Annotated in this window: 33 protein-coding genes and 2 tRNA genes (1 of these 35 running past the window's edge); 22 read left to right on the top strand and 13 right to left on the bottom strand. The window is 59.6% G+C overall.

Annotated features, from left to right (window positions below; all coding sequences use genetic code 11):
* Positions 1-76: transfer RNA gene (locus D8U70_RS27680), tRNA-Leu, on the bottom strand (it extends 76 nt beyond the left edge of the window).
* A gap of 180 nt (positions 77-256) precedes the next feature.
* Positions 257-343, bottom strand: a tRNA-Leu gene (locus tag D8U70_RS00415).
* Positions 344-568: 225 nt separating this feature from the next.
* On the opposite strand from D8U70_RS00415, the gene rnr reads away from it, so the two are divergent.
* The 7 genes from rnr to dnaB all read left to right on the top strand — a co-directional run bounded on the left by rnr (position 569) and on the right by dnaB (position 7,860).
* Positions 569-3,199 carry a ribonuclease R gene (gene rnr / locus D8U70_RS00410; RefSeq protein ID WP_073471681.1) on the top strand — a complete coding sequence of 877 codons (2,631 nt, stop codon included), beginning with the start codon at positions 569-571 and terminating at the stop codon, positions 3,197-3,199.
* Positions 3,196-3,960: a 23S rRNA (guanosine(2251)-2'-O)-methyltransferase RlmB gene (rlmB, locus tag D8U70_RS00405; protein ID WP_024011372.1), complete on the top strand. Its 765-nt coding sequence runs from the start codon at positions 3,196-3,198 to the stop codon at positions 3,958-3,960. The genes rnr and rlmB overlap by 4 nt, the downstream gene beginning before the upstream one ends.
* Before the next feature lie 305 nt (positions 3,961-4,265).
* On the top strand, positions 4,266-4,688 hold the full coding sequence (rpsF, locus tag D8U70_RS00400; protein ID WP_016771938.1) for a 30S ribosomal protein S6: 423 nt from the start codon (positions 4,266-4,268) through the stop codon (positions 4,686-4,688).
* 29 nt (positions 4,689-4,717) lie between these two features.
* Positions 4,718-4,948 (top strand): 30S ribosomal protein S18, encoded by a 231-nt coding sequence (rpsR, locus tag D8U70_RS00395; protein ID WP_002551829.1) that lies wholly within the window; start codon positions 4,718-4,720, stop codon positions 4,946-4,948.
* A gap of 36 nt (positions 4,949-4,984) precedes the next feature.
* The gene (locus tag D8U70_RS00390; RefSeq protein ID WP_016771937.1) at positions 4,985-5,878 is read left to right on the top strand and encodes a hypothetical protein; all 894 of its coding nucleotides are present in this window, start codon (positions 4,985-4,987) and stop codon (positions 5,876-5,878) included.
* 18 nt (positions 5,879-5,896) lie between these two features.
* Complete coding sequence (gene rplI, locus D8U70_RS00385; protein ID WP_003221136.1) at positions 5,897-6,343, top strand: 50S ribosomal protein L9; 447 nt, start codon at positions 5,897-5,899, stop codon at positions 6,341-6,343.
* A gap of 119 nt (positions 6,344-6,462) precedes the next feature.
* Positions 6,463-7,860 (top strand): replicative DNA helicase, encoded by a 1,398-nt coding sequence (gene dnaB / locus D8U70_RS00380; RefSeq protein WP_016771936.1) that lies wholly within the window; start codon positions 6,463-6,465, stop codon positions 7,858-7,860.
* 38 nt (positions 7,861-7,898) lie between these two features.
* Here the strand turns inward: dnaB and D8U70_RS00375 are convergent, their stop codons facing one another.
* On the bottom strand, positions 7,899-12,539 hold the full coding sequence (locus tag D8U70_RS00375) for an NEL-type E3 ubiquitin ligase domain-containing protein (RefSeq protein ID WP_241664627.1): 4,641 nt from the start codon (positions 12,537-12,539) through the stop codon (positions 7,899-7,901).
* 65 nt (positions 12,540-12,604) lie between these two features.
* Complete coding sequence (locus D8U70_RS00370) at positions 12,605-15,244, bottom strand: hypothetical protein (protein WP_130928077.1); 2,640 nt, start codon at positions 15,242-15,244, stop codon at positions 12,605-12,607.
* Positions 15,245-15,470: 226 nt separating this feature from the next.
* Here D8U70_RS00370 and D8U70_RS00365 point away from each other — a divergent pair, with 226 nt between their 5' ends.
* The 4 genes from D8U70_RS00365 to D8U70_RS00345 all read left to right on the top strand — a co-directional run bounded on the left by D8U70_RS00365 (position 15,471) and on the right by D8U70_RS00345 (position 24,914).
* Positions 15,471-17,774 carry a YgiQ family radical SAM protein gene (locus tag D8U70_RS00365; protein WP_016771932.1) on the top strand — a complete coding sequence of 768 codons (2,304 nt, stop codon included), beginning with the start codon at positions 15,471-15,473 and terminating at the stop codon, positions 17,772-17,774.
* Between the two features lie 399 nt (positions 17,775-18,173).
* Complete coding sequence (locus tag D8U70_RS00355; RefSeq protein WP_130928076.1) at positions 18,174-21,449, top strand: transglutaminase family protein; 3,276 nt, start codon at positions 18,174-18,176, stop codon at positions 21,447-21,449.
* Positions 21,450-21,537: 88 nt separating this feature from the next.
* Entirely contained in the window at positions 21,538-24,024 is a 2,487-nt protein-coding gene (locus D8U70_RS00350) for a circularly permuted type 2 ATP-grasp protein (RefSeq protein WP_130928075.1), read from the top strand.
* Positions 24,024-24,914 (top strand): transglutaminase family protein, encoded by an 891-nt coding sequence (locus tag D8U70_RS00345; RefSeq protein WP_056787573.1) that lies wholly within the window; start codon positions 24,024-24,026, stop codon positions 24,912-24,914. The genes D8U70_RS00350 and D8U70_RS00345 overlap by 1 nt, the downstream gene beginning before the upstream one ends.
* A gap of 208 nt (positions 24,915-25,122) precedes the next feature.
* Here the strand turns inward: D8U70_RS00345 and D8U70_RS00340 are convergent, their stop codons facing one another.
* Positions 25,123-25,311 carry a hypothetical protein gene (locus D8U70_RS00340; protein ID WP_016771927.1) on the bottom strand — a complete coding sequence of 63 codons (189 nt, stop codon included), beginning with the start codon at positions 25,309-25,311 and terminating at the stop codon, positions 25,123-25,125.
* Positions 25,312-25,379: 68 nt separating this feature from the next.
* A complete protein-coding gene (locus D8U70_RS00335; RefSeq protein WP_024011379.1) occupies positions 25,380-25,967 on the bottom strand; it encodes a TIGR00730 family Rossman fold protein in 588 nt (195 codons plus the stop codon).
* 342 nt (positions 25,968-26,309) lie between these two features.
* Between D8U70_RS00335 and azu the strand changes: the two genes are divergently transcribed.
* Positions 26,310-26,753, top strand: a complete 444-nt coding sequence (azu, locus tag D8U70_RS00330; protein WP_016771925.1) for an azurin — start codon at positions 26,310-26,312, stop codon at positions 26,751-26,753.
* 116 nt (positions 26,754-26,869) lie between these two features.
* On the opposite strand, the gene nadE is transcribed toward azu, so the two are convergent.
* The 5 genes from nadE to D8U70_RS00305 all read right to left on the bottom strand — a co-directional run bounded on the left by nadE (position 26,870) and on the right by D8U70_RS00305 (position 31,084).
* Entirely contained in the window at positions 26,870-27,697 is an 828-nt protein-coding gene (nadE, locus tag D8U70_RS00325) for an ammonia-dependent NAD(+) synthetase (protein WP_071174248.1), read from the bottom strand.
* Positions 27,698-27,701: 4 nt separating this feature from the next.
* Positions 27,702-28,925 carry a nicotinate phosphoribosyltransferase gene (pncB, locus tag D8U70_RS00320; RefSeq protein WP_024011382.1) on the bottom strand — a complete coding sequence of 408 codons (1,224 nt, stop codon included), beginning with the start codon at positions 28,923-28,925 and terminating at the stop codon, positions 27,702-27,704.
* Between the two features lie 49 nt (positions 28,926-28,974).
* Positions 28,975-29,229, bottom strand: coding sequence for a hypothetical protein (locus D8U70_RS00315; RefSeq protein ID WP_065615509.1), 255 nt, complete (start codon positions 29,227-29,229; stop codon positions 28,975-28,977).
* Positions 29,222-29,491 (bottom strand): hypothetical protein, encoded by a 270-nt coding sequence (locus D8U70_RS00310; RefSeq protein WP_065615510.1) that lies wholly within the window; start codon positions 29,489-29,491, stop codon positions 29,222-29,224. The genes D8U70_RS00315 and D8U70_RS00310 overlap by 8 nt, the downstream gene beginning before the upstream one ends.
* A 186-nt stretch (positions 29,492-29,677) precedes the next feature.
* Positions 29,678-31,084: an alanine/glycine:cation symporter family protein gene (locus D8U70_RS00305; protein WP_130928074.1), complete on the bottom strand. Its 1,407-nt coding sequence runs from the start codon at positions 31,082-31,084 to the stop codon at positions 29,678-29,680.
* Positions 31,085-31,222: 138 nt separating this feature from the next.
* Here D8U70_RS00305 and D8U70_RS00300 point away from each other — a divergent pair, with 138 nt between their 5' ends.
* Positions 31,223-32,071, top strand: coding sequence for a helix-turn-helix transcriptional regulator (locus D8U70_RS00300; RefSeq protein WP_241664626.1), 849 nt, complete (start codon positions 31,223-31,225; stop codon positions 32,069-32,071).
* Between the two features lie 110 nt (positions 32,072-32,181).
* Here the strand turns inward: D8U70_RS00300 and D8U70_RS00295 are convergent, their stop codons facing one another.
* Positions 32,182-33,078, bottom strand: coding sequence for a LysR family transcriptional regulator (locus D8U70_RS00295; RefSeq protein WP_073471709.1), 897 nt, complete (start codon positions 33,076-33,078; stop codon positions 32,182-32,184).
* Positions 33,079-33,242: 164 nt separating this feature from the next.
* Here D8U70_RS00295 and D8U70_RS00290 point away from each other — a divergent pair, with 164 nt between their 5' ends.
* The 9 genes from D8U70_RS00290 (at position 33,243) to D8U70_RS00245 (ending at position 44,351) form a co-directional block, all read left to right on the top strand.
* On the top strand, positions 33,243-34,733 hold the full coding sequence (locus D8U70_RS00290) for an aldehyde dehydrogenase family protein (protein WP_024011383.1): 1,491 nt from the start codon (positions 33,243-33,245) through the stop codon (positions 34,731-34,733).
* 197 nt (positions 34,734-34,930) lie between these two features.
* Positions 34,931-36,214: an FAD-binding oxidoreductase gene (locus tag D8U70_RS00285; protein WP_130928073.1), complete on the top strand. Its 1,284-nt coding sequence runs from the start codon at positions 34,931-34,933 to the stop codon at positions 36,212-36,214.
* Between the two features lie 367 nt (positions 36,215-36,581).
* A complete protein-coding gene (locus D8U70_RS00280; RefSeq protein ID WP_016771919.1) occupies positions 36,582-37,715 on the top strand; it encodes an ABC transporter substrate-binding protein in 1,134 nt (377 codons plus the stop codon).
* A 241-nt stretch (positions 37,716-37,956) separates the two neighbouring features.
* The gene (locus D8U70_RS00275) at positions 37,957-38,871 is read left to right on the top strand and encodes a branched-chain amino acid ABC transporter permease (protein ID WP_016771918.1); all 915 of its coding nucleotides are present in this window, start codon (positions 37,957-37,959) and stop codon (positions 38,869-38,871) included.
* A 3-nt stretch (positions 38,872-38,874) separates the two neighbouring features.
* Positions 38,875-40,176, top strand: a complete 1,302-nt coding sequence (gene livM, locus D8U70_RS00270) for a high-affinity branched-chain amino acid ABC transporter permease LivM (protein ID WP_016771917.1) — start codon at positions 38,875-38,877, stop codon at positions 40,174-40,176.
* A complete protein-coding gene (locus D8U70_RS00265; protein WP_016771916.1) occupies positions 40,173-41,045 on the top strand; it encodes an ATP-binding cassette domain-containing protein in 873 nt (290 codons plus the stop codon). The genes livM and D8U70_RS00265 overlap by 4 nt, the downstream gene beginning before the upstream one ends.
* On the top strand, positions 41,042-41,758 hold the full coding sequence (locus D8U70_RS00260) for an ABC transporter ATP-binding protein (protein ID WP_016771915.1): 717 nt from the start codon (positions 41,042-41,044) through the stop codon (positions 41,756-41,758). Before D8U70_RS00265 ends, D8U70_RS00260 begins: the two co-directional genes overlap by 4 nt.
* A gap of 744 nt (positions 41,759-42,502) precedes the next feature.
* The gene (locus tag D8U70_RS00255; protein ID WP_122748055.1) at positions 42,503-43,267 is read left to right on the top strand and encodes an SDR family oxidoreductase; all 765 of its coding nucleotides are present in this window, start codon (positions 42,503-42,505) and stop codon (positions 43,265-43,267) included.
* A 178-nt stretch (positions 43,268-43,445) separates the two neighbouring features.
* Entirely contained in the window at positions 43,446-44,351 is a 906-nt protein-coding gene (locus tag D8U70_RS00245; protein ID WP_122707753.1) for a cation diffusion facilitator family transporter, read from the top strand.
* A gap of 160 nt (positions 44,352-44,511) precedes the next feature.
* Here D8U70_RS00245 and D8U70_RS00240 read toward each other — a convergent pair.
* Positions 44,512-45,635: AGE family epimerase/isomerase (locus D8U70_RS00240; RefSeq protein ID WP_130928072.1), on the bottom strand; the 1,124-nt coding region annotated here is incomplete at its 5' end.

Genomic DNA, 45,635 nt, shown 5'->3' with positions numbered 1-45,635 from the left:
AGAAGACTCGAACTTCCACGACCGTAAGGTCACCAGCACCTGAAGCTGGCGTGTCTACCAATTTCACCATCTGGGCAATCATCGCAAGCGTTGCCGCTGTTGATGTGGCGCACTATACGGAGGCCTTTTTGATCTGTAAACCCCTGATTTGGTTTTAATAAATCAGTGTGAGCAAAAGCTTTCCCGCAAATGCAAAAAACCCGCTTTCGCGGGTTTTGTGTGAGTGTTGAAACTGATCTAGTCTCAAACTCGAAATTGGTGCCCAGGAGAAGACTCGAACTTCCACGACCGTAAGGTCACCAGCACCTGAAGCTGGCGTGTCTACCAATTTCACCACCTGGGCATCATCGAAAGCGCTTGTGCGTCGTCGATGGCGCGCACTATACGGAGCGTCTTTTTAACTGTAAACCCCTGCCGCAGAAAAAACTGAATTTTTTTACCAGCGGCGTTCAAAACGGTCTCCGAGCGTCGATACAAGGCCTTGCACAGCCTTATAGAAGCGGAAATTTCCCGTTTCCCGGCGCCTATGCCAAACTAACCCGTATATAGACAAGGTGAAAACTCTCTAATGGCCGATTGGCAGTCCCTCGATCCCGAGGCCGCTCGTGAAGCGGAAAAATACGAAAACCCTATTCCCAGCCGCGAACTGATCCTGGCGCACCTCGCCGATCGGGGTTCGCCTGCTGCCCGCGAGCAACTGGTCGAAGAGTTTGGTCTGACCACAGAAGACCAGATCGAGGCCCTGCGCCGCCGCTTGCGCGCTATGGAGCGCGACGCTCAACTGATCTACACCCGCCGTGGCACTTACGCGCCGGTCGACAAGCTCGACCTGATCCTCGGCCGCATCAGCGGTCACCGTGACGGTTTCGGTTTCCTCGTGCCGGACGACGGCAGCGACGACCTGTTCATGAGTCCGGCGCAAATGCGTCTGGTGTTCGATGGTGACCGTGCGCTGGCCCGGGTTTCCGGGCTCGACCGTCGTGGTCGCCGTGAAGGCGTGATCGTCGAGGTGGTGTCCCGCGCTCACGAAACCATCGTCGGTCGCTACTTCGAAGAAGGCGGCATCGGTTTCGTCGTTGCCGACAACCCGAAGATCCAGCAGGAAGTGCTGGTGACGCCGGGCCGCAACGCCAATGCGCAGATCGGTCAGTTCGTCGAAGTGAAAATCACCCACTGGCCAACGCCGCGCTTCCAGCCGCAAGGCGATGTGGTCGAAGTGGTCGGCAACTACATGGCGCCGGGCATGGAAATCGATGTTGCCCTGCGCACTTACGACATTCCGCACGTCTGGCCTGAAGCGGTTGTGAAAGAAGCTGCCAAGCTCAAGCCGGAAGTTGAAGAAAAAGACAAAGAGAAGCGCATCGACTTGCGCCATCTGCCGTTCGTCACCATCGACGGCGAAGACGCCCGCGACTTCGATGACGCGGTCTACTGCGAAGCCAAACCGGGCAAACTGCGCCTGTTCTCCGGTGGCTGGAAGTTGTACGTGGCGATTGCCGACGTTTCCAGCTACGTGAAGATCGGCTCGGCGCTGGACAACGAAGCTCAGGTTCGCGGCAACTCGGTGTACTTCCCCGAGCGCGTGATTCCGATGCTGCCCGAGCAACTGTCCAACGGCCTGTGCTCGCTGAACCCGCAAGTCGATCGTCTGGCCATGGTTTGCGAGATGACCATCTCCAAGTCCGGCGAAATGACCGACTACTGCTTCTATGAGGCGGTGATCCATTCCCACGCTCGTCTGACCTATAACAAGGTCAGCGCGATGCTGGAAACGCCGAAGGCGACCGAAGCGCGCAAACTGCGCGGTGAGTACACCGACGTCGTGCCGCACCTCAAACAGCTCTACGCCTTGTACAAGGTGTTGCTGGCCGCCCGTCACGTACGTGGCGCGATCGATTTCGAAACCCAGGAAACCCGGATCATCTTCGGCTCCGAGCGCAAGATTGCCGAAATCCGTCCGACCGTGCGTAATGATGCGCACAAGCTGATCGAGGAGTGCATGCTGGCCGCCAACGTGGCCACTGCCGAATTCCTCAAGAAGCACGAAATTCCTGCGCTGTATCGTGTTCACGCCGGTCCGCCGCCAGAGCGTCTGGAAAAACTGCGCGCGTTCCTCGGTGAGCTCGGCCTGTCCCTGCACAAAGGCAAGGACGGTCCGTCGCCGAAGGATTATCAGGCCCTGCTGGCGAGCATCAAGGATCGTCCGGATTTCCACCTGATCCAGACCGTCATGCTGCGTTCGTTGAGTCAAGCGGTGTACAGCGCTGAAAACGATGGCCACTTCGGCCTGAATTACGAAGCCTATACCCACTTCACCTCGCCGATCCGTCGTTATCCGGACCTGCTCACGCACCGCGCAATCCGCAGCGTGATCCATTCGAAACAGGACACCCCGCACGTTCGTCGTGCCGGGGCGATGACCATTCCGAAAGCGCGCATCTATCCGTACGACGAAGCGGCACTGGAGCAGCTCGGCGAGCAGTGCTCGATGAGCGAGCGCCGTGCCGACGAAGCGACCCGCGACGTGGTGAACTGGCTCAAGTGCGAGTTCATGAAGGATCGCGTCGGCGAGTCGTTCCCGGGCGTGATCACTGCAGTGACCGGTTTTGGTCTGTTCGTCGAGCTGACCGATATCTACGTCGAAGGCCTGGTGCATGTCACCGCGCTGCCAGGCGATTACTACCACTTCGATCCTGTGCATCACCGCTTGGCGGGCGAGCGCACCGGTCGCAGTTTCCGTCTTGGCGACACCGTTGAAGTACGCGTCATGCGCGTCGACCTAGACGAGCGCAAGATCGACTTCGAGATGGCCGAGAAAACCATCAGCGCGCCGATTGGTCGCAAGAAACGTGGCACCGAAACTGCTGCGCCTGCTGCCAGGGCTGCGGAAGAAAAGGCTCCAGCGAAAACCGCCAGCCGTCGTCCGGCCAAGGAAAAGGTCGCCGAAGCCTATCGCCCGAGCGACGCCGTGGCGAAAAACGCCGAGCTGCGCAAAAGCCGTGAATTGAAGAAGGCCTTGCTGGCCGATGCGAAAAACGGTGGTAAAGCGGCGTCCGGGGGAAAGACCGGACGGTCGGCGCCTGACAGGGCGACCGACGGCAAGCCAGCCAAGCCGAGCAAACACCGTAAGGGCCCGCCAAAAGCGGGTTCCGCTCCAGCCAAAAGTGGCGGGGCGCGTAAACCGAAGGCGAAGTCATGAGTCAGTTGGAAAAAATCTACGGCGTTCATGCGGTAGAAGCGTTGCTGCGTCACCACCCCAAACGCGTCAAGCAGATCTGGCTGGCGGAAAGCCGTAACGATCCGCGCGTGCAGACGCTGGTCGAGCTGGCCAATGAAAACCGTGTTCAGGTCGGCCAGGCCGAGCGTCGCGAAATGGACGCCTGGGTTGAAGGCGTGCACCAGGGCGTTGTCGCTGAAGTCAGCCCAAGTCAGGTGTGGGGCGAGGCGATGCTCGACGAGTTGCTCGATCGCACCGAAGGCGCGCCGCTGTTGCTGGTGCTCGACGGCGTGACCGATCCGCACAACCTCGGCGCCTGCCTGCGTTCGGCCGATGCGGCCGGTGCGCTGGCGGTGATCGTGCCGAAAGACAAGTCGGCCACGCTGACCCCGGTGGTGCGTAAAGTCGCCTGCGGCGCCGCGGAAGTGATTCCGCTTGTGGCCGTGACCAACCTGGCGCGCACGTTGGAAAAACTCCAGCAGCGCGGTTTGTGGGTAGTCGGCACCGCTGGTGAAGCCGAGGTCAGCATTTATGACCAGGACCTGACCGGCCCGACCATCCTGATCATGGGCGCCGAAGGCAAAGGCATGCGTCGCCTGACCCGCGAGCACTGCGACTATCTGGTGAACCTGCCGATGGCCGGCAGCGTCAGCAGCCTCAACGTGTCGGTCGCCACCGGCGTGTGCCTTTTCGAAGCCCAGCGCCAGCGCGGTGCGAAGGCCAAGGCTGCCGCGAAGAAATAAGCTTCACGCAATCAACTGTGGGAGCGAGCCTGCTCGCGAAGAGGAGTGTCAGTCGACGTCATTGTTGCCTGACAGGCCGCATTCGCGAGCAGGCTCGCTCCCACATTCGGTTACGGTGTCTGGAAGATCGGTGGTTGTTCAAATAATCACCAATTGCCTTGCGCCCCCGCAGTCCCTTCTCTACAATTGCGCCCCTTGCTGTGACGGCAGGCACGCATGTGCCCCGCGCCAGCAAGTCCATAAGTGTCATTCACTCCTTGTCTGACCGTTTTTGAGCGGCAGGCTACAACCCGTAAGGAGCATTCATGCGTCATTACGAAATCATCTTTCTGGTCCACCCGGATCAGAGCGAGCAAGTCGGCGGCATGGTTGAGCGTTACACCAAGCTGATCGAAGAAGACGGCGGCAAAATCCACCGTCTGGAAGACTGGGGCCGTCGTCAACTGGCCTACGCAATCAACAATGTTCACAAGGCTCACTACGTGATGCTGAACGTTGAGTGCACTGGCAAGGCCCTGGCCGAGCTGGAAGACAACTTCCGCTACAACGATGCAGTGATCCGTAACCTGGTCATCCGTCGCGACGAAGCCGTTACCGGCCAGTCCGAGATGCTCAAGGCTGAAGAAAACCGCAGTGAGCGCCGTGAGCGTCGCGACCGTCCTGAGCACGAAGGCGCCGAAGGCACCGACAGTGATGACAGCGACAACAGCGATAACGCTGACGAGTAATCCACGGACCTTATTAAGGAGCCTATCAAATGGCACGTTTCTTCCGTCGTCGTAAATTCTGCCGCTTCACCGCTGAAGACGTGAAAGAGATCGACTACAAAGATCTCAACACTCTGAAAGCCTACGTATCCGAGACCGGCAAAATCGTTCCAAGCCGCATCACCGGTACCAAAGCTCGTTATCAGCGTCAGCTGGCCACCGCTATCAAGCGCGCCCGCTTCCTGGCCCTGCTGGCCTACACCGACAGCCACGGCCGCTGAGACCGGGCAGTCGACAAGTAGCAAAGGATTGAATGCATGCGCGCCTTAGCTGAGTTCATCATGCGAGGCCGAATGCAGGCCACTCTCGTGGTGGCCGGATGTGCAACATTGCCGTTGTTGTATTGGTTGGGTGCTGCCGCCGGGAGCCTTGTGCTGCTGCGGCGCGGATTGACGGACGCCCTTGGCGTTCTGTCGCTGGGACTGCTGCCGGCCTTGATCTGGTGGCTGTATGCCGACGACCCACGGGCACTTCTGGTGCTGCTGGGGTCTTCGGGGCTTGCGTTGGTTTTGCGCGCAAGCGAATCCTGGGTCCGCACGCTGCTGGTCAGCGTAGTGATCGGAGTGGTGTTTTCAGTGGTGCTCGGGGTCGCGTTTGCGGCCCAGATCGAGATGCTTGCACAGGCCCTTATAAAGGTCATGCCGGCACTTCTTGGTGAGACCTACAAGCAATTGTCGGTCGATGAGCAAGCGCGTTTCGCGTCCCTGATTGCACCGGTTCTGACCGGACTGATTGCGGCCTTGTTGCAGATCGTCAGCGTGCTGAGCCTGATTGTCGGGCGGCATTGGCAGGCGTTGTTGTACAACCCGGGTGGTTTCGGTCGCGAGTTTCGCGCCATCCGCATCCCGCTGGGGCCGGCGATGTTACTGCTGGCGTTGATGCTTCTGGGCCCGAATCTCGGTGCACAGATGGCCATGTTGACGCCGTTGTGCAGTGTACCGCTGGTGTTCGCCGGGCTGGCCCTGATTCACGGGCTGGTCGGGCAGAAGCGACTGGCCGGTTTCTGGCTGGTGGGGTTGTACGTCACGCTGCTGTTGTTCATGCAGCTGATCTATCCGTTGCTCGTGGTTCTGGCCATTGTCGACAGCCTGATTGATTTTCGCGGTCGTCACGTGTCGAAAGACACCGACAGCGCGAACGGTGAAGGTTAAAAGTTAGAGGATTTTCACATGCAACTGATCCTTCTGGAAAAAATCGCCAACCTGGGCAACCTGGGCGACAAAGTAAACGTTAAGGCCGGTTACGGCCGTAACTACCTGCTGCCTTTCGGCAAGGCTACCGCTGCGACCGCTGCCAACCTGGCTGCGTTCGAAGAGCGTCGCGCCGAGCTGGAAAAAGCCGCCGCAGACCGTAAGGCATCGGCTGAAAGCCGTGCTGCCCAACTGGCCGAACTGGAAGTGACCATCACTGCCACCGCTGGCGACGAAGGCAAGCTGTTCGGTTCGATCGGTACTCACGACATCGCTGACGCACTGACCGCCTCCGGCGTTGAAGTGCAGAAGAGCGAAGTTCGTCTGCCGAACGGCACCATCCGCAACGTGGGTGAATTCGACGTGGCCGTGCACCTGCACGCCGAAGTTGAAGCCACCGTACGCGTTGTCGTGGTAGCAGCTTAAGCAACACGGATCGGCTGGCGGCTTGTCCGTCAGGCGGTTAACATCGGGCACGATCCTGTTTACAGGTCGTGCCCTTTGTCTTTCTGAATTCCCTGCTTTTCACTAATACTCAAGTGGCCATGAACGATATCTCCGCTCCCGAGCAATACGATCTGCAAACCGCTGCCCTAAAGGTGCCGCCGCATTCCATCGAGGCTGAACAGGCTGTACTCGGTGGTCTGATGCTGGACAACAACGCCTGGGAACGCGTGCTTGATCAAGTCTCCGACGGCGATTTCTATCGACATGACCACCGCCTGATCTTCCGCGCGATCGCCAAACTGGCCGATCAGAACTCGCCGATCGACGTCGTGACCCTTGCCGAACAACTCGACAAGGAAGGCCAGACGTCGCAAGTCGGCGGCCTCGGCTATCTTGGCGAACTGGCAAAAAACACCCCGTCCGTCGCCAACATCAAGGCCTATGCGCAGATCGTCCGCCAGCGTGCGACGTTGCGCCAACTGATCGGTATCAGCACCGAGATTGCCGACAGCGCCTTCAACCCGGAAGGTCGCACCGCTGAAGAAATCCTCGACGAAGCCGAACGGCAGATCTTCCAGATCGCCGAAGCGCGGCCCAAGACCGGCGGCCCGGTCGGCGTCAATGAGCTGCTGACCAAGGCCATCGACCGCATCGACACGTTGTTCAACACGGCCGACGCGATCACCGGGCTGTCCACCGGCTACACCGACCTCGATGAGAAGACCAGCGGCTTGCAGCCGTCCGACCTGATCATCGTCGCCGGCCGTCCGTCGATGGGTAAAACCACCTTCGCGATGAACCTGGTGGAAAACGCCGTGTTGCGCAGCGAGAAGGCTGTCCTGGTTTACTCGCTCGAGATGCCAGGCGAATCGCTGATCATGCGTATGCTGTCTTCGCTCGGCCGAATCGACCAGACCAAAGTGCGTTCCGGCCAACTCGAAGACGACGACTGGCCGCGCCTGACGTCGGCGGTCAACCTGCTCAACGACCGCAAACTGTTCATCGATGACACCGCCGGCATCAGTCCTTCGGAAATGCGCGCGCGCACTCGTCGTCTGGTGCGTGAGCACGGCGATGTCGGCCTGATCATGATCGACTACCTGCAACTGATGCAGATTCCCGGGTCCAGCGGTGACAACCGCACCAACGAGATTTCCGAGATCTCGCGATCCCTGAAAGCCCTGGCCAAGGAATTCAACTGTCCGGTAGTGGCGCTGTCGCAGCTCAACCGTTCCCTCGAACAGCGCCCGAACAAACGCCCGGTGAACTCCGACTTGCGGGAATCCGGAGCGATCGAGCAGGACGCCGACGTAATCATGTTCGTTTACCGAGACGAGGTGTATCACCCGGAAACCGAGCACAAGGGCATCGCCGAAATCATCATCGGCAAGCAGCGTAACGGCCCGATCGGTTTCATTCGGCTGGCGTTCATCGGTAAATACACGCGCTTCGAAAACCTCGCACCGGGCAGTTACAACTTCGACGACGACGAATGACAGTAGGCCGGATCATCCGGCTGCTGTCGTGGCCTGCTTCAATCGGCCGAAACTGCCGTCTCGCTGCTGGCAGGTTTTTCAACTGCCTCACCGGGGCGAATTTCCTCGCGCGTCAGTGACTGGATCAGCGTCGCTTCGCTAATGGCCAACTGTGCAGTGACGTCATTGGTTTGCGCGTCGTATTCGGCCCGGGTCAGTACTTTTTTCGCGAATTGCTCGTCCAGTGCCGCCTGTCTCTGTTGATAAGGCTGACGTGCGGCGTCGAACCGGGACGGATATTTGTGCGTGATGAAGTCCTGCCAGAATTCCATCGACACCAGAGCCTGAAACTCTTCGGGAGAGCCGTTCAAGGCGATGACTTTACGGTAGGCGACTTCCAGCATGGGCGGTGTGACGCCGGCCATGCCGATAAAGGACAGCGTCTGCGGCTGAAACGGCAACTGCAGCCGATCCTTGAGGCCAAAGCGGTAGGCCATGGTCATTTCATGCGGGTCGCTCAGGCGCAGGCGCTGGGTATTGCGCTCACGCGCTGGAGCCTGTGGATCGTTGGCGATTGTCCTGCTCGCAGCGATATCTGCTGCGGCCAGTTCATCGACCTGCCTTAGCCTGAACAGACTTCTGGACAGGTCCACCAGGCGAGTGCCATCCCCGTCTTGCCTTGCCTGCACTCTGGCCGTATGCGTCATGGTCAGCACTTGCAGGTCAGTAAACGTGGCGGCGGCAAGGTCAGTGCAGCCGGCTTCGCAGGCGCGATCGAACACATCTCTGCGCAGAGCGCGTGATTGCACGTTGTTCTCGCTGATGGCATCGACCACGTCCCAGACCTGCCGACGGAAATCGGCGTGGTGGCCGAGTCGGGAAATGATATTGAAAAATCCATCCGAGCCGTCCTGTGCTTTCAGTCTGTCCAGCTGCGCGGTGCGTTTCGTCGCCTCGGTTGCCGTCATACCGATGGTCAACTGCGGATAGGCCGACGCAGCGTTCATTAGCGCCGGCTGCGGGCGGGCTGCCGGGGCAGAAGTGGTCAGCAGGTTCAGAGGATTGTAAAGCGATGTTGCGGAGTGGCGCAGCCGCTCACTGTAGCCGGCCAAGCGTTCTCGGGTGTATTCGTTCAGGGGGTTATCGCTTATCTGAGTGCCGCTGTTGACCTGAATCGAATGCCTCAGGCGATCCGCTGCCGGTGCGACGACAAAGCTGGGCAGGTTCGTGATCCGGTTGTTGTTCAGAAGTATCCTGCCCAACAGGGGCTGATCGAACAGTCCGGCTGGCCAACTTCCGATGCCGGTGTTTGACATGTCGACTTCGCGGATATCAGTGATCGCGCTGAAATCCGGGCTCACGTTCAAGTGCGGGTTGTCGTGTATCCACAAGGCCCTCAAGGTCGTTCTTCCGGCCAGTATCTGCGCGGTCTCGGCGGTGAGTTCGAGTTGATTCCCCTGCAGGAACAGACGGGTCATCCCGTGCATTTCGCCGATGGCCGGCGGGAGATCCCTGAGACGATTGTTGGCCATGTTCAGCCAGCGCAGATGGCGGAAGCGGGTCAGAAAACCTTCCGGGGATTCGGTGAGATTCATGTTGTTGAGTTTGAGCGAGCCGACATGGCTGAAATCGGTGTTCAGATCCGGCAGGGTCGGCAACGTGAGGCCGCTCAAATCCAGTTCCAGACCTATCGGCGTGCCGTCGAAGGCCTGTTTCTGCGGCGTTTCACGTCGCCAGCAACTGATGATCCGATCCCGTGCCTCGATGCGCTCATTGCGGGTTTGGGTGTTGATCTGCAACTGATTGACGCGGATATAGCGCAGAGGATTGCTGCCTCCCGAAAAGACCCAGTTATCCAGCTGGTTTTTCAACACGGCGAAATCCTGCTCGAGCTCCAACAGCCTGGTCGCGACAGTGGCCTTGTCATGGTTCCAGATAAACTCCCGGCATTCCTTGATGCTTTTGCTCGGAAACAGTTTTCGGTAGCGCTGCGCGCGCGAGTTCTCACTGTCGAATACAGCGGGGTGGGCCGGAGTCATCAACTGCGGATGCAGTTCGTTGAGTTTTCGCCAGTAGCGATCGAACTTCCTCCAGTAAGGCGAAGGGAAGTCATTGCCTTCAAGCAGCGTGTGGTTGTTGATCCGCGCGACCACAGCCAATTGATCGGCTGGCGGGTTGATGTGTGCGTCGGGGACTTCGCGCAATTTATTGTTGCTGAGATCGAGGCCGGTCAAGGTGATCTTGTCAGCCAGGCCGGTGGGCCACTCACTGATGCCGGTGTTCTTCAGGTCCAGTGTCTGCAGCCCGGACATCGCACTGAAATCGGGCAGCATCTGGAGTGGGTTGTTCGACAGGTCGATGCTGACCAACTGATGCAATGCACTCAATGCACCAGCGCTGTTCTCATCGAGTTTTATCTGGTTTGAGGTCAGATTCAGGTGGGTGAGCCGGCTCATCGCGCTGATGTCTGCGGGCAATTTTTCCAGACCGCAATGGCTGATCGTCAAATTCTCCAGATTCGGCAACCGCGACAGGAACGTGTCGGCAGTGTCGGACCAGACGACGCTATCAAGAGTGAGCAACGTCAACCGACTGAAGTCGGCAGTCAGTGGTGGTAGCGGTCCTTTCAGTGGTGGCAGCGCAAGGTACGGCGATTGCTGGAGCCAGCAGTCCTTGATGATCCGGGCAATGTGTTCTGCCCGAGCCTTTTCCCGGCCGGCCACGCTGGATGTTCCCGGCAGGCTGTCGGCGACGTAGGCCAGCAGTTGCGCATCGAGCGCCTTGAACTCTGCGAAACGCTGGCTGATCGTGGCTTCTGCATTGTCCCCCAGGCCAATCAGGTATTCCCGGGCTGTTTGTGGCGTTTTGTCCGGATACATCTGCAGCAGCATGGCGACTTCAGGGATGTCGCCATCAATCCGGAATGCACCTGTGCGTGCGCTGGTGATCAGGGCAGGATATTCGGCCGTAACCCGCTGCCAGTAGACTTCCAGCCGCCGCCAATAGCCGCTGGCAAAGGGGTTGCCTTCGATCAGGGTGATGCGGTTGATGTTGGCTATGGCGAGCAATTGATCACTCGCCGGGCTGATGACTGTCTGCGGAATTTCACGCAATCGGTTATTGCGCAGATCGAGCGACTCCATCGCCAACTGATGCTGCAATCCGGTTGGCCAGTCATCCAGTTGTGCATTGCGCAGACCCACGGACTTGAGCTCAAGCATGCCGCTGAAATCCGGGGCCTTGCCCAGCGGGTTGTCCGACAGGTCGAGTGTTTCCAGTTGGCTGAGCGAAGCCAGCTCGCTGGCGGTCTGGTCGCTCAGTTCAATGTGGTTCGCTCGCAGGTCCAACTCCTTGAGGGCAGGCATTTGCGCAAGGTTCGCCGGCGGCCTGGCGAGCGCCGAGGCGTTGATTTTCAGACGCTCCAGGGCAGTGAACCCCTTGAGGAAGTTTTCGCCCCCCTCCGACCAGGCGACCGCCTGCAAGTGCAGCGTGCGGACATGGCTGAAATCTGCGGACAGCGCAACAATGCCTGCGTCGCCAAGATCCAGTTGCAACGTTGTACCTGTCTGACGTTTCCAGCAGCGCTTGATCTCTTGCGCGGCGCGCTCCACCGAGGGATGGGTCGCCCCGCCGGCCAGCTCACTGGTTTTCGACCACGTCGCGAGCTCCAGCTTCAGGGTCTTGTATTCATTCTCGAGGCGCGTCAAAAAGCTTGGTACATCGTCACCCTGGGTGCGCAGCAGCGTGCGGATTTGCTCGCTTTCCAGAGACGGGTAGAGTTTTCGCAGTCGCGACTGGGGCGTTCGCAGTCGATTGACCGCGGCATTGAGCCGCTCGCGCAGCCCCGGTGAAGCAGGTTGGTCGGCACCGCCGCGCTGCATCCCGCCGGCCCCGCCGACCACAATGCCCTGCCAGCCCTGATCGGCATCGAACACGACAGGCTCTGATCTGCCCGGGCGCGTAGCGCTGTAGATGTTATCGACGTCAGCGGCGACAGGATCTTCAGGGCGGACGATGCGCATCACCTCGGCCAGAGGCGTCGAAGCATCGTGATCGTGCAGGACCTGATAGCTGTGATTGTCGATCACTGCGTAGAGTTTGCCGTCATGGCGGTACAGCCCATCGCTGTCGCGTGAGCTATGGCTGAAGTCGAGCGGCGTGCGAAACGCTTGCAGGCGTGTCACCGATAAAGCGAAGGTGCTCGGCGGAGAGAACTCCAGCGCATGCCACCTGCCACTCTCGGGATTGTGCAGCATCAGCGGTCCGGAGGGCTTCGATTCGCTCGCCAGCCCGGCGCGCCAGAGGCCGCTCGGCGAATCCTTGCTCACCTGCACGAAACCGCCGTCGGCCATTTCCACGTAGTGACGACCCTTGAATGTCCTCAGGCCTTCGGCGTCGGCGTCAGGCAAGCCGGTTGCGACAGCGAGGCGGTAATGCTCGACGGGGTGGCCAGTGTTGACCATGGTTTGCAGCGCTGATGCAGCCGCATGCACTGTGACATTCGGCGCCGGGATGATCGCATCAGGATCGTTGCTCTCCGTGCGCCGGCCCGCGCGGATTGGCGGGCCGCTCAACGCGGTTGGGTCAAGACTGGGGCGCGGCGTGAGGAGGGGACGCTGCGGGATGGCATCGGCGGATGTATCCGGCCGAAGATGAAAATTACCGGGGGGAGTAACTGGGTGCGGCGTTTTGCTGCGCATGTCTTACGTTCCTTGTAGTAATTGAGCGGTCGCGTCCGCAACGGACGCTGCCGGCCGGTTCGGCGTCATGCCTGATGATGTGTCTCGGGATGGAAAGAGGTGGCGGCGAGGTCGAAAATTTTCTGCGCTGCGTGGCCATCGAGGGCGGCGCGCCAGATAGGTTTGTGTGGCCGCTGCGCCAGTTCTTCCCGGCGCTGCGAACGCACGCCCATGCGGCTTTGCTCAAGGGTTTTCAGGTGCCCGCCGGAAACATTGAAGTTGAGATCGGGCGTATCCGGTTTCGCGTAATGAAAGTGCGCGTGCCAGAGGGGGTCGTAGGTATGCGCATCCGTCAGTAGATAGACGTCGATAAAGTCTCGATTCTGCCCCTTGCCGCGTTTCAACCGGGTCTCGATTTTCTGCGCACGTACTTCGCCCTTGTCGATCAGATACAACAATCGGTCGGGGCTCAGAAAATGTTTGTCCTTGTAGATCCGGACACGAATGTTTTCGCCCTCGCTGCGCAGGCGTTCACTGGTGTCCTCCAGGCGTTGGATCAGCGCATCTGTTTCGCCATCGGTCGGCTCCTGTCGCCGAAGCTGGAGTGCGATCTCATCCATTGCCCCGGCCTTGCGCTCAAGCATCTCGACAATGTTGTCCGGATGGTTTTTGCGCGACTCTTCGCGCCGGGCTTCGCGCACATGTGCGTCGGTTTGCTCAAGGTGCTGATTGGCTCTGAGAGTCAGGTCGGGCAGGGTTGTGTCCTGCGTTGCGCGGACGGGGTGCCACTCACCAGCCCTTTGTTCATAGGTCTGCACTGGCTGTTGCGGGTCGTGCAGACTGCGTACATCGATGACTTCTTCGTTGTGCGCGGTACGTCGGGACTCGCCGACATGGATCTTGTATATACCGTGTTTCTTTGCCTTGAAAATGCGCTTGGGTGGCGGTTGGAAGCCGGATCTGTCCTGCTCCGGAACATACTCGAAATCAATGGCCTGATCGTTGATCGGCAGCGCCGGGAGATCAGGCTGGCGTTGATATTGGAACAGGCGATGAGTCAGCGTCTCTTCGAATATTTTCAGCTCGGCGGTGATTGCCGTGCGTGACGTTGCGTGCTGCTCATCGGGTGCCAGATCAAGGCGCTCGTACCAGTAGCGAAGCGCTGTGCATTCCTGGAGCAGATCACGCAATATCGCAGGGTGCGAAATCTCCGGAATTTTACCCAGCGCTCCATAAACGAAAGTTACCTGACCAAACCTGGTCGCCAGTTCGGAGGCCTGAGGGCAGTTTCCGCCTGATTGATGGTCGTCCAGCATCAGGCTTTTGGCCAATACCCAAGAAGCCACGACGTCGTGAGTGTCCATGGGTGTCAGAGCGTATGCACTGAATTCGTCCGGCGGGACCCGCCATGTGTTCACCAGATTGTCGGCAATGTGCTGGCGCTCTCGCATATGGCCGAGAATTTTCCCCAGGACGTTGACTGTTCGCGGGAGCCTGTCGATGTCGATCAGTGGCCCTCCCAGCGCATGGCGGGTCAAGCCGCATTCGACCAATTGATCGTAAAAGCTCATTTGAATCTTGTGCATCGCAATCATTTTTTTGTCGTAGTCTTCCTTCTTTATGAAGTGCCGTACCGCGGGCTTTTGCTGCTTATGGAATTTTATTGCTTTTGCAAGGGACCTCAGCGCCTGGTGGCTGTGTAATTCACGATCAAGCAGCGCAATCGTTTCGCGCTTGACCGCTTCCGGGCGCTCGCCCCCCGCTTCCCTGATGCTGCGCCACACCTCCTTCAGGTGTTCACTTTTAGCGGTGTCCTGCTCGATTCGCTTGTTGAAGTGGTCAAGTCTGATTCCGACTTCCACCCGCTGCCATAGCTCTGAGGGCGCCACTCCTGTCCCTCTCTGCATCCCGGCTGCCCCCGTTACACTGGTCCCTCGCCAGCCGTAGCGAGCGTCGAAAATGATCGGTTCCGACCTGCCTGGACGGGATGCGACGTAGACATTCGTGGCATCGCTGGCGATGGGATCGTCGGGGCGAACGATGCGCATGACCGCCCTCTGCGGCGCTGATGCATCAAGATCATGCAGGACCTGATAGGCCTGATTCTCGATCTGCACATAGAGTTTGCCGTTGAAGCGCAACAGGCCATCGCCGCCCGGCTCGGCCGTGCTGAAATCCAGATCGGTGCGAAACGCTTCCAGCCGGCTCGGGGATAGCGGGTAGGTCGATGGCGCCCAGGTATCGACGGGTTGCCAGAGACGGCTCTCGACATCGAACTGCAACAGCGGACCAGACGGGTGCAATTCGCTGGGCAATTTCGCCCGGTAAAGACCGCTGGCGGGGTCCAGACCGACCTGCACGGTGCCACCCTCAGGCACTTGGACATACTGACGTCCCTTAAGCGTCGAAATGCCTTCGGCATTGGCTGACGGCAACAAGACCAGCGAAGTGATCCAGTAATCTCCCAAGGGCCGCTCATGCACAACTGCAGCCGATTCGGCGGCCGCTGTCGTGCTGACCGTTGCCCGCGCAGGCACGGAGGTAATGCGGTTGAGCCCGTGATCGATCGATGTCGATACCGTTGTCGGAGTCGGGCGTGTAGGAATTCTGTGCCCCGGTCCGCCATCGAAAAGCGCCGTGAAACCAGGCCGGGTTAGCGAATAATCGGGTCGCGGATGATGAACCGAGACGGTCGTGATGCCTCTGGTTGGCGGTTTGGGTGCCATTGCCTGTCTTCCTTTGCGTTTAATGCCCCGCTGCTCTTGGGAGTGCGACGGGCGGGCGGCTTCCTTGCCGTTTCGTGCGTCGTGCGTTCAACAAAAACGCGTAATGTGTGGCGGGTTGGCGGCGCGAGAGCAGCGCACAGAGAAACCGACCACCGTCGTCGGAATTGGTCAAAATTTGTGCTATATTCCGCGCCCGCGATTTTTCACTTCAACACCGGTCGTCGACATGCAAGCAGCCAAGCCGTTATTTGACTATCCAAAATATTGGGCCGAATGTTTCGGGCCAGCGCCATTCCTGCCGATGAGCAGGGAGGAGATGGATCAGCTCGGCTGGGATTCGTGCGACATCATCATTGTTACCGGTGATGCCTACGTCGATCATCCGTCGTTCGGCATGGCGATCATCGGCCGGCTGCTGGAGTCGCAAGGCTTCCGCGTCGGGATCATCGCGCAGCCGAACTGGCAGTCCAAAGACGACTTCATGAAGCTCGGCGAGCCGAACCTGTTCTTCGGCGTCGCGGCCGGCAACATGGACTCGATGATCAACCGCTACACCGCGGACAAGAAAATCCGTTCCGATGACGCGTATACCCCCGGCGGCATGGCCGGCAAGCGTCCGGATCGCGCCAGCCTGGTTTACAGCCAGCGCTGCAAGGAAGCCTACAAGCATGTGCCGATCGTGCTCGGCGGCATCGAAGCCTCGCTGCGCCGCATCGCCCACTACGACTATTGGCAGGATCGCGTGCGCAACTCGATCCTGATCGACGCCAGCGCCGACATTCTGCTGTACGGCAACGCCGAGCGCGCGATTGTCGAAGTTGCCCAGCGCCTGTCGTGGGGCCACAAGATCGAAGACATCACCGATGTGCGCGGCACCGCGTTCATCCGTCGCGACACGCCGCAGGGCTGGTACGAAGTCGACTCCACGCGCATCGACCGTCCGGGCAAGGTCGACAAGATCATCAACCCGTACGTGAATACCCAGGACACTCAGGCCTGCGCCATCGAGCAGGAAAAAGGCCCGGTGGAAGATCCGCAGGAAGCCAAGGTTGTGCAGATCCTCGCCAGCCCGCGCATGACCCGTGACAAGACCGTGATCCGCCTGCCGTCGATGGAGAAGGTGCGTAACGACCCGGTGCTGTACGCCCACGCCAACCGCGTGTTGCACCTGGAAACCAACCCGGGCAACGCCCGTGCGCTGGTGCAGAAGCATGGCGAGCTCGATGTCTGGTTCAACCCGCCGCCGATTCCGATGACCACTGAAGAAATGGACTACGTGTTCGGCATGCCTTACGCCCGTGTGCCGCACCCGGCGTACGGCAAGGAGAAGATCCCGGCCTACGACATGATCCGTTTCTCGGTGAACATCATGCGTGGCTGCTTTGGTGGCTGCACCTTCTGCTCGATCACCGAGCACGAAGGCCGCATCATCCAGAACCGTTCCGAAGAGTCGATCATTCGCGAAATCGAAGAGATCCGCGACAAGGTGCCGGGTTTCACCGGGGTCATTTCCGACCTCGGCGGCCCGACTGCGAACATGTACCGCATCGCCTGCAAGAGCCCGGAAATCGAATCCGCCTGCCGCAAGCCGTCGTGCGTGTTCCCCGGTATCTGCCCGAACCTGAACACCGACCATTCGTCGCTGATTCAGCTGTATCGCAGCGCCCGTGCCCTGCCGGGTGTGAAGAAGATTCTGATCGCTTCCGGCCTGCGCTACGACCTCGCCGTGGAGTCGCCGGAGTACGTCAAGGAGCTGGTGACCCACCACGTTGGCGGTTACCTGAAGATCGCTCCGGAGCACACCGAGGAAGGTCCGCTCAACCAGATGATGAAACCGGGCATCGGCAGCTATGACAAGTTCAAGCGCATGTTCGAGAAGTACACCAAGGAAGCCGGCAAGGAGCAGTACCTGATTCCGTACTTCATCGCTGCCCACCCGGGCACCACCGACGAAGACATGATGAACCTTGCTCTGTGGCTCAAGGGCAATGGCTTCCGCGCCGACCAGGTGCAGGCGTTCTACCCGTCGCCGATGGCCACCGCCACGGCGATGTACCACTCGGGCAAGAACCCGCTGCGCAAGGTGACGTACAAGAGCGACGGCGTGACCATCGTCAAGAGCGAAGATCAGCGTCGTCTGCACAAGGCGTTCTTGCGTTATCACGACCCGAAAGGCTGGCCGATGCTGCGTGAAGCGCTGATCCGCATGGGCCGCGCCGATCTGATCGGGCCGGGCAAGGATCAACTGATCCCGGCGCATCAGCCTGCCACCGACAGCTACCAGAGCGCCCGCCGCAAGAACTCGACGCCGGCCGGCAGCCACAAGGTCGCCAAAGAGAAGACCACCAAGATTCTCACCCAGCACACCGGTCTGCCGCCGCGTGCCAGTGATGGCGGTAATCCGTGGGACAAGCGTGAACAGGCCAAGGCTGCTGCGTTCGCCCGCAACCAGCAGGCGGCCAAGGAGCGCAAGGATGCGGCGAAAGGCAAAGGGCCGAAGCCGACGCGCAAGCCGGTCGTGCCGCGCTAAACACTGCTTGAGCTGAACAGAACGCCAACCTTCGGGTTGGCGTTTTGCTGATCGTTCCCACGCTCCGCGTGGGAATGCCTCTCGGGACGCTCCGCGTTCCAGCCGTTACTCGCAGTATTGTCGAACATGGTTGTGACGCGGAGCGTCACGGGCTGCATTCCCACGCAGAGCGTGGGAACGATCAAGTTGTTGCCGCTGGCCTGCTCGCGAAAGCATCCGATCAAACACAGCAAGAATCAGCGTCCGCAACATTTGCGTGCAACTGAGCCAAAGCATTTCCTCGCATCGCCCGGTTTTGGTGCTGTACTGCCTTGAGCATTTCGCGAAAGCGCGCAAGCCTGTGCATGGCATAAGTCTTGCGCGCTTTCCCATACGCCCAAGGCTCGCAGGAGGCACGCCGTGTCGATTCATGTCGCATTGCATCACGTCACGCATTATCGCTACGACCGCGCTGTCGAACTCGGCCCGCAGATCGTCCGCCTGCGCCCGGCGCCCCACAGCCGCACGCGAATTCTTTCCTATGCGCTGAAAGTCTCGCCCGAGCAGCATTTCATCAACTGGCAGCAGGACCCCCAGGGCAATTACCTGGCACGTCTGGTGTTCCCGGAAAAAACCGCAGAGCTGCGCATCGAAGTCGATCTGGTAGCGGAAATGGCGGTGTTCAATCCGTTCGATTTCTTCCTCGAACCGTACGCCGAGCGAATTCCGTTCAGCTACGCCGCCGACGAGCGCAAGGAGTTGGCGCCGTACCTCGAAACCCTGCCGCTGACGCCAACGTTCAAGGCTTACCTGGACAGCATCGACCGCACGCCGCTGCCGGCGGTGGATTTTCTGGTGGCGCTCAATCAGCGCCTCAGCGAAGACATCGGCTACCTGATCCGCATGGAGCCCGGCGTGCAGACTCCGGAGCACACACTTCAACACGCCTCCGGTTCCTGCCGAGATTCGGCATGGTTGCTGGTGCAGCTGTTGCGCAATCTCGGTCTGGCGGCGCGGTTTGTTTCCGGTTACCTGATTCAACTGACCGCCGACGTGAAAAGCCTCGACGGCCCGTCCGGCACCGACGTCGACTTCACCGACCTGCACGCCTGGTGCGAGGTGTATTTGCCGGGTGCCGGCTGGATTGGCCTTGATGCGACCTCCGGGTTGTTCGCCGGGGAAGGGCATATTCCGTTGGCGTGCAGTCCCGATCCGTCCTCGGCGGCGCCGATCAGTGGTCTGGTCGAACCTTGCGAGACACAGTTCAGCCACGAAATGTCGGTCGAGCGAATCTGGGAAGCGCCACGTGTCACCAAGCCCTACACCGATGAACAGTGGCGGGCGATCCAGGCGCTGGGGCGGCAAATCGATGCCGACCTGCTTGAAGGCGATGTGCGCCTGACCATGGGCGGCGAGCCGACCTTCGTTTCCATCGACGACCCGGACGGCGCCGAATGGAACACTGCCGCGCTGGGGCCGGACAAGCGCCGGCTGTCCGCCGAACTGTTTCAGCGCATGCGCAAGCAATATGCACCGCAGGGGCTGGTGCATTTCGGTCAGGGCAAGTGGTATCCCGGCGAGCAATTGCCGCGCTGGTCGCTCAATTGTTACTGGCGCCGCGACGGTCAGCCGATCTGGCACAACGACGCATTGATCGCCGACGAACAGCAGGACTACGGCGCCGACGGCGAACTGGCCGGACGCTTTCTCGCCAGCGTCGCCGAGCGCCTGAAGTTGCCTGCACGCTTCGTCTTCCCGGCTTACGAGGATCATCTCTATTACCTCTGGCGTGAGGGCGCGTTGCCCGGCAACGTCAGCGCCGAAGATTCGCGTCTGGAGGAACCGCTGGAGCGCGCGCGATTGCGCAAGGTCTTCAGTCAGGGTCTGAACAAGGTGATCGGCCAGGTGCTGCCGCTGGCGCGCACGGCCAAGGGCGATCAATGGCAGAGCGGCCGTTGGTATCTGCGCGATGAGCACTGTCGCTTGGTGCCCGGGGATTCGCCGCTGGGTTATCGCTTGCCGCTGGCGTCGCAGCCGTGGGTGAAAGCGGCGGAATATCCGTTCATCCATCCCAACGATCCGAATCAGGACTTCGCTGAACTGCCGGATGCCGCGCAGCTCGGTGTGCACGGCGAACCTGCTGCGCTGGATGAGCGGGTGCCGAAAATCGATGAGTCCGCTGACTGGCTGACCCGTACCGCATTCTGCGCCGAAGCCCGCGAAGGGCGGCTGTATCTGTTCATGCCGCCGCTGGAGCGGGTCGAGGATTATCTGGAACTGGTCTCGGCCATTGAGGCCACCGCCGAAGAACTGCACTGCCCGGTACTGCTGGAAGGCTATGAGCCACCGAGTGATCCGCGCCTGAGCAACTTCCGTGTCACTCCGGACCCGGGCGTGATCGAGGTCAACGTGCAGCCATCGGCAAGCTGGGACGAGTTGGTCGAGCGCACCGAGTTTCTCTATGAACAGGCGCGGCAAACCCGCCTGACCACCGAAAAGTTCATGATCGACGGGCGCCACACTGGCACCGGCGGCGGCAACCATTTCGTCCTCGGCGGCGCGACACCGGCGGACTCACCGTTTCTGCGGCGGCCGGATCTGCTGCGCAGTCTGATCAGCTACTGGCACAACCATCCTTCGCTGTCGTACCTGTTTTCCGGCCTCTTCATCGGCCCGACGTCCCAGGCTCCACGGGTTGATGAGGCGCGCAATGACGCCTTGTACGAACTGGAAATCGCCTTTGCGCAAATGCCGGAACCGGGCGAGGAATGTGCACCGTGGCTGGTCGATCGACTGTTGCGCAATCTGCTGATCGACGTCACCGGCAATACCCATCGCGCCGAATTTTGCATCGACAAACTGTATTCACCGGACGGCGCCACCGGGCGTCTCGGCTTGCTGGAACTGCGCGCTTTTGAAATGCCGCCCCATGCGCGCATGAGTCTGGCTCAGCAGTTGTTGCTGCGGGCACTGGTCGCGCGGTTCTGGCGCGAGCCTTATGCGCCGGCGAAACTGGCACGCTGGGGCACCGAGCTGCACGATCGCTTTTTGCTGCCGCACTTTATCGAAGAGGATTTCGCCGACGTCATCGTCGAACTCAACAACGCCGGTTATCCGCTGCGTGCGGAATGGTTTGCCGCACATCTGGAGTTTCGTTTTCCCAAGGTCGGTGACTACGCCGTCAATGGCATCGAGCTGGAGCTGCGTCAGGCGCTCGAACCCTGGCATGTGCTGGGCGAGGAGGGCTCGGCGGGCGGCACGGTGCGCTACGTCGATTCATCGCTGGAGCGCTTGCAGGTCAAACTCAACGGCCTGCCGCCACAGCGCTATCTGCTGACCTGCAACGGCGTCGCGGTACCGTTGCACTCGACCGGGCGGGTGGGTGAGTTTGTCGCCGGGGTGCGCTTTCGGGCGTGGCAACCAGCCAACTGCCTGCATCCGACCATACCGGTGCACGCGCCGTTGGTATTCGACCTGCTCGATACCTGGATGGGGCGTTCGCTGGGTGGTTGCCAGTACCACGTCGCCCATCCCGGCGGGCGCAATTACGAAACCTTGCCGGTCAATGCCAATGAAGCGGAGAGCCGGCGCATGGCGCGGTTTTTCCGCCTCGGACACACGCCGGGGAAACTTCCCGTACCCAAAGTAGAAATCAATGACGAGCTACCGATGACCATCGACCTGCGCCGTTACTAGAGCCTACGCAATACGCGGATTTTTCGTATATCCGCGTGTCATGTGCCTGCGTTAGTCTGACCGTTCCCTGCTGTCTGCCGAGCTTTCCATGCCTGACCTGTTAGACCGCTACCCGCTGACTGCGGGCACCTATCACGAACTGCTCGACGGCAGCGGCGCAGTGCGTGCGCATTGGCAGCGCCTGTTCGATCAGTTGCAGCGCAGCAGTCCAGCGCAACTGGTGCAGCGCCAAGCCTTGCTGGCGCGGCAGATTCAGGAAAACGGCGTCACCTACAACGTCTATGCCGATCCCAAGGGCGCTGACCGGCCGTGGGAGCTGGATCTGCTGCCCCATGTGATCGCGGCTGATGAATGGCAGCAATTGTCCGCGGGCATCGCTCAGCGTGCGCGCTTGCTCAACGCAGTGCTGGCGGATCTGTACGGTCCGCAGAGGTTGATCAGTGAAGGCCTGCTGCCCGCCGAGCTGGTATTCGGGCACAACAATTTTCTCTGGCCCTGTCAGGGCATTGCCCCGCCCGAGTCAGCCTTTCTGCATTTGTATGCCGTGGATCTGGCGCGCACGCCGGATGGTCGCTGGTGGGTCACTGCCGATCGCACGCAGGCGCCGTCCGGGGCCGGCTATGCGCTGGAAAACCGCACCATCGTTTCCCGCGCCTTTCCCGATTTGTACCGTGATCTGAAGGTTCAGCATCTGGCCGGTTTCTTCCGCACCTTGCAGGAAACTTTGGCCCGTCAGGCACCGCAGGGCGATGACGCACCGCTGGTGGTGCTGCTGACACCGGGGCGGTTCAATGAAAGTTATTTCGAGCACCTGTATCTGGCCCGTCAGCTAGGTTATCCGCTGGTCGAGGGCGGCGATCTGACGGTGCGCAATGCCACGGTGTATTTGAAAACCCTCAGTGGCCTGCGCCGGGTGCACGCGATCATGCGCCGCCTCGACGATGATTTCTGCGACCCGCTGGAACTGCGTACCGACTCGGCGCTTGGCGTCCCCGGTCTGCTTGAGGCGGTGCGTCAGGGGCGGGTGCTGGTGGCCAATGCGCTAGGCAGCGGGGTGCTGGAATCGCCGGGGCTGCTGGGGTTTTTGCCGAAGATCAATCAATACCTGTTCGGCGAAGAACTGATCCTGCCGTCGATTGCCACCTGGTGGTGCGGTGAAGCGCCAGTGCTGGCGCAGGCGCTGGAAAAACTCCCGGAGTTGTTGATCAAACCGGCGTTCCCGTCGCAGAGTTTTGCGCCTGTTTTCGGCCGTGACTTGAATGAAAGCCAGCGCCTCGAGCTGGCGCAGCGTATGCAGGCACGGCCTTATGCCTACGTCGCGCAAGAGCTCGCACAACTGTCGCAGGCGCCGGTCTGGCAAGCCGAAGACGGTCATCTGCAACCCCGCGCGATCGGTATGCGCATGTATGCGGTGGCCAGCCACGACGGCTACCGCGTATTGCCGGGTGGTCTGACCCGAGTGGCGGCCGAGGCCGATGCCGAGGTGGTGTCGATGCAGCGCGGCGGGGCGAGCAAGGACACCTGGGTGCTCAGCGACCGTGCGCCGAGTGGCGAGCAGTGGAAGGCGCAGCGCAATGTCGGCGTGCACGATCTGGTCCGCCGCGATCCATATCTGCCGTCGCGGGTGGTGGAAAATCTGTTCTGGTTCGGTCGCTACTGCGAGCGCTGTGACGACAGCGCGCGGCTGCTGCGCATCATGCTCACGCGTTACGTCGATGGCGATGATCCGCAGGCGCTGCAAGCAGCGGTCGATCTCGGCGAGCGGCTGGCGCTGTTGCCGGATGAGGGCGAACTGCCGGAGCGCCTGCTCGCTGCGTTGCTGGGCGAGGATTGGTCGTTCAGCCTGCGCTCCAACTTGCAACGCCTGCAATGGGCCGCCTCGCAAGTGCGCGGCAAGCTGTCCCGGGAAAACTGGCAGGCGCTGGTCGAATTGCAGCGCGAGGCGCTGGAGCTGGAAGTCGATGAACCGGACTTCGGCGAACTGCTGGATTTTCTCAATCGTCTGGTGATGTCGCTGGCAGCGCTGTCGGGGTTTGCCCTGGATGACATGACCCGTGACGAAGGCTGGCGTTTTCTGATGATCGGCCGGCGCATCGAACGCCTGCAATTTCTCAGCAGCAGCCTCGCCGCATTTCTGCGCGGTGCGGGTGCTTTCGATCAGGCGGGGCTTGAGTGGTTGCTGGAGTTGGGTAACAGCAGCATCACCTATCGCTCGCGCTATCTGGCGGTGGCGCAACTGATTCCGGTGCTGGATTTGCTGCTGCTGGATGAGCAGAACCCCCACGCGGTGCTGTTTCAGCTGAAACTGGTCACCCGCACGCTGAAACGCCTGAACGACGATTTCGCCGCGCCTCGGGAAACCGCGCTGCCGCAACTGGTCGAGCGCCTGTCGCGGTTTGATCTCGGTTGTCTGGAAAATCCTTTGTTCGGCAAATCCAGCGTACGTGCCGCGCTGGATGGTCTGGCCGATCTGTTGCAGGACATCGCCGAAGCCAGCGGCCAGGTATCGGATCGTCTGGCCCTGCGCCATTTCGCCCATGTCGATGATGTCAGCCAGCGAACGGTGTCCGTGTGATGAGCGCTCAATATCAGATCTTCCACGACACCTGTTATCACTACGACAGCCCGGTCTCCCTCGCGCAGCAACTGGCGCACTTGTGGCCGCGCGAATGCAGCTGGCAGCGCTGCACCGAGCAGCAGTTGTTGATCAGTCCCGAGCCGACCATGCGCCGTGATGAACTGGACGTGTTTGGCAATCCGTTGACGCGTCTGGCATTTGAACGGCCCCATGACCAATTGCAGGTCAACGCCCGGCTGACGGTCGAGGTGCTGGCGCGGCCGGCGCTGGATTTCAACCAGTCGCCAGCGTGGGAGCAGACCCGCGATGCGCTGACCTACAGCAGTCAGCCGCTGTCCGCCGACTTGCTCGAAGCCTGTCGCTACCGGTTCCAGTCGCCTTATGTGCATTTGAAGCGCAGCTTCGTCGAGTTCTCGCAAAGCTGTTTTCCGCCAGGGCGACCGTTGCTGCTCGGGGTGCAGGCGCTGATGCAGAAGATCTTCAGCGAATTCACCTTCGATGCCGAAGCCACCCAGGTGGCGACGCCGCTGGTGGAAGTGCTGGAGCGTCGACGCGGCGTCTGTCAGGACTTCGCTCATCTGATGCTGGCCTGTGTGCGCTCGCGCGGTCTGGCGGCGCGTTATGTCAGCGGCTACCTGCTCACCCAGCCGCCGCCGGGGCAGCCACGCCTGATCGGCGCCGACGCCTCGCATGCGTGGGTATCGGTGTTCTGTCCGGTATCGGGCTGGGTGGATTTCGATCCGACCAACAATGTGCAGCCGGCGCTGGAACACATCACGCTGGCGTGGGGGAGGGATTTTTCCGATGTGTCGCCGTTGCGGGGGGTGATTCTCGGTGGCGGTAATCACGACCCGGAAGTGCGGGTTACGGTGATGCCTCAGAATTGATGAGTTTTCAGATGTGGGAGCGAGCCTGCTCGCGATAGCGTCAGGTCAGCCAATGGATTTGTAACTGATACACCGCTTTCGCGAGCAGGCTCGCTCCCACAGGGATTTTGGTGTGTCAGGGAAATCAGGGCTGTGAGGGCCGGCAGCAGAACTGCCAGCCCCGTCACAAATCCGCAGGGTCTGATTCGATCATCAAACCCGGTGGGGCTCAGGCGTCGGGCGTCTGATCTTTCGGTGCATCGGATGCATCAACATCATCATCGGTCGCCACTTCACCGTCAGGGTTCAGTGCCGCTTCTTCAGCGGTTTGCTTCTTGCGCTGAAGCTTTTCCTCTTTCTTCTGTTCCTTTGCCAGGTCTCGTTGACGTTTGGCGAAGGAGTAATTGGGTTTGGCCATGGGCGATCCTCTGGGGTCGAAGGTGAGGTTGAGCGGCGCGTATTCTGCCCTGTATCGGTGTCCGGGGGTTAACCGGGTTTTTGGTCGACCCACTTGGGCGTGACGGTCGGCTGCCACTGATCGAGGGCGTCGAGCAGGGAATCTGGCGATTCGCTCACTTGCAGCATGTCACGGTGTGGCGCGCGAACGAAGCCTTCGCCGACGATATGATCGAGAAAAGCCGTGAGTTTGCTGTAGAAACCGTTCACTTCCAGCAGCCCCAAAGGCTTGCCGTGGTAGCCGAGCTGGCCCCAGGTCCAGACTTCGAACAGCTCTTCCAGCGTGCCAAGGCCGCCGGGCAGGGCGATGAACGCGTCGCTTAGCTCAGCCATCCGCGCCTTGCGCGCATGCATGCCGTCGACCACCTCCAGGCGCGTCAGGCTTTTGTGGCCGATCTCCTTGTCCATCAGGCTTTGCGGAATGATGCCGATCACTTCGCCGCCAGCGGCGAGCGCGGCATCAGCGACAATGCCCATCAAACCGACGGCACCACCGCCGTAGACCAGCGTCAGATTACGCTCGGCCAATGCCCGGCCGAGGGCCACGGCAGCTTCGGTGTAAGCCGGCACGGTACCGGCGTTGGCACCGCAAAACACACAAACGGATTTCAGCGACATGCGTTACTCCTGAGTCGATCAGTCGCACAGGGTAACGGCTGGCACGCTGCGCTCCAAGGACTAGACTTCGCGTTCGGGTGATTCAAAAGTGCCGCTGGCGCCACAAGCGTAGGCGGCGAGCAAGCTGCACAACAGGCCGTTAAAGAACATGACTGGCACTCCGTTTCAGTAGGTGGACCGATCATAGGCCTGGCCCAACGAAATGGCCGTTAGATTGTGTCGATGAGTGTCATAGCCTGAAAGTTGTATACAATTTTTGACTCAAGTCATATGAACTTGCGATGATTTCAGGCAGTCTTTCCACCACTAGTGTTTTTGTTAACCCTGCCTTGGAGATTCACCATGTTTTCCAAAGTTGTTGCGGTATCCCTGCTGGCGCTGGCCAGCAGCCAATTGATGGCTGCCGAGTGCAAAACCACCGTTGATTCCACCGATCAAATGTCCTTCAACACCAAGGAAATCGTGATCGACAAGAGCTGCAAGACCTTCACCGTCGAACTGACCCACTCCGGCAGCCTGCCGAAGAACGTCATGGGCCATAACCTGGTGATCAGCAAAGAAGCTGACATGCAGCCGATTGCTACCGACGGCCTGGCAGCCGGTATCGACAAGAACTACCTGAAGGACGGCGACGCGCGCATCATCGCCCACACCAAGATCATCGGCGCCAAGGAAACCGACTCGGTGACCTTCGATGTGGCCAAGGTAGCTGACGGTGGCTACGGCTTCTTCTGCTCGTTCCCTGGCCACATCTCGATGATGAAAGGCACCATCGTCGTCAAGTAATCAGGGCCAATGTGGGAGCGAGCCTGCTCGCGAAGAGGCCATCCGCTTCACTGATGGCCAAAGAAAAAGCCCGCGGAGGATCGCTCCTCAGCGGGCTTTTTCATGCCGTTGAAAAATCAAGGCGCAAACGGCATGACCCGCTTGTGATGAGTCTTGTTGTACGTATCGACGATGATCTTCGCCGCCTCGTCCCGCACCGTTTCCCCGTGCAGAAACGCATCGATCTCGGCATAGGTCACGCCGTGCGCCGCTTCGTCCGGCTTGCCCGGTGACAAGTCTTCGAGGTCAGCCGTCGGCACTTTCTCGACCAATGACTCCGGCGCGCCAAAACTGCGGGCAATGGCGCGCACCTGATTTTTCACCAGGCCGCTGAGCGGGGCGAGGTCGCAGGCGCCATCGCCGAATTTGGTGAAGAAACCCATCACTGCTTCCGCCGCGTGGTCGGTGCCAATCACCAAGCCGCCCGCCACCCCGGCAATCGTGTACTGCGCCACCATGCGCATACGCGCCTTGGTATTGCCCAGCACGAAGTCGACCGACGCCGCCGGTTTGCCTTCGAACGCCGACACCTGAGCTGCCAGCGCCTTGACCGCCGGGCCGATGTTCACGGTGTGGATTTCGTCAGGGGCGATGCAGTCGAGCGAGGCCTTGGCGTCGTGCTCGTCGAACTGGGTTTCGTAGGGCAGGCGCACGGCGATGAATTTGTAGCGGTCGTCGCCGGTTTTTTCGCGCAGTTCACGTACCGCGCGCTGGGCCAGCAGGCCGGCGGTCAGTGAGTCGACGCCGCCGCTGATGCCCAGCACCAGGGTCTTGAGCCCGGAATTGACCAGACAATCCTGAATGAACGTCAGGCGCCGGGCGATTTCGGCCTGCAGGGCCTGGTCGTCGGCGAACGGTGGTTGCACCTTGAGCTGCTCAGCAATCTCACGCTGTACGGCTTGCATGAATTCACTCCTTGCTAGATAGACTGGATTCGGCAGGAACCTGAAACACATGTCGCAAATAGGCGACGAAATTCGGATCTTTGCAATGGGTCTTGCCAGGCTCGTCGGAGATCTTCGCCACCGGCTGGCCGTTGCAGGCGGTCATTTTAAGCACGATGCTCATCGGTTCGACACCCGGGATATCGCAGGTGAGGTTGGTACCGATGCCGAAGCTCACATTGATGCGACCGTGCAGCGCGCGGAAAATCTCCAACGATTTCGGCAGGGTCAGACTGTCGGAGAACACCAGGGTCTTGCTCATCGGGTCGATGCCGAGCTTGTGGTAGTGCGCGATGCACTTCTCACCCCACGCCACCGGGTCCCCGGAATCGTGGCGCAGGCCGTCGAAGAGCTTGGCGAAGAACAGATCGAAATCGCCAAGAAACGCATCGGTGGTGATGCAATCGGTGAGGGCAATGCCGAGCAGGCCACGGTACTCGCGAACCCAGCAATCGAGGGCGGCGATCTGGCTGTCGATCAGACGCGGGCCGAGTTGCTGGTGGGCCATGATCCACTCATGGGCCATGGTGCCCAGCGGTTTCATGTCCAGCTCGCGGGACAGATGCACGTTACTGGTACCGACGAAACGACCCGGGAAGTCGTGCTTGAGCACGTTGACCACTTCTGCCTGCACACCAAAGGAAAAGCGCCGGCGCGTGCCGAAATCGGCGACCTGCAATTGCGACAGCTCATCGGCCGAGGCATTGGCGGTCAGCCAGTCGAACTTGCGATACAGCTGTTCGCGTGCCTGCTCCAGCGAGGTCTCCCGGTAGCGATAGCGATTGCGCACTTCGCTGACGATCGCCAGCAGCGGCACCTCGTAGAGGATTACGTGCAGCCAGGGTCCGCGCAGGCGGATAAACAACTCGCCATTCTCGATGCCGGTGTGCAGGTAGCGCAGGTTGAAGCGAAACAGGCCAAGGAAGCGCAGAAAATCCGGTTTCAGGAAGCTGATGCGCTCAAGGAAGCTCAACTGATCGGCACTCAGGCTCAGCTCGGCCAGACGCTCGATCTGATGACGGATCTCGGCCAGATACGGACGCAGATCCTCGGCATTGCGGCAACGGAACTCCCATTCGACTTCGACGTTGGGGTAGTTGTGCAGCACCGCCTGCATCATCGTCAGCTTGTAGAAGTCGGTGTCGAGCAGGTTCTGCACGATGCGATCGGCAAACACACTCTCGCTCATAAACGGGTCTCCAGTTGCGCCGCGCCTGGCGCGGTCTATATCGATGGCGCTAGTGGCGCATATCGGCGGTGGGGATTGCCAGCGCTTTTTTGCTTTCAGGTGATAGATCTTCGGAGCCCATACATCTCAAGCCGCAAAAATTGTTCATTTTCGGTTGCACCTCAAGCGCGGCGTGAAGAACTTGCTCGATGCACTCCCAGCTTTTCAAATACTCGGCGAGTAACGAGTGCCTTGGTATCAGCTTTGTTTCCACTGCCTTGAACATCGCTGCCCTGATCATCTCATCGGTTGCTATCTTAGGCATGAAGGCCATCTCCCTTGAAAGAAATCTGTTCAAGCGTATCTACGCCGTCCTGAAGCAACAAATAGGCGGGAAGTATGAGGCGGTAAAAATCAGAGTCGTTGGTGCCCTTGATAGTGATGGACGTAAAAGCTTCCAGAAGACTTGTGGCGGCGCGGATTCTGAAACACGCGTCTTCGAATAATTGATCGCGCGCGGCATATGAGTCTATGAAGAAGGTTGGAATGTTGGTTGCGTTTGCTTTCAGCGGATAAAAACGATTCATGCCATTAACTCCGTCAAGGTGGTCTGCGGGCAAGTGATTGAAGAGTTCATTGCTCTTGATGTAGCAGCTTTGCGAATGTTGATTTTGTGTAAGGTAGTTATTTCAACTAATCAGGCTGTTGCGCTGAGTTGGCTTGGATGAGCTGCCCACCGACTCTCGAGTGGAGAGTCGGAGCGCTAAGTTTCGTTATTCGATATGTGTTGGCGCCGGTGGCCATGCAATTGGATCGAGGTCTAAATCGAGAAAAAGTTTTGAATCAAAAACGGGTGTCTTGATTCCACTGCGACGTTGAACTTCATAATCATGCAAGACCCGCAGGCATATCTTGAAAAGGAGGGCCATCGCGATCAGGTTTACAAGCGCCAGTAGGGTCATGGTGATATCGGCAAAAGCCAGAACTGTGGATAGATCTTCGCTGGCACCCCAGAACACCATTATCAAAACCACGAGTCGATAGATGATCAGCGTTTTTGCAGGTTCACCAAACATGAATCGCAAGCTGTTTTCTCCAAGGTAGTAGTTGTAGAGCATTGCCGTGAATACGAACAGCGCTAACGCCATGCTTATGAACATTCTTCCCCACTCCCCGACAACCGCTGCCAGCGAGTTTTGGGCCAGGGCAATTGCGTCGCCTTCAAATCCCGGAGTGTAAAAGCCGGATAACAAGATCATCAGTGCGGTGCAGGTGCAGACCACGAACGTATCGATGAAAACGCTCAATGCCTGAACAACACCTTGCGCAACTGGATGGCTGACCTTCGCCACTGACGCGACATTAGGGGCGCTGCCCAGCCCCGCTTCGTTGGAGAATACTCCGCGTCTGACGCCCATGATGATGGCGCTGCCGAGCAGACCGCCGAACGCCTGATCCAGACCGAAGGCGCTTCTGATAATGGTCATCAGCATTATCGGTACTTGTTCAAACTGAAGAACCAGCACGTACGCCGTCACGCCGATGTAGGCAAGAACCTTTAGAGGAACCAGTAGGTCGGCTACTGCGGCAATCCGCGTTATACCGCCGATGAATACGATGCCCAGCATCAATGAAAGCGCCAGTCCCGACCACAGGGGCGGTAAATCAAACGCTTCTTTCAGGGAGTGTGATACCGCATGGGATTCGAGACCATTGATGGCAAATCCGAATGTCACCAGCATCAGCATGGCTACGATCAACCCGAGCCAGCGCTGGTTCAGGCCATGCTGAATGTACCAGGACGGGCCGCCTCTATAGAGACCGTTGCCATCGCTGCGCTTATAGAGCTGGCCCAGCGTACATTCGAAGAAGCTGCTCGACATACCCAGAAGTGCGGTCATCCACATCCAGAACACGGCGCCGGGCCCACCCATACTCACCGCAATTCCGACCCCGACGATATTTCCGGTACCCACGCGCCCGGCAAGGCTGAGCGTCAGCGCCTGGAGCGAACTCAAATGATGGCCGCCTGCGCGCCAGCTACCGCATAAAACGCCGAACATATGGGGAAAGTATCGCAGTTGAACAAATCCTGATCGAATCGTGAAATAACCCCCTAGCCCAAGAACAAAAGGTATTAATACCCTGCTCGAAAGAAAATCGTTGATGACATCTAGCATTCAAAGCTCCTTGCTATTAAGAGTGCTGGCAAATCAATGGTGTATTCAGGCCTGAAGTCATTCAGGCGTCGTAATATCCCGCCATATTTGATTCGGTGCAATTTCGCAAGTTGCTTAAATGTGATGCGAGTTGCTGCTATGGTTGCGCCTTTCTCGCCTGTGTTGGGTTGTGGTATGTGTGAATTTTTTCCTGCTAATTTAAAGCTGCTATGTAGTCATTACAGATCTGTCGCGGAGGTTTGTAGGAAGCTTCGGATCAATCGTGGGCAATTCAATAAATATCTATGTGGGAAAAGTTTCCCTACACCTTTTAATCTCAAGCGCATCTGTGATTTTTTTGGTGTCGATGAGAGCGAAATCATTCTGCCTACAGAAAAATTCACGATCCGGATAGGCCTGAAGGCTGACAAGGGTCACTCTTTATTGGGAATGGCCGCTTCACAAATAATGCACGAACATCTACGCCGCCAGTCTTCACCGGAGTTAAAGGCGCATATCGGTTATTACTATGAGTACTACCACGCGATGACTGAGCCCGGCTCCATTCTGTGCTCGCTGGTACATGTGCGGGCCGAAGGCGATGAAATCGTATATGAGCGAAACGAGCGATTGCAGGTTTCTGAAGCTGCAGAGGACTTTGAACGGTATCAATATCTGGGTATTGCCTATCACCTTCGGGATCGCTTGTTTTTTATCGATTATGAATCGCTTACCTCCAACGAAATCACCCAGACAATACTTATACCAAGCTTTAAAAGCTGCATTACGCGGCTCAATGGATTGAAGATGGGCGTTTCCGCTGCGGATCATCGCGCTCCCGCATGCTCTAGGGTCGTATGGGAGTATCTGGGACAGGAAATCAATCCTATCGACGCGTATCGCCGCGTTCGGTTATACAAGCCTGATGATTGCGCCATTGATGATGATCTGCGTACGCGCCTGGCCCAATCCCGGATTGTAGAGGGCCTGTTTGTTATCGCTGGATGACGGTCATGAACAACTCCGGATGGAGCGAGGCCGGGTTCTTTTGATGTTGTTTCTCAAGATCAAAAGAGCCCGGCCTCTTTGCACTCGACAGTTCCGACAAGGGGTTTTTGTCAGGGATTGTCGATCTGCTCCAGCATCCATTTCACAAAATCCCGCACCTTCGGCACTTCCGCCGCGTGCTCCGGGTAGGCCAGGTAATAGGCATCGCTGCTGGGCATCGCATGCTGCCAGGGTATGACCAGTTTGCCTTCGGCCAATTCCTCTTCCACCAGAAACCGCGGCAGCAGCGCCACGCCACAACCGACCTGGGCGGCGCGGATGCACATGTAAAAGGTTTCGAAACGCGGCCCGTGGTAGCTGTGTTCGGTGTGGTAGCCCTGACTGTCGAACCAGTCGTGCCAGGCTTGCGGTCGCGAGGCATTTTGCAGCAGCACCAGGTCGGTGAGTTGCGTCGGGTCAGTGAATGGCGCGTCCGGCAGGCTGCCCGGGGCGCAGACCGGTACCAGTTGTTCGCCGAACAACTTCAGGCATTCGGTGCCCGGACGCGAAGCCTGGCCGAAATAGAAGGCCAGATCGCTGCGCCCCTGCAACAGATCATCGGCTTCCTGTTCGTTGCACAGATCCAGATGAATCGACGGATGGCGCAGGCGCCAGCCTTTCAGGCGCGGCACCAGCCAACGGGCGCCGAAGGTCGAAGGGGTGGAAACGCGCAGGACTTCGGTCTCGCCGCCGTAGGAACGCAGGTAATGGGTCGACATCTCCACTTGGCTGAGGATTTTTCTGACCTCGACCAGATACAAATCCCCGGCCGGCGTCATCTGCAAGCGCCGACGCACGCGGCGGAACAGCAAGTGCTGCAACAGTTCTTCAAGCTGTGCGACCTGTTTGCTCACCGCACTCTGGGTCAGGTTCAGCTCTTCGGCGGCGCGGGTAAAACTCAGGTGCCGGGTCACGGCCTCGAAGCATTGCAGCGCGGTGATCGAGGGCAAGTGGCGTTTGTTCAGCATGGCCAGTCCTTTTTCTTGTCTTTCGCCAGGCAGCATGAATAAACGGAATGATATCTGGCGTAAAGGTCGTTTGTTGCATCGCCGCAGTGAGGCTACAACTAAAGACCTGCCCGGCCATGCGAAAGATGGCCGCACACATTCTGTTTTTGCTTGAGGAGAGACCGATGGTAGCTGCATTGCTTGATCGTCTGGGAGTCAACCCGGCCCTGTACCAGAACGGCAAAGTGCCGGTGCATTCGCCCATCGACGGCAGCGAAATTGCCTCGGTGAACTGGGAAGGCGCTGCCGAAGTCGAGCAACACATCAGTCGCGCAGATCATGCATTCGAGCACTGGCGCAAGGTGCCGGCGCCGCGTCGCGGTGAGCTGGTGCGCCAGTTCGGCGAAGTGTTGCGCGAGTACAAGGCCGACCTCGGCGAGCTGGTGTCGTGGGAGGCCGGCAAGATCACTCAGGAAGGTCTGGGTGAAGTGCAGGAGATGATCGACATCTGCGACTTCGCCGTTGGCCTGTCGCGCCAGCTGTACGGTCTGACCATCGCCTCCGAGCGCCCGGGCCACCATATGCGTGAAACCTGGCATCCGCTTGGCGTGGTCGGCGTCATCAGCGCGTTCAACTTCCCGGTCGCAGTGTGGGCGTGGAACACCACCCTGGCCCTGGTCTGCGGCAACCCGGTGGTGTGGAAGCCATCAGAGAAAACCCCGCTGACCGCGCTGGCCTGTCAGGCGCTGTTTGATCGCGTAGTGAAGAATTTCAGCGATGCCCCACCGAGCCTGTGCCAGGTGGTGATCGGCGGTCGCGATGCCGGCGAAGCGCTGGTCGATGACCCGCGTGTCGCGCTGATCAGCGCCACCGGCAGCACGCGGATGGGGCGCGAAGTGGCGCCGAAAGTCGCCGCGCGTTTCGCCCGCAGCATTCTTGAGCTGGGCGGCAACAACGCGATGATCCTCGGCCCGAGCGCCGATCTGGACATGGCAGTGCGCGCGATTCTGTTCAGCGCCGTCGGCACCGCCGGGCAACGCTGCACGACTTTGCGCCGTCTGATTGCCCATGAGTCGGTCAAGGAAGAAATCGTCACTCGCCTCAAGGCTGCCTATTCGAAAGTACGCATCGGCCATCCGCTGCAAGGCAATCTGGTCGGCCCGCTGATCGACAGGCACAGCTTCGAAAACATGCAGGATGCGCTGGAACAGGCGCTGAGCGAAGGCGGCCGGGTATTCGGCGGCAAGCGCCAACTGGAAGAGCAATTCCCCAACGCCTACTACGTATCGCCGGCCATCGTGGAAATGCCCGAGCAGAGCGACGTGGTCTGCAGCGAAACCTTCGCGCCGATTCTCTACGTGGTCGGCTACAGCGATTTCGAGGAAGCGCTGCGCCTGAACAACGCCGTGCCGCAAGGCCTGTCATCGTGCATCTTCACCACCGACGTTCGTGAGGCCGAGCGGTTCATGTCGGCGGTCGGCAGCGACTGCGGCATCGCCAACGTCAACATCGGCCCGAGCGGCGCGGAAATCGGCGGCGCGTTTGGGGGCGAGAAAGAGACCGGCGGCGGCCGTGAATCCGGCTCCGATGCCTGGCGCGCGTACATGCGCCGGCAGACCAACACCGTCAACTACTCGCTGGAATTGCCGTTGGCGCAGGGCATTACATTCGACTGAAAGGTGGAGATCGTCTGTAGGAGTGAGCACTGTGGCGAGGGGATTTATCCCCGTTCGGCTGCGAAGCAGTCGTCGCTTTTGAAATTTTGGGGCCGCTCCGCGACCCAGCGGGGCGGTGCGACGTTTCGCTAAATCCCCTCGCCACAGGGGGCTCACTCAGGTTTGTGTGTTTGTTGGGTTTCTGTTGGAGTCTGGCAATGCCGTTACGCGAAGAATGTCTGTGGGAAACGCTCACGCCACAACGCCCGGATAACGCCGCGCTCAGTGGCGAGGTCAAGGTCGATGTCTGCGTGATCGGCGCCGGGTTCACCGGGTTGTCAGCGGCGCTGCATCTGTTGGAAAAAGGTAAAAGCGTCTGCGTGCTGGAAGCGCATCGCGCAGGGCACGGTGGCTCCGGGCGCAATGTCGGGCTGGTCAACGCCGGCATGTGGATTCCTCCGGACGAGATCGAAGCCGGGTTCGGCGAGGCGGTCGGTAGTCAGCTCAACCGCATGCTCGGTGCGGCGCCGGCGCTGGTGTTCAGCCTTGTGGATAAATACGCCATCGATTGCCAATTGCGCCGCGAAGGCACTTTGCACATGGCGCATAACGCCAAGGGCGAGGCGGATCTGCGCAGTCGCGAGCAGCAGTGGAAGCGCCGTGGCGCGCCGGTCGAACTGCTGACCGGCAAGGCCTGCGAGCAAGCCACCGGCACGCAGAAAATCGCCGCCGCGTTGCTTGATCGCCGCGCCGGGACGCTCAATCCGATGGCCTATGTCACCGGGCTGGCCAATGCCGTGCGCGGGCTCGGCGGGCAGATGTTCGATCATTCGCCAGTGGCTCGCCTCGAGCGCATCGGGCAGAACTGGTCGGTGCAAACCGCCCAGGGTTCGGTACTCGCCGAAAAAGTGGTCATCGCCTCCAATGCTTACACCGAAGGCGACTGGACCGAACTCAAGCGCAATTTCTTTCCCGGTTATTACTACCAGGTCGCCTCGGTGCCGCTCAGCGAAGACGCCGCGCAGGAAATTCTTCCCGGCGGGCAGGGCTCGTGGGACACCCGTCAGGTGCTGAGCAGCATCCGCCGCGACAAGGACGGGCGCCTGTTGCTCGGCAGCCTCGGCAATGGCAACCAGAAACCGACCTGGTTTCTCAAGGCCTGGGCTGATCGGGTACAGCAGCATTACTTCCCCAATCTGAAGCCGGTCGAGTGGGAATGCACCTGGACCGGGCGCATTGCGTTTACCCCTGATCACCTGATGCGCCTGTTCGAACCGGCGCCGGGACTGGTGGCCGTCACCGGTTATAACGGTCGCGGCGTCACCACCGGCACGGTGGTCGGCAAAGCTTTTGCCGATTACCTGTGCAACGGCAATCCGCAGGCACTGCCGATTCCCTTCGCACCGATGCAACCCCTGGCCGGTGTGGGCTTGCGCAGTTGCCTGTACGAGGCGGGGTTTTCCCTGTATCACGCGGGCCAGTGCCTGCGCATCGTCATTTGAGTGTTGAAATTTGTTGCCGCAAGCGGCGCTTTTGCATCCAGCGACTAGCCTGTAATGGTGCGGGTTGTAGCAGTCCCGCACCAGCAGTGTGCAGTTCGGTGACGCGGGCTGTTACAGGCTGGTTGCACGTCGTTTGCCGCTGCGGTTGCAATGATGGCGCGTGCGGGTTGCGCCTGAAAAAACACATGGTTTCACCTTCCGCGGTTTAGACGGTTGCACGCCCAATGAAAATGGGACCGAAACAGTCGAAATAACAACAACGCAGCGACTTTTTGAAGAATAAAAAACCGATGGCACGGGCCTTGCTCTGAGCTTTGAGTGAAGTGAAGTCGCAGTGCCAACTAAAAAAACCTTGGAGCACCACCTCATGTCCCAGACGTTTTACAAGAAAGGCTTTCTGGCCCTCGCAGTCGCTACTGCGCTGGGTGTTTCTGCGTTTGCTCAAGCTGATATCAAGATCGGTGTAGCGGGTCCCATGACCGGTGCCAACGCGGCATTCGGCGAGCAGTACATGAAGGGTGCACAGGCGGCGGCCGATGCGGTCAACGCGGCGGGTGGCGTCAACGGGGAAAAAATCGTTCTGGTCAAAGGCGACGACGCCTGCGAACCGAAGCAGGCAGTGACGGTCGCCAAGGACCTCACCAACCAGAAAGTCGCCGGCGTGGTCGGGCACTTCTGCTCCTCCTCGACCATTCCAGCCTCGGAAATCTACGACGAAGCCGGGATCATCGCGATCACCCCGGGCTCGACCAACCCGCAAGTGACCGAACGCGGCCTGAGCGCGATGTTCCGTATGTGCGGACGTGACGACCAGCAAGGCATCGTTGCCGGCGACTACATCGTCGACATGCTCAAGGGCAAGAAAGTCGTCGTGCTGCACGACAAGGACACCTACGGCCAAGGCCTGGCGGACGCCACCAAGGCTCAGCTGGAAAAACGCGGCGTCAAGCCTGTGCTGTACGAAGGCCTGACCCGCGGCGAGAAAGACTTCAGCACCATCGTTACCAAGATCCGTGGCGCCGGCGCCGATGTCGTCTACTTCGGCGGCCTGCACCCGGAAGCCGGTCCACTGGTTCGCCAGCTGCGCGAACAAGGTCTGAAAGACGTCAAGTTCATGTCCGATGACGGCATCGTGACCGACGAGCTGGTGACCACCGCTGGCGGCCCGCAATTCACCGACGGCGTGCTGATGACCTTCGGCGCCGACCCGCGCCTTTTGCCTGAAAGCAAGACCGTAGTGGACGCGTTCCGCAAGGCCGGCACCGAGCCTGAAGGCTACACCCTGTACGCCTACGCCTCGGTTCAGACTCTGGCGGCAGCGTTCAACGGCGCCAAGTCCAACAAGGGTGAAGAGGCTGCGGCCTGGCTGAAGAAAAATCCGGTGAAAACCGTGATGGGCGAAAAAACCTGGGACTCCAAGGGCGACCTGAAAGTCTCCGACTACGTGGTTTACCAGTGGGACAAGGACGGCAAATACCACCAGCTGGAAAAGCAGAAGTAAGGGCTGAAGCGATCACTCGGCTCACTTGAAACCCTGTGGGAGCGGGCTTGCCCGCGATGGCGTCAGCTCAATCGACACACAAGTTGGCTGATCCACCGCTATCGCTGGCAAGCCAGCTCCCACAGGATTCAGTGGCGATCGGGCTGATCACGCTCCGACATTGCTCCGACGTACATCTGTATTTTTCCTAGAAGAACCGCGCGCCGATGGCGCGCAGGTTCTCACTGCGTGAGATTGCGTTATGGATGGTATTTTCCTGCAGCAACTGGTCAATGGCCTGACCCTCGGGTCGGTCTATGGCCTGATCGCCATCGGCTACACAATGGTCTACGGCATCATCGGCATGATCAACTTCGCCCACGGCGAGGTTTACATGATTTCCGCTTACCTGGCGGCAATCAGTCTGGCTCTGCTGGCTTACTTCGGTATCGAATCCTTCCCGCTGCTGATGCTCGGCACGCTGATCTTCACCATCGTCGTCACGGCGGTGTATGGCTGGGTCATCGAGCGTGTTGCCTACAAACCCCTGCGTAACTCGACCCGCCTGGCGCCGCTGATCAGCGCTATCGGTATTTCGCTGATTCTGCAGAACTACGCACAGATCGCTCAGGGTGCCAAACAACAGGGCGTGCCTACGCTGCTGACCGGTGCCTGGCGTGTTGAAGTCGGCACCGGCTTCGTACAACTGACCTACACCAAAGTCTTCATCCTGATCGCCGCATTCGTCGGCATGGGGCTGCTGACCTACGTCATCAAATACACCAAGCTCGGCCGCATGTGCCGTGCGACCCAGCAAGACCGCAAGATGGCCTCGATCCTGGGGATCAACACCGACCGGGTGATTTCCTATGTGTTCATCATCGGTGCAGCCATGGCCGCACTGGCCGGTGTGCTGATCACCATGAACTACGGCACGTTCGACTTCTATGCCGGCTTCATCATCGGCATCAAGGCGTTCACCGCAGCGGTTCTGGGCGGCATCGGTTCACTGCCCGGCGCGATGCTCGGCGGGATCATCCTCGGCATCTCCGAGTCGCTGTTCTCCGGTCTGGTCAACTCCGACTACAAAGACGTGTTCAGTTTCTCGCTGCTCGTCCTCGTACTGGTCTTCCGGCCGCAGGGCCTGTTGGGCCGTCCTCTTGTGTCGAAGGTGTAAGCGATGTCTGCAACCACTGAAAAATCCATCGATATCAAAAAAAGCCTGGTCGAAGCGATTCTTGCCGGCCTGATTGCGCTGATCGTGTTCGGGCCGATTGTCGGCGTGGTCCTCGACGGCTACAGCTTCAACCTCGAAGCGACCCGCGTGGCGTGGATCATTGCCATCGTCATGGCCGGTCGCTTTGCCCTCAGCCTGTTCCTGCAAACGCCCAAGGGCCTGAAGATCCTCGACGGGTTCGAGAGCAGCGGTTCCGGTGTGCACGTGCTGCCGGCGGACTACAAATCGCGGCTGCGCTGGATCATCCCGCTGATCATTGTGCTGGCGATCATCGTGCCGTTTGTTTCCAACTCCTATTTGCTCGGCGTGGTCATCCTCGGTTTGATCTACGTGTTGCTGGGGCTGGGGCTGAACATTGTGGTCGGTCTGGCCGGGCTGCTCGATCTTGGTTACGTGGCGTTCTACGCCATCGGCGCCTACGGTCTGGCTTTGGGTTATCAATATCTGGGTCTGGGTTTCTGGACGGTGCTGCCGCTGGCGGCAATCACCGCAGGCCTGGCGGGCTGCATTCTCGGTTTCCCGGTGTTGCGTCTGCACGGTGACTATCTGGCGATCGTGACCCTGGGCTTCGGCGAAATCATTCGTCTGGTGCTGAACAACTGGCTGTCCCTGACCGGCGGCCCGAACGGCATGCCGGCGCCACTGCCGACGTTCTTCGGCCTGGAGTTCGGCAAGCGGGCGAAGGATGGCGGAGTACCGTTCCATGAGTTCTTCGGTCTGACCTACAACCCCGACGTGAAGTATTACTTCATCTACGCAGTGCTGTTCCTGGTGGTGCTGGCGGTGCTGTACGTCAAGCATCGGCTGGTGAAGATGCCGGTCGGTCGCGCGTGGGAAGCGCTGCGTGAAGATGAAATCGCCTGCCGCTCGATGGGTCTCAACCATGTGCTGGTCAAGCTCTCGGCGTTCACCATCGGTGCGTCGACGGCGGGTCTGGCCGGGGTGTTCTTCGCCACCTATCAAGGCTTCGTCAACCCGACCTCGTTTACCTTCTTCGAATCGGCGCTGATCCTCGCCATCGTCGTGCTCGGCGGCATGGGCTCGACCATTGGCGTAGTCATCGCCGCGTTTGTGCTCACCGTCGCTCCGGAACTGCTGCGCGGCTTCGCTGAATACCGCGTGCTGCTGTTCGGCATCCTGATGGTGTTGATGATGATCTGGCGACCACGCGGGCTGATCCGCATCAGCCGCACCGGGGTCAAACCACGCAAAGGTGCCATTCACTACGAGAGGACTGCGCCATGAGTGAAGTCGTACTCTCTGTTGAAAAACTGATGATGCATTTCGGTGGCATCAAGGCGTTGAGCGATGTCAGCCTGAAGGTCAAACGAAATTCGATCTTCGCCCTGATCGGACCCAATGGTGCCGGCAAGACCACGGTGTTCAACTGCCTGACCGGTTTCTACAAGGCCACGGGCGGCAAGATCGAACTCAACGTGCGCGGCCAGCAGACCAACGTCATCCAGTTGCTGGGCGAGTCGTTCAAACCGACCGATTTCGTCTCGCCGAAATCCTTCCTCAGCCGCATGTACTACAAGATGTTCGGCGGTACTCACCTGGTGAACCGTGCAGGTCTTGCCCGTACGTTCCAGAACATTCGCCTGTTCAAGGAAATGTCGGTGCTGGAAAACCTGCTGGTGGCGCAGCACATGTGGGTCAACCGCAACATGCTCGCCGGCATCCTCAATACCAAGGGCTATCGCAAGGCCGAGAGCGATGCGCTGGATGTCGCGTTCTACTGGCTCGAAGTGGTCGATCTGGTCGACTGCGCCAACCGTCTCGCCGGTGAACTCTCGTACGGCCAACAACGCCGTCTGGAAATTGCCCGGGCCATGTGCACGCGGCCGCAGATCATCTGTCTCGACGAACCGGCCGCCGGCCTCAACCCTCAGGAAACCGAAGCGCTCAGCGCGATGATCCGGCTGCTGCGCGACGAGCACGATCTGACCGTGGTGCTGATCGAACACGACATGGGCATGGTCATGAGCATTTCCGATCACATCGTGGTTCTCGACCACGGCATCGTCATCGCCGAAGGCGGGCCGGAAGCGATCCGCAACGATCCGAAAGTGATCGCGGCCTATCTGGGCGCCGACGAAGAGGAGCTGGTATGAGTCAACCGATCCTCGAACTGCGTAATCTGGACGTCTTCTACGGCCCGATCCAGGCGCTCAAAGGCGTTTCCCTGCAGATCAACGAAGGCGAAACCGTCAGCCTGATCGGCTCCAACGGTGCCGGCAAGTCGACCTTGCTGATGTCGATCTTCGGCCAGCCGAGAGCGGCGGGCGGGCAGATTCTCTATCAGGGCGTCGACATCACGCAGAAGTCCTCGCACTACATCGCCTCCAATGGCATCGCGCAGTCGCCGGAAGGGCGGCGGGTGTTCCCCGACATGACCGTCGAGGAAAACCTGCTGATGGGCACCATCCCGATTGGCGACAAGTACGCCAAAGAGGACATGCAGCGCATGTTCGAGCTGTTTCCACGGCTTGAAGAGCGGCGCAATCAACGGGCGATGACCATGTCTGGCGGTGAACAGCAGATGCTCGCCATCGCCCGAGCGCTGATGAGCCGGCCGAAGCTGTTGCTGCTCGATGAACCGAGCCTGGGTCTGGCACCGATCGTGGTAAAGCAGATCTTCGCCACGCTGCGTGAGTTGGCAAAAACCGGGATGACGATTTTCCTCGTCGAGCAGAACGCCAACCATGCGCTGAAGCTGTCGGACCGGGCGTATGTGATGGTCAACGGCGAAATCCGTCTGACCGGCACCGGTAAAGAGTTGTTGGTGAATGAGGAGGTGCGTAACGCCTATCTGGGCGGGCACTGATTCTTCTCGCGGTTGTACACAGCCCCGGCGACGAGAGTCCCGGGGCTTTTTTATTTTTTGGAATCCACCACAGGTAAATTAGTAATTCCCAAAATTGTGGAAAACAAATTCCCCAAGCTGCCAAAGCGCGACATATAGACGCTGCAAATGGCTGTTTTTCCACAGTTTTGACTTGTCCCCGGTTACTGTGGAACTGGCTGTGAATAACGTGGGTGTATATGGTTGAAGGCCTTGTAATCCGTGGCCTCCAGGCTTGTGGTTGTTTTTTGATCAGTCAGTTTCAAGCAGGCGTGAGGCGCCATTGTCAACCTTTTTATAGTGCATCCGGGTCGGGTACTGTCGTGTGTAAAAGCCTGTGGATAAGTCTGTGACTAAACTCTGGAAAGACCTCGCGGAGCGCCGTAATTGCTGGCCTCGCGCAATCACCCGGTTGCGCCGTCCGTCGTGCAAAATGCCCTGTGCCGCACATCCCCCGCCTCACGGTCAAGCAAAAAACTTTCCATTTCGCCCGCAAAGCCTTGTGTGGCGCGGCTTTGCGCGTTTGCACTTGCCCCCGGAAACTGTGGAGCAGACTGTGGATAACATGCGTGCACATGGCTACAGGCCACGCTGGCTGTGGCCTTGGCGGGTCTGGTTGATTTTTGTACAGCTGGCAAGTGTTGCCCGTATCCGCGAGGGCGGGCATGCTGCCTGCTGATTTTCTATTCCAAGGGCTGCCGTAGCGGCCGAAGCAAGGAGAACACGATGTCCGACACCCTGTTTATCACCGGCGCGACGTCCGGTTTTGGTGAAGCCTGTGCCCGTCGTTTTGCCGAGGCTGGCTGGAAGCTGGTTCTGACCGGCCGTCGTGAAGAACGTCTCAATGCCCTGTGCGCCGAACTGTCGAAGCAGACCGAAGTGCATGGTCTGGTCCTCGATGTGCGCGATCGCAAGGCGATGGAGGAGGCAATCGCCAACCTGCCGCCGTCGTTTGCCAAACTCCGTGGCTTGATCAACAACGCCGGCCTGGCGCTCGGCGTCGACCCGGCGCCGAAATGCGATCTGGATGACTGGGACACCATGGTCGACACCAACGTCAAAGGCCTGATGTACGCCACCCGCCTGCTGCTGCCTCGGCTGATCGCCCACGGCCGTGGTGCCGGTATCGTCAACCTCGGTTCCATCGCCGGCAACTATCCGTACCCGGGCAGCCACGTGTACGGCGCGACCAAAGCCTTCGTCAAACAGTTCTCGCTGAACCTGCGTTGCGACTTGCAAGGCACTGGCGTGCGGGTCAGCAATATCGAGCCCGGCCTGTGCGAAAGCGAGTTCTCGCTGGTACGTTTTGCCGGTGACCAGGAACGCTACAACGCCACTTACGCTGGCGCCGAGCCGATCCAGCCGCAGGACATCGCCGAGACGATCTTCTGGGTCATGAACACCCCGGCGCATATCAACATCAATAGCCTGGAGCTGATGCCGGTGAGCCAGACCTGGGCCGGGTTTGCCATCGAGCGTAACAAGGCTTGATACCGCGTTGAGGCCATTCGCGAGCAGGCTCGCTCCCACATTGGACATGCATTTTTCCCTGTGGGAGCGAGCCTGCTCGCGAAAGGGTCGGCACAGGCAAAACAGGACGATAAGCTAAACTCCTCACTCAACCATCAGGCCGCACCCCGCGGCGCTCAAGGTTTCATGAGGAGTTCAAGTGAGTAACCGAGGTGAGCAGGCACTGCTCAAACAGTCGACGCTGCTGATGCTGGCGGTGTCGATTGCCGGGATCGTCACCGGTTTTGTTTCAGGTTCGCAATCCATCCTGTTCGATGGCTTTTTTTCGCTGATCGCGACATTCATCAAAATCCTGATGCTGATCACCGCCCGGCTGATCGCCAAGCAAAGCAATCAGCGTTTCCAGTTCGGCTTCTGGCATCTGGAACCGATGGTGTTGCTGATCGAGGGCAGCTTCCTGCTGTTGATCGCCATCTACGCCTTTCTCAACGGCGTGTTCGGCATCATCAATGGTGGTCGTGATATCGAGTTGGGTCTGGTGATCGTCTATGCGGCGGTGTTTACCGTCGTCGAGTTCGCCTACTTCTTTTACGTGCGCCGGCGTAATCGCACGCTCAAATCCAGCCTCATCCAGTTCGACAACATCAGTTGGCTGGTCGACGCGATGCTTTCGGTGGGGTTGTTGATCAGTTTCCTCGCCGCGCTGCTGCTCAAGTCCCAGGGCTATGGCGAGTGGGCGGTGTATGTCGACCCGCTGATCCTCATCGTACTCGCGCTGACCATGCTGCCCCCGGCGTTGAAGATCCTCGGCCCGGCGTTGCGTGATGTGCTGGGAATCGCCCCGGACACGCTGGATGAGCAGGTCAGGCAGGTCATGGAGGTGGCGAAGGTCGAGCATGGTTTCGACGATTACGTGTCCTACGTGCAAAAGCACGGTCGGGCGCGGTTCATCGAAATTCATGTGGTGTTGCCGGCGGATTATCCGCTGCGCAATGTCACGCAACTGGACGCGCTACGTGAGCAGATATCGGCTCAGTTGGGTGAACCGGATGCGGCAAGGTGGCTGACGATCAGCTTCACCGGAGACAAAAAGTGGATTGCCTGATCTGATCCGGATGTCTGCTGAGAACACAGTTGTGGCGAGGGGATTTATCCCCGCTGGCGCGCGCAGCGGCCCCGCTCTTTTCAGGGCCGCTACGCGCCCCAACGGGGATAAATCCCCTCGCCACAGTAATCCTCTAGCCCCAAATCCTGCTTTGCACGAGTCAGCGAAGATATTCAGCCAGTCCGCTATAACAAGTCGCCAAATGATAAGGCGTAGTCGAAGGCATGTCCTTGCGGCTGACCTCCCCATTTTCATCCCGACACTCATGCCAGCCGCCGGCATGCAGAAACCGCTGCTGCAACGCCTGCAACTGGCGCAGCACTACCGCTTCGCTGTCCGCCCGCAAGGTCAGCGCGCGCAGGTATTCGGCCTGAGCCCAGATGCGCTGGGTCGAATCCCTCGGCCGTCCATTGCCATCCAGATCGAGCATCGCCCGCACCGCGCCGCAGGACTCCAGCACGCCGTACTGCTCGGTAAAGGCAAATGCCCGATCCAGCGCCCGGTGCAGTTTCGAATCGCGCAACAGCGCCGACGATTCGAGCAGGAAATACCATTCGAACTGGTGCCCCGGCTCGTACCAGTTATCCACAGCGCCCAGCGGCTTCTCCATCAACACGCCATATTGCGGATCGACGAATTGCTTGTGCATGGCTGTGCATAACTCAAGCAGGGCGTTGTGCGTCTGCGAGTCTTCACGAACGGCGAGGGTCGCCAGAAAAGCTTCGGCCAGATGCATCAGCGGATTTTGCAGTGGCCCGGTTTGCAGGGTGAGCCAATCACGCTCAAGGCAGGCTTCGTACAAACCGTCGCCGGTGGCGAATCGGCGGCCGATGATTTCCAGCGCGGCGTTCAATGTCGACTCGGCCAGCGAATCCCGCGACTTGTCCCAGTAATGCGCGCAGGCAAAGAGGATGAAGGCGTGGGTGTAGAGATCCTTGCGCTGGTCCAGCGGCTTGCCCTGTGCGTCGATGCTGTAGAACCAGCCGCCATGCTCGGCATCATGGAAGTGCCGTTGCAGGGAACGGAACAGCGCGGCGGCGCGGACTTCGGCGTTATCCACAACCCCGATCAGGCTGGAGAACAGATACAGCTGCCGTGCGCAGGCCATCGCCCGATAGCGCTGCACTGGCAACGGTTGGTGTGTAGCGTCCAGCGCCTCATAGGGCAACGCCATGTCGGCGTTCCAGCCCGGGCCTTGCCACAGCGGCACGATCACGTCGAGGAAGTGCTGCTGCACTTGGCCAAACAGGGCGGTCAATTCGGGCAGGGCGGTGGAGCGGGAAG

The sequence above is a fragment of the Pseudomonas sp. Sample_20 genome (assembly GCF_004307585.1).
Taxonomy (GTDB): domain Bacteria; phylum Pseudomonadota; class Gammaproteobacteria; order Pseudomonadales; family Pseudomonadaceae; genus Aquipseudomonas; species Aquipseudomonas atacamensis.
Note: the sequence above shows the minus strand (reverse complement) of the source record. Positions and strands in the feature narration are given on the sequence as shown.

Bases quoted from the DNA above. Each gene is read 5' to 3' on its own strand.
- rnr (WP_073471681.1), top strand. From the start codon at position 569: ATGGCCGATTGGCAGTCCCTCGATCCCGAGGCCGCTCGTGAAGCGGAA.
- rlmB (WP_024011372.1), top strand. From the start codon at position 3,196: ATGAGTCAGTTGGAAAAAATCTACGGCGTTCATGCGGTAGAAGCGTTG.
- rpsF (WP_016771938.1), top strand. From the start codon at position 4,266: ATGCGTCATTACGAAATCATCTTTCTGGTCCACCCGGATCAGAGCGAG.
- rpsR (WP_002551829.1), top strand. From the start codon at position 4,718: ATGGCACGTTTCTTCCGTCGTCGTAAATTCTGCCGCTTCACCGCTGAA.
- D8U70_RS00390 (WP_016771937.1), top strand. From the start codon at position 4,985: ATGCGCGCCTTAGCTGAGTTCATCATGCGAGGCCGAATGCAGGCCACT.
- rplI (WP_003221136.1), top strand. From the start codon at position 5,897: ATGCAACTGATCCTTCTGGAAAAAATCGCCAACCTGGGCAACCTGGGC.
- dnaB (WP_016771936.1), top strand. From the start codon at position 6,463: ATGAACGATATCTCCGCTCCCGAGCAATACGATCTGCAAACCGCTGCC.
- D8U70_RS00375 (WP_241664627.1), bottom strand. From the start codon at position 12,539: ATGCGCAGCAAAACGCCGCACCCAGTTACTCCCCCCGGTAATTTTCAT.
- D8U70_RS00370 (WP_130928077.1), bottom strand. From the start codon at position 15,244: ATGGCACCCAAACCGCCAACCAGAGGCATCACGACCGTCTCGGTTCAT.
- D8U70_RS00365 (WP_016771932.1), top strand. From the start codon at position 15,471: ATGCAAGCAGCCAAGCCGTTATTTGACTATCCAAAATATTGGGCCGAA.
- D8U70_RS00350 (WP_130928075.1), top strand. From the start codon at position 21,538: ATGCCTGACCTGTTAGACCGCTACCCGCTGACTGCGGGCACCTATCAC.
- D8U70_RS00345 (WP_056787573.1), top strand. From the start codon at position 24,024: ATGAGCGCTCAATATCAGATCTTCCACGACACCTGTTATCACTACGAC.
- D8U70_RS00340 (WP_016771927.1), bottom strand. From the start codon at position 25,311: ATGGCCAAACCCAATTACTCCTTCGCCAAACGTCAACGAGACCTGGCA.
- D8U70_RS00335 (WP_024011379.1), bottom strand. From the start codon at position 25,967: ATGTCGCTGAAATCCGTTTGTGTGTTTTGCGGTGCCAACGCCGGTACC.
- azu (WP_016771925.1), top strand. From the start codon at position 26,310: ATGTTTTCCAAAGTTGTTGCGGTATCCCTGCTGGCGCTGGCCAGCAGC.
- nadE (WP_071174248.1), bottom strand. From the start codon at position 27,697: ATGCAAGCCGTACAGCGTGAGATTGCTGAGCAGCTCAAGGTGCAACCA.
- pncB (WP_024011382.1), bottom strand. From the start codon at position 28,925: ATGAGCGAGAGTGTGTTTGCCGATCGCATCGTGCAGAACCTGCTCGAC.
- D8U70_RS00315 (WP_065615509.1), bottom strand. From the start codon at position 29,229: ATGCCTAAGATAGCAACCGATGAGATGATCAGGGCAGCGATGTTCAAG.
- D8U70_RS00310 (WP_065615510.1), bottom strand. From the start codon at position 29,491: ATGAATCGTTTTTATCCGCTGAAAGCAAACGCAACCAACATTCCAACC.
- D8U70_RS00305 (WP_130928074.1), bottom strand. From the start codon at position 31,084: ATGCTAGATGTCATCAACGATTTTCTTTCGAGCAGGGTATTAATACCT.
- D8U70_RS00300 (WP_241664626.1), top strand. From the start codon at position 31,223: ATGGTTGCGCCTTTCTCGCCTGTGTTGGGTTGTGGTATGTGTGAATTT.
- D8U70_RS00295 (WP_073471709.1), bottom strand. From the start codon at position 33,078: ATGCTGAACAAACGCCACTTGCCCTCGATCACCGCGCTGCAATGCTTC.
- D8U70_RS00290 (WP_024011383.1), top strand. From the start codon at position 33,243: ATGGTAGCTGCATTGCTTGATCGTCTGGGAGTCAACCCGGCCCTGTAC.
- D8U70_RS00285 (WP_130928073.1), top strand. From the start codon at position 34,931: ATGCCGTTACGCGAAGAATGTCTGTGGGAAACGCTCACGCCACAACGC.
- D8U70_RS00280 (WP_016771919.1), top strand. From the start codon at position 36,582: ATGTCCCAGACGTTTTACAAGAAAGGCTTTCTGGCCCTCGCAGTCGCT.
- D8U70_RS00275 (WP_016771918.1), top strand. From the start codon at position 37,957: ATGGATGGTATTTTCCTGCAGCAACTGGTCAATGGCCTGACCCTCGGG.
- livM (WP_016771917.1), top strand. From the start codon at position 38,875: ATGTCTGCAACCACTGAAAAATCCATCGATATCAAAAAAAGCCTGGTC.
- D8U70_RS00265 (WP_016771916.1), top strand. From the start codon at position 40,173: ATGAGTGAAGTCGTACTCTCTGTTGAAAAACTGATGATGCATTTCGGT.
- D8U70_RS00260 (WP_016771915.1), top strand. From the start codon at position 41,042: ATGAGTCAACCGATCCTCGAACTGCGTAATCTGGACGTCTTCTACGGC.
- D8U70_RS00255 (WP_122748055.1), top strand. From the start codon at position 42,503: ATGTCCGACACCCTGTTTATCACCGGCGCGACGTCCGGTTTTGGTGAA.